56 protein-coding genes, 1 tRNA gene and 1 pseudogene (1 of these 58 running past the window's edge) are annotated in these 57,671 nt (G+C 45.9%); 46 read left to right on the top strand and 12 right to left on the bottom strand.

All coding sequences use genetic code 11. The features are described 5' to 3' along the window. The 19 genes from ACYQ2E_RS07465 to ACYQ2E_RS07555 form a co-directional block, all read left to right on the top strand. Positions 1-206: WXG100 family type VII secretion target (locus tag ACYQ2E_RS07465; RefSeq protein ID WP_460017444.1), on the top strand; the 206-nt coding region annotated here is incomplete at its 5' end. A 60-nt stretch (positions 207-266) separates the two neighbouring features. After that, the gene (gene essA, locus ACYQ2E_RS07470) at positions 267-779 is read left to right on the top strand and encodes a type VII secretion protein EssA (RefSeq protein WP_460017445.1); all 513 of its coding nucleotides are present in this window, start codon (positions 267-269) and stop codon (positions 777-779) included. After that, positions 776-1,093: an EsaB/YukD family protein gene (locus ACYQ2E_RS07475; RefSeq protein ID WP_460017446.1), complete on the top strand. Its 318-nt coding sequence runs from the start codon at positions 776-778 to the stop codon at positions 1,091-1,093. Before essA ends, ACYQ2E_RS07475 begins: the two co-directional genes overlap by 4 nt. After that, positions 1,080-2,207 (top strand): type VII secretion protein EssB, encoded by a 1,128-nt coding sequence (gene essB, locus ACYQ2E_RS07480; protein WP_460017447.1) that lies wholly within the window; start codon positions 1,080-1,082, stop codon positions 2,205-2,207. Before ACYQ2E_RS07475 ends, essB begins: the two co-directional genes overlap by 14 nt. Positions 2,208-2,222: 15 nt before the next feature. Continuing rightward, the gene (gene essC, locus ACYQ2E_RS07485) at positions 2,223-6,695 is read left to right on the top strand and encodes a type VII secretion protein EssC (protein ID WP_460017448.1); all 4,473 of its coding nucleotides are present in this window, start codon (positions 2,223-2,225) and stop codon (positions 6,693-6,695) included. After that, a complete protein-coding gene (locus ACYQ2E_RS07490) occupies positions 6,682-7,008 on the top strand; it encodes a DUF4176 domain-containing protein (protein WP_460017449.1) in 327 nt (108 codons plus the stop codon). The genes essC and ACYQ2E_RS07490 overlap by 14 nt, the downstream gene beginning before the upstream one ends. A gap of 11 nt (positions 7,009-7,019) precedes the next feature. Next, positions 7,020-7,235, top strand: a complete 216-nt coding sequence (locus ACYQ2E_RS07495) for a hypothetical protein (RefSeq protein WP_460017450.1) — start codon at positions 7,020-7,022, stop codon at positions 7,233-7,235. A gap of 78 nt (positions 7,236-7,313) precedes the next feature. After that, positions 7,314-7,589 (top strand): hypothetical protein, encoded by a 276-nt coding sequence (locus ACYQ2E_RS07500; protein WP_460017451.1) that lies wholly within the window; start codon positions 7,314-7,316, stop codon positions 7,587-7,589. Next, complete coding sequence (locus ACYQ2E_RS07505) at positions 7,586-7,900, top strand: hypothetical protein (RefSeq protein WP_460017452.1); 315 nt, start codon at positions 7,586-7,588, stop codon at positions 7,898-7,900. Before ACYQ2E_RS07500 ends, ACYQ2E_RS07505 begins: the two co-directional genes overlap by 4 nt. Positions 7,901-7,904: 4 nt before the next feature. After that, a complete protein-coding gene (locus ACYQ2E_RS07510) occupies positions 7,905-8,492 on the top strand; it encodes a hypothetical protein (RefSeq protein WP_460017453.1) in 588 nt (195 codons plus the stop codon). Then, complete coding sequence (locus ACYQ2E_RS07515; protein WP_460017454.1) at positions 8,489-8,785, top strand: hypothetical protein; 297 nt, start codon at positions 8,489-8,491, stop codon at positions 8,783-8,785. The genes ACYQ2E_RS07510 and ACYQ2E_RS07515 overlap by 4 nt, the downstream gene beginning before the upstream one ends. A gap of 9 nt (positions 8,786-8,794) precedes the next feature. Further along, positions 8,795-9,379, top strand: coding sequence for a hypothetical protein (locus ACYQ2E_RS07520; protein ID WP_460017455.1), 585 nt, complete (start codon positions 8,795-8,797; stop codon positions 9,377-9,379). Then, the gene (locus tag ACYQ2E_RS07525; protein WP_460017456.1) at positions 9,376-10,776 is read left to right on the top strand and encodes a lipase family protein; all 1,401 of its coding nucleotides are present in this window, start codon (positions 9,376-9,378) and stop codon (positions 10,774-10,776) included. The genes ACYQ2E_RS07520 and ACYQ2E_RS07525 overlap by 4 nt, the downstream gene beginning before the upstream one ends. 1 nt (position 10,777) lies before the next feature. After that, a complete protein-coding gene (locus ACYQ2E_RS07530) occupies positions 10,778-11,044 on the top strand; it encodes a hypothetical protein (RefSeq protein WP_460017457.1) in 267 nt (88 codons plus the stop codon). Then, on the top strand, positions 11,041-11,364 hold the full coding sequence (locus ACYQ2E_RS07535; RefSeq protein ID WP_460017458.1) for a hypothetical protein: 324 nt from the start codon (positions 11,041-11,043) through the stop codon (positions 11,362-11,364). Before ACYQ2E_RS07530 ends, ACYQ2E_RS07535 begins: the two co-directional genes overlap by 4 nt. Positions 11,365-11,658: 294 nt before the next feature. Then, the gene (locus ACYQ2E_RS07540; protein ID WP_460017459.1) at positions 11,659-12,069 is read left to right on the top strand and encodes a hypothetical protein; all 411 of its coding nucleotides are present in this window, start codon (positions 11,659-11,661) and stop codon (positions 12,067-12,069) included. Between the two features lie 15 nt (positions 12,070-12,084). Continuing rightward, the gene (locus tag ACYQ2E_RS07545; RefSeq protein WP_460017460.1) at positions 12,085-12,561 is read left to right on the top strand and encodes a hypothetical protein; all 477 of its coding nucleotides are present in this window, start codon (positions 12,085-12,087) and stop codon (positions 12,559-12,561) included. A gap of 349 nt (positions 12,562-12,910) precedes the next feature. Then, positions 12,911-15,739 (top strand): type VII secretion protein EsaA, encoded by a 2,829-nt coding sequence (gene esaA / locus ACYQ2E_RS07550; protein WP_460017461.1) that lies wholly within the window; start codon positions 12,911-12,913, stop codon positions 15,737-15,739. A 63-nt stretch (positions 15,740-15,802) separates the two neighbouring features. Then, entirely contained in the window at positions 15,803-16,438 is a 636-nt protein-coding gene (locus tag ACYQ2E_RS07555; RefSeq protein WP_460017462.1) for a hypothetical protein, read from the top strand. 327 nt (positions 16,439-16,765) lie between these two features. Here the strand turns inward: ACYQ2E_RS07555 and ACYQ2E_RS07560 are convergent. Further along, positions 16,766-16,851, bottom strand: a tRNA-Leu gene (locus tag ACYQ2E_RS07560). Positions 16,852-16,975: 124 nt separating this feature from the next. Here ACYQ2E_RS07560 and ACYQ2E_RS07565 point away from each other — a divergent pair. Next, the gene (locus tag ACYQ2E_RS07565; RefSeq protein ID WP_460017463.1) at positions 16,976-17,497 is read left to right on the top strand and encodes a GNAT family N-acetyltransferase; all 522 of its coding nucleotides are present in this window, start codon (positions 16,976-16,978) and stop codon (positions 17,495-17,497) included. Positions 17,498-17,570: 73 nt separating this feature from the next. Next, positions 17,571-18,380: a Cof-type HAD-IIB family hydrolase gene (locus tag ACYQ2E_RS07570; protein ID WP_460017464.1), complete on the top strand. Its 810-nt coding sequence runs from the start codon at positions 17,571-17,573 to the stop codon at positions 18,378-18,380. Positions 18,381-18,508: 128 nt separating this feature from the next. On the opposite strand, the gene ACYQ2E_RS07575 is transcribed toward ACYQ2E_RS07570, so the two are convergent. Next, positions 18,509-18,982 (bottom strand): DUF3788 family protein, encoded by a 474-nt coding sequence (locus tag ACYQ2E_RS07575; protein WP_460017465.1) that lies wholly within the window; start codon positions 18,980-18,982, stop codon positions 18,509-18,511. Positions 18,983-19,079: 97 nt separating this feature from the next. On the opposite strand from ACYQ2E_RS07575, the gene ACYQ2E_RS07580 reads away from it, so the two are divergent. From ACYQ2E_RS07580 to ACYQ2E_RS07660, 17 genes and pseudogenes are all read left to right on the top strand, one after another. Continuing rightward, positions 19,080-21,008 (top strand): fructose-1,6-bisphosphatase, encoded by a 1,929-nt coding sequence (locus ACYQ2E_RS07580; RefSeq protein WP_460017466.1) that lies wholly within the window; start codon positions 19,080-19,082, stop codon positions 21,006-21,008. A gap of 71 nt (positions 21,009-21,079) precedes the next feature. Further along, positions 21,080-22,090, top strand: coding sequence for a LacI family DNA-binding transcriptional regulator (locus ACYQ2E_RS07585; protein WP_460017467.1), 1,011 nt, complete (start codon positions 21,080-21,082; stop codon positions 22,088-22,090). Between the two features lie 149 nt (positions 22,091-22,239). Continuing rightward, positions 22,240-23,085: a 5-dehydro-4-deoxy-D-glucuronate isomerase gene (gene kduI / locus ACYQ2E_RS07590; protein WP_460017468.1), complete on the top strand. Its 846-nt coding sequence runs from the start codon at positions 22,240-22,242 to the stop codon at positions 23,083-23,085. Positions 23,086-23,327: 242 nt separating this feature from the next. Beyond that, positions 23,328-24,140, top strand: coding sequence for a gluconate 5-dehydrogenase (locus ACYQ2E_RS07595; RefSeq protein WP_460017469.1), 813 nt, complete (start codon positions 23,328-23,330; stop codon positions 24,138-24,140). Further along, entirely contained in the window at positions 24,130-24,903 is a 774-nt protein-coding gene (locus ACYQ2E_RS07600) for a sugar phosphate isomerase/epimerase family protein (RefSeq protein ID WP_460017470.1), read from the top strand. The genes ACYQ2E_RS07595 and ACYQ2E_RS07600 overlap by 11 nt, the downstream gene beginning before the upstream one ends. Beyond that, positions 24,903-25,847: a sugar kinase gene (locus tag ACYQ2E_RS07605; RefSeq protein ID WP_460017471.1), complete on the top strand. Its 945-nt coding sequence runs from the start codon at positions 24,903-24,905 to the stop codon at positions 25,845-25,847. Before ACYQ2E_RS07600 ends, ACYQ2E_RS07605 begins: the two co-directional genes overlap by 1 nt. 56 nt (positions 25,848-25,903) lie before the next feature. Further along, positions 25,904-26,551, top strand: coding sequence for a bifunctional 4-hydroxy-2-oxoglutarate aldolase/2-dehydro-3-deoxy-phosphogluconate aldolase (locus tag ACYQ2E_RS07610; protein ID WP_460017472.1), 648 nt, complete (start codon positions 25,904-25,906; stop codon positions 26,549-26,551). Between the two features lie 182 nt (positions 26,552-26,733). Next, positions 26,734-26,835: pseudogene (locus ACYQ2E_RS07615) on the top strand (ABC transporter ATP-binding protein); the annotation flags it as partial. A 278-nt stretch (positions 26,836-27,113) separates the two neighbouring features. Continuing rightward, positions 27,114-28,028 (top strand): aldo/keto reductase, encoded by a 915-nt coding sequence (locus tag ACYQ2E_RS07620; RefSeq protein ID WP_460017473.1) that lies wholly within the window; start codon positions 27,114-27,116, stop codon positions 28,026-28,028. Between the two features lie 309 nt (positions 28,029-28,337). Continuing rightward, positions 28,338-28,604: an IreB family regulatory phosphoprotein gene (locus ACYQ2E_RS07625; RefSeq protein WP_460017474.1), complete on the top strand. Its 267-nt coding sequence runs from the start codon at positions 28,338-28,340 to the stop codon at positions 28,602-28,604. Between the two features lie 11 nt (positions 28,605-28,615). After that, a complete protein-coding gene (ruvX, locus tag ACYQ2E_RS07630; RefSeq protein WP_460017511.1) occupies positions 28,616-29,023 on the top strand; it encodes a Holliday junction resolvase RuvX in 408 nt (135 codons plus the stop codon). 63 nt (positions 29,024-29,086) lie between these two features. Then, positions 29,087-29,401: a DUF1292 domain-containing protein gene (locus tag ACYQ2E_RS07635; protein WP_460017475.1), complete on the top strand. Its 315-nt coding sequence runs from the start codon at positions 29,087-29,089 to the stop codon at positions 29,399-29,401. 149 nt (positions 29,402-29,550) lie between these two features. Next, the gene (locus ACYQ2E_RS07640) at positions 29,551-31,362 is read left to right on the top strand and encodes a hypothetical protein (RefSeq protein WP_460017476.1); all 1,812 of its coding nucleotides are present in this window, start codon (positions 29,551-29,553) and stop codon (positions 31,360-31,362) included. Between the two features lie 201 nt (positions 31,363-31,563). After that, entirely contained in the window at positions 31,564-32,589 is a 1,026-nt protein-coding gene (adhP, locus tag ACYQ2E_RS07645) for an alcohol dehydrogenase AdhP (RefSeq protein WP_460017477.1), read from the top strand. Between the two features lie 325 nt (positions 32,590-32,914). Then, the gene (gene adhE / locus ACYQ2E_RS07650; RefSeq protein ID WP_460017478.1) at positions 32,915-35,611 is read left to right on the top strand and encodes a bifunctional acetaldehyde-CoA/alcohol dehydrogenase; all 2,697 of its coding nucleotides are present in this window, start codon (positions 32,915-32,917) and stop codon (positions 35,609-35,611) included. Positions 35,612-35,768: 157 nt separating this feature from the next. Next, complete coding sequence (locus tag ACYQ2E_RS07655; RefSeq protein ID WP_460017479.1) at positions 35,769-37,289, top strand: ABC transporter permease; 1,521 nt, start codon at positions 35,769-35,771, stop codon at positions 37,287-37,289. Positions 37,290-37,301: 12 nt separating this feature from the next. Next, entirely contained in the window at positions 37,302-37,970 is a 669-nt protein-coding gene (locus ACYQ2E_RS07660; protein ID WP_460017480.1) for an ABC transporter ATP-binding protein, read from the top strand. Between the two features lie 40 nt (positions 37,971-38,010). Here the strand turns inward: ACYQ2E_RS07660 and ACYQ2E_RS07665 are convergent, their stop codons facing one another. From ACYQ2E_RS07665 to ACYQ2E_RS07685, 5 genes are all read right to left on the bottom strand, one after another. Beyond that, positions 38,011-38,280, bottom strand: coding sequence for a hypothetical protein (locus ACYQ2E_RS07665; protein ID WP_460017481.1), 270 nt, complete (start codon positions 38,278-38,280; stop codon positions 38,011-38,013). 164 nt (positions 38,281-38,444) lie between these two features. Then, positions 38,445-38,741: a hypothetical protein gene (locus tag ACYQ2E_RS07670; protein ID WP_460017482.1), complete on the bottom strand. Its 297-nt coding sequence runs from the start codon at positions 38,739-38,741 to the stop codon at positions 38,445-38,447. Between the two features lie 636 nt (positions 38,742-39,377). Then, positions 39,378-39,938 (bottom strand): DNA-3-methyladenine glycosylase, encoded by a 561-nt coding sequence (locus tag ACYQ2E_RS07675; protein WP_460017483.1) that lies wholly within the window; start codon positions 39,936-39,938, stop codon positions 39,378-39,380. 6 nt (positions 39,939-39,944) lie between these two features. Next, positions 39,945-40,247: a hypothetical protein gene (locus tag ACYQ2E_RS07680; protein ID WP_460017484.1), complete on the bottom strand. Its 303-nt coding sequence runs from the start codon at positions 40,245-40,247 to the stop codon at positions 39,945-39,947. Positions 40,248-40,464: 217 nt separating this feature from the next. Next, positions 40,465-44,475, bottom strand: coding sequence for a Cna B-type domain-containing protein (locus ACYQ2E_RS07685; protein ID WP_460017485.1), 4,011 nt, complete (start codon positions 44,473-44,475; stop codon positions 40,465-40,467). Between the two features lie 268 nt (positions 44,476-44,743). Between ACYQ2E_RS07685 and ACYQ2E_RS07690 the strand changes: the two genes are divergently transcribed. Next, positions 44,744-45,505 carry a tRNA1(Val) (adenine(37)-N6)-methyltransferase gene (locus ACYQ2E_RS07690; RefSeq protein ID WP_460017486.1) on the top strand — a complete coding sequence of 254 codons (762 nt, stop codon included), beginning with the start codon at positions 44,744-44,746 and terminating at the stop codon, positions 45,503-45,505. Between the two features lie 111 nt (positions 45,506-45,616). Here ACYQ2E_RS07690 and ACYQ2E_RS07695 read toward each other — a convergent pair whose 3' ends face one another. The 5 genes from ACYQ2E_RS07695 to ACYQ2E_RS07715 form a co-directional block, all read right to left on the bottom strand. Continuing rightward, a complete protein-coding gene (locus ACYQ2E_RS07695; RefSeq protein ID WP_460017487.1) occupies positions 45,617-45,847 on the bottom strand; it encodes a DUF1797 family protein in 231 nt (76 codons plus the stop codon). A 49-nt stretch (positions 45,848-45,896) separates the two neighbouring features. After that, positions 45,897-47,279, bottom strand: a complete 1,383-nt coding sequence (locus ACYQ2E_RS07700) for a glycosyltransferase family 4 protein (RefSeq protein ID WP_460017488.1) — start codon at positions 47,277-47,279, stop codon at positions 45,897-45,899. Further along, positions 47,276-48,274 (bottom strand): glycosyltransferase family 4 protein, encoded by a 999-nt coding sequence (locus ACYQ2E_RS07705; RefSeq protein WP_460017489.1) that lies wholly within the window; start codon positions 48,272-48,274, stop codon positions 47,276-47,278. The genes ACYQ2E_RS07700 and ACYQ2E_RS07705 overlap by 4 nt, the downstream gene beginning before the upstream one ends. 115 nt (positions 48,275-48,389) lie before the next feature. Next, positions 48,390-49,592, bottom strand: a complete 1,203-nt coding sequence (locus ACYQ2E_RS07710) for a S1C family serine protease (protein WP_460017490.1) — start codon at positions 49,590-49,592, stop codon at positions 48,390-48,392. A gap of 302 nt (positions 49,593-49,894) precedes the next feature. Beyond that, on the bottom strand, positions 49,895-50,500 hold the full coding sequence (locus ACYQ2E_RS07715) for an FMN-dependent NADH-azoreductase (protein WP_460017491.1): 606 nt from the start codon (positions 50,498-50,500) through the stop codon (positions 49,895-49,897). A 90-nt stretch (positions 50,501-50,590) separates the two neighbouring features. On the opposite strand from ACYQ2E_RS07715, the gene rlmH reads away from it, so the two are divergent. The 7 genes from rlmH to ACYQ2E_RS07750 form a co-directional block, all read left to right on the top strand. Continuing rightward, positions 50,591-51,076 carry a 23S rRNA (pseudouridine(1915)-N(3))-methyltransferase RlmH gene (gene rlmH, locus ACYQ2E_RS07720; RefSeq protein ID WP_460017492.1) on the top strand — a complete coding sequence of 162 codons (486 nt, stop codon included), beginning with the start codon at positions 50,591-50,593 and terminating at the stop codon, positions 51,074-51,076. Between the two features lie 63 nt (positions 51,077-51,139). Continuing rightward, positions 51,140-51,676: a YqeG family HAD IIIA-type phosphatase gene (locus tag ACYQ2E_RS07725; RefSeq protein ID WP_460017493.1), complete on the top strand. Its 537-nt coding sequence runs from the start codon at positions 51,140-51,142 to the stop codon at positions 51,674-51,676. A gap of 98 nt (positions 51,677-51,774) precedes the next feature. After that, a complete protein-coding gene (locus tag ACYQ2E_RS07730; RefSeq protein WP_460017494.1) occupies positions 51,775-54,387 on the top strand; it encodes a sigma 54-interacting transcriptional regulator in 2,613 nt (870 codons plus the stop codon). Positions 54,388-54,485: 98 nt separating this feature from the next. After that, positions 54,486-54,815: a type II toxin-antitoxin system RelB/DinJ family antitoxin gene (locus tag ACYQ2E_RS07735; RefSeq protein WP_460017495.1), complete on the top strand. Its 330-nt coding sequence runs from the start codon at positions 54,486-54,488 to the stop codon at positions 54,813-54,815. Between the two features lie 32 nt (positions 54,816-54,847). Further along, on the top strand, positions 54,848-55,153 hold the full coding sequence (locus tag ACYQ2E_RS07740; protein WP_460017512.1) for a hypothetical protein: 306 nt from the start codon (positions 54,848-54,850) through the stop codon (positions 55,151-55,153). A gap of 371 nt (positions 55,154-55,524) precedes the next feature. Then, positions 55,525-57,567, top strand: a complete 2,043-nt coding sequence (locus ACYQ2E_RS07745) for a glycoside hydrolase family 31 protein (protein ID WP_460017496.1) — start codon at positions 55,525-55,527, stop codon at positions 57,565-57,567. Further along, on the top strand, positions 57,564-57,671 hold the start of the coding sequence (locus ACYQ2E_RS07750; RefSeq protein WP_460017497.1) for a PTS sugar transporter subunit IIA. The gene runs 309 nt beyond the window's last position; the window shows 108 of its 417 coding nt (coding positions 1-108); it begins with the start codon at positions 57,564-57,566; its stop codon lies beyond the right edge, outside the window. The genes ACYQ2E_RS07745 and ACYQ2E_RS07750 overlap by 4 nt, the downstream gene beginning before the upstream one ends.

The raw sequence follows: 57,671 nt of genomic DNA on the forward strand, positions 1-57,671 counted from the left end.
TCCAAAAAGTGAATTCAATGAATCAGACGATTGCGGAAGAATGGAAAGGTCAGGCTTTTCAGTCTTATCTGGAGCAGTATGACCAGCTTCATCAGAGTGTGGTTCAGTTTGAAGATCTTCTTCAAAGCGTGAACCAGCAGCTGAACAAGTATGCGGATACGGTTCAGGAACGCGATGCACAGGATGCACAGAGCTTCGGCTTCTAGTGCTGTTTTCAGACGTCACTTTGCGGCGTCTTTTTGTAAAAAATGAGAAGGGAGTGTCCGATGAAAAAGAGACAGGGGTTCAAAAACTGGATTCTGCTGGTCCTCTTTTTCGGGCTGTCCCTTTTTGTTTTTTCCGCAGGGTCTAGGGTTCAGGCGGCGACGAGTGACGGAAGGCTGGTGCTGGATCCCAACGTGATTACGAATTCCACCGGCGGGATCGGAACCACGAGTGATTTTCCGATTCGTAACCGTCTTTTCACAGATGAAACGAATCAGAAGCTTGCGGCGCAGGAAAAGAGTCAGACTCCGGTTACTGAGCCGCTGAAGACACTTAGTTTTTCGAGGAAAGCATCTGAGACGATGTACGCAGAGCAGATGGGGCCTATCAAGGAGAAGCTTTTTGTCACTTATGAGCCGCAAGTGTTTTCGGCTTCGGTGAGTGAAAGTAAAAATTCAGAGCCGTTCTGGGCGGCTGTGATTGTTATTGCCGCGATTCCTTTAACGGTTTTAGCGGTGTTTCTGGGAAGAGGCCGTGCCAGAAGGAAAATGCGGCGGGCAGGGAGAAAGAAATGAGTGAGCTGATTGAGATAAGTCTCCGGTTTAAGGGGCATCAGGCGGATTATCGTGTGCCTGCGGGTGTAACGCTGGCGCGTTTCACAGAGCTGATGCGGCTGTCGGTCCGCTCGAACGGTTTTCCGGCGTACTGGACGCTTGAGCTGAAGGAGAAAGATTTGAAGCTGGTGCCGTCGGATATTTTAGGGGATCTGCCTATCGGCGACGGGGATGTTTTTGAGGTGACGGCGCTTAAGGAAGCGCCTGAAATTAAAGCAGAGGAAATGTCTGAAGAAATAGAAGAAAAACGGGAGGCAGGGCATGAAGTTATTTGACGGGGGCACAAGTCTGGAGCTGGAAAGAGACGGAGCACGTCTTGTGATTCATCTCACGGCGGCACAGTTTGATGAGGCGGCTCTGGGCGAGATTGCGCCAAGCGTCACGGCTGAAAAAGAAGATGAAAGAGAAGAGGGCGGCTGGCGGCTTTCTTATGTGCTGTCTGAGACGGCAGAGAGTCTGGCGGCGGCCACTCAGCGGACGAAGTCACGTTTGGACCGGCTGCGGCTCGCTCAGAGTCTGTCGAGTTTGTCCGGGCTTTCGGGGAAGTTCAGGATTCCTTTTCTTCACCCGGAGAATATTTTTCTGGAAGGGAACAGAGTTTTTGCGGTTCATTCCGGTTTAGAGGGAGAAATGGCGCCGATGACGTTGTCTGAGGCAGACTTTCTCACCGCCTATAAGGCGCTTATTTTAAGTCTCTTCAACCCGAAGAATTCTTTTGAGCGTTTTGTGTCGGGAGAAGAGACGGGAAATGACAAGTTTGCACAGTCGCTCAATCGTCTGGAGAGTCTTCCGGAGGTGATGGACTTTATTGATGCGGAGCTGGAGCGGGAGTCGCTCAAGGTGCGCCAGAAGGAGCTGAAGGTTTCTAAAGGGCGCTACCGCTTTTTCAAGTATTCGGGTCTCTTTGCGCTTCTGGCGGTGCTTGTTCTGGCAGGTTTTACCTACTCCTTTTATCACCAGAATCAGAAGCAGGCGGCGATCATCACGGCACACACGGATTTTTTAACGGATAATTACGCGCAGACGCAGACGGATCTGACGGGCTATGCGCTGGGAGAATTGCCTAAGTCTGCCCGCTATCTTCTGGCGGTGAGTTCAGTGAATTTGTCAGATTTGACGCTGACGCAGAAAGAAACCATCTTAAAGGGGATTTCGACAAAGACGGATGACAATACTTTGAATTACTGGAGTGAAACGGGCCGGGGCGACTTTGACAAGGCGCTGAATCTGGCGAAGAATCTGGGCGATACGCAGCTGACGCTGCTGGCTTATACGAATCTTTATCAGACGACGAAGCTCAATACGACGATGGACGGGGAAAAGAAGCAGAAACTGATGGAAGACTATAGTAAGCAGATTCAGGAGCTGACAAAGGAAATTGAGAAATAGCAGGGAAAGTGACGGATGAAAATGACGGACACAGAATTTGAAATTGTAGAGGAGGCAAGAAAGCAGGCGCTTTTTCTGGACAACCGTCTGGACGGCGGGGATGTGCTTTTTGTTGTCTTTCTTTTCGGAAAAAGGCTTGAGACAATTACGCTGTCAGAACATCGTCCGAGTGTTGTCCGGCAGGGGATTCCGGTGGGCGCGGTCGGAGAACAGCTGTGGATCGGCGGGGATCCGACGCCTTTGGGACGCTCTTTTTCTAAGAAGCTGGGGCTTGAGGTGCTTGTGATTTCTCAAGAGATGGCAGAGACGCAGTTCCTCCGGATGAATGCCTCCGATGATTTTGTCATTGGGCCAAGTGCCATCGCAAATATCAAAACCCAGGGCAGGAGTCAGATTGTCATACATGAGGCGCACTTCGGCGTGAATGCGCAGGAGCTGCTTTATTTCAATGATGAGCGGCTGGAGGGCTCACATTCGATTTCGAATGTGAAGACAGGAGATCAGATTTTAACGCCGGAGTTTCTGCTGGAAAAGCGCCGGAAGCAGTGGAAGCTGACGACGTTTACGCCGGAGCTGGTGTTTAAAAAGGGAAGTTTTCTCAGGCAGAAGCCGGAGGCTGAATTTCCGGAGGATTTCCCGGACTACCGCCGGAGTCCGCGGCTGAATCTGGAGCCGCCGGAGGACAAGTTCAAAATAGAGAAGATTGAGGCGGCGCAGAAGCCGGGTAAGAACAGACTTCTGCGCGCAATTCTGCCGCCCGTCGGAATGCTTGTTGTGATGGGCCTGATGAGTGTGCTGACCGGCAGAAATCCGCTGATGATGATCGGGATGGGAGCCATGAGTGTCATCACGGCCGCCTTTACAGTCTCTCAGTATTTTACGGATAAAAAGGAGCATCAGCTTCAGGAAGCGGCACGCAAAGAGAACTATGACGTGTACCTGATTAATGTAAGCAGCGACATCGGAAAGGCCTACAAAGAGGAGACGAAAGTTCTGAACTTCAGACAGCCGTCGCCTCAGGCGCTTTCTGAAATGATTGAAGTCTATGACTCCCGCATTTATGAACGGATGACCAATAACAAAGACTTCCTGGAAGTGTCTCTCGGGACAGGTGAGCAGCCGTCGCATCTGACGGTCACGAACGACCTCAGTGCCCGCGAGACGGATGCACTCTCAGAGCGTGTCCGCAAGCTGACAGAGTTTTACCAGACCCAGCGCGGGGTACCGGTGACACTGAATCTGCCTGGTCAGACACTGGGTCTTGTCGGGACTTATCCGGTGCTCAAGACGGCGGTCGAGAACCTTCTTTTACAGGCTGCCTTTTTCCAGTCTTACCGGGATGTCAACTTCATCAGCCTGGTGCCTGAAAAGGACTACCGGAAAGACTGGGGGCGCTGGCGTCTGCTTCCGCATTTCAGGCTTCAGGAGCTGGGGATGCGGGGTCTGATTCACGATGCAAAGACGCGCGACATTGTCCTGAGCAGTTTTTATCAGCTGCTGAACCGGAGGAAACAGCTGCTTCAGGAGGCGGGCAAGGAGAAGCCGCAGTTTTCTCCGCACTATCTTCTGACGATTTTTGACGATTCCTATCTGGCAGGTCACGGGATTAACGAGTTTCTGGCAGAAGACATGTCAGAGCTGGGTGTGACGGTCATCTGGGCGAAAGAGGATCAGAAACTCCTGCCTGAAACAGTCACGGCATTAATTGACTATAAGAATCAGGGGGCGGGCGAGATTGTCAATGACCACAGCCTTTATCTGGCATCGCCTTTCCTGCCCTATAAATCTCTGCCGAACCTGGAGCGGACGCTGCGGCGGCTGACGAATCTTCACCATGTCGAGGTTGAGAAGAACGCGATTCCTGAAAGTCTGTCTTTGCTTGAGCAGTATGAGGTGAAGACTGTAGAAGAGCTGAACATCCGTGAACGCTGGGAGGAGGCCGAGCCGAACAAGTCAATAAAATCGCTGATCGGCTGGCGCGGAAAAAAAGAGTACATGTACTGGGACCTGCACGAACGCGTGCATGGGCCGCATGCTTTAGTCGGCGGTACCACAGGCTCCGGTAAATCCGAATTCCTGACGACTTATCTGCTGGGGCTGGCGGTGAACTTCTCACCTGAGGACATCGGGATGCTCATCATTGACTGGAAAGGCGGAGGGATTGCCAATACGCTGGAGAAGCTCCCGCACTTCATGGGCGCCATTACGAATCTAGACGGGGCAGGTACCGAGCGGGCACTGGCAAGCATCAAGGCAGAGCTTGAAAAGCGCCAGCGCGAGTTTGCGGCCTTCGGCGTGAATAATATTAATGCCTATATGAGTCTTTATAAGCGGCGCCATGAAAACAAGCCTGACGTGAATTACCCTGAACAGCCGATTCCGCACCTGATTCTAGTGTCGGATGAGTTCGCGGAATTAAAGGCCAACGTGCCGGAGTTTCTGGACGAGCTGACCTCGGTGGCACGTATCGGGCGCTCGCTCGGTGTGCATCTGATTCTTGCGACGCAGAAGCCGTCAGGCGTGGTTAATGACCAGATTGAAGCCAACTCCAGAAGTAAGATTGCCTTGAAGATGGCGAGCGAGCAGGACTCGAACGAGCTTCTGAAGACGCATGATGCGGCGCATATTACACAGCCCGGGCGCGGTTATCTGAAAGTCGGTGAAAATGAAGTCTATGAACTCTTCCAGAGCGGCTACGCAGGTGTGCCGTACAATCCGAACGCGGTGGTCTCAGAAAAAGTAGACGAGCGGATTTATAGAATTACCGATTTAGGTCAGGCCGAAGTCGTCTATGACCCGGGCGAAGAGGTGGTGCAGGGGCAGGACGCGAGTGAGCTTCCGACGCAGCTGGAGGCGGTGATTGAGGAGGTCGGGAAAGTCTTTCAGGCCTCTGGTCTGACGCTGCCTGCGAAGCCTTGGCTGCCGAATCTGGAGACGCGCCTTGCGACGCCTCTTGTCAGACAGACGGCAGAGAGAAATTTGTGCATTCCGCTGGGCTTAATGGATATTCCAAGCGAGCAGCTCCAGAAAGAATATCTGTTTGACCTTGAGAAAGCCAGCCATACGGCGATTTTCTCGAGTCCCGGCTACGGCAAGTCAACGGTTCTCCAGACCCTGGTCATGAACCTGGCACGGCAGAACACGCCGGAACAGGTTCAGTTTTATCTCATGGATTTCGGGACAAACGGCCTGCTTCCCTTAAAAGGACTCCCACACACTATTGACATCACAACAGCTGACAATACTGAAAAAACTGACAAGCTCCTTGGCAGAATTAGAAAGGAGCTCAGTCAGCGGAAACAATTATTTACTAAAGCTCAAGTAGCTACGATTAATCAGTATAACAGCAAGTATGAGGCGGGTTCATTACCCATGCAGGTTGTTGTTCTTGATAACTACGATACAATCGCAGAAAGTGAAGGGAATGCAAGGGATAAGTATGATTCTCTAATTTCGCAGCTTCTGCGTGAGGGGGCAAGCCTAGGTATCTATATCATTTTAACTGCGAATCGTGCAGGTGTTGTGAAAATGAGTATGCAAAGCAATATTCAAACAAAAATTGCTTTATATCTCTTAAATCAGGATGAACTAATATCACTTTTCGGAAAAGAGCGTCTACAGGCTCAAGAGGTTTTAGGAAGAGGACAGGTGGTGGTAGGTGTGCCTCGAATGGTTCAAGTTTACCTTCCCAAGGAAGGAGAGAATGAAAGTCAGATCCTAGGTGCTCTTGAAGAAGAAATCAGAGAGCTTGATCGCAGATGGCAAGGAAAGCGGCCACTCCCTATTCCGATGGTACCGAATGAAGTTCTTCCTTATGATTTTGTGAATGATCCGAAAGTTACAAGATTAACACAAAAGATGGTTTTACCAATGGGTTATGATATGAACAGTGCCATGCCAATGGGAATAACACTGTCAAACAAGTTCTTTTTACTCAACTACGAAGATGAAGAGCAGCAGGTTTCCTTTTACGAGCGCTTAGAGTTGTCTTCTCATCTGATTAAAGCACTGAAACTAATTGTAATCGATCCGGAGAATCTGCTAAAGCAATTTGAAATACAAGAAAACGTTCAGTACTTTAGCGAATCGAACTTATCAGAAGCACAGACTGTCATAGAAGCCGTTACTTCTGAAAATCCGGCGCTTATCTATATCATGAGCGCAGAGCATTATCTCCCTCTGGTACCAGATGAAACAGCACTTGCATGGTTGAAAAACGGGTATGAGTCAGGAAAACACATAGTAATCAGCTGTACACAGAAATGGCTGTTTAAAATTGATGCAAAAGTAACATTTATCAAGTCGAATTACAAAGAGGGTATGCTTTTGATGCGTATAACAGATCAGAATTTAGTCCAGCGAATCGTTGGAAAAGAAGCTTATCTTGAAAGCGATGAGGGTTATTATTGGCATGGTCACAAAGTTTCAAAGATTCGCCTGGTAAAAATAGAACAAAACGAGGAAGAAAACGAAAATGAAGAAGAATGAAACAGATTTATTACCTGTTGGGAGTGTAGCGTATCTCGAGGAGGGGACAGCAATGGTTGTCATTTTGGCGCGAGGTCAGCTTGTAGAAATGAAAGACAAAGAGTCGAAATCTGCATATTACGATTATCTAGGCGGGTTTTATCCTCAAGGGTTTGATCCAGAAAACAGCTACTATTTTAATCAGGGAGATATTCGTGAAGTTGTGTTTACAGGCCTTCAGAATGAAGACGATCGGGTATATCTTGAAATGCTTGAAGCATGGAAGAAAGAGCATATGGAAGATTTTATTCTTGGAAAAACGGAGACGAGGTAAGAGAAGAGAGTATGAAACCAAATAAGAAAAGATTAGCAATTATCTTAAGTAGTATTGGTTTAGTTATTGTAATACTCATTGGAATAGGAGGAAAAATATATATGGATAACCAAGCGGAACAAAGGGAAAAACAAGCAGAACTCAGAAAAAACCTTGAAAAAAGTAAAGAAGAGATTGTTGAACTATTGATGTGGAACTATAAAGATGTTCAATCAGTTACATTTTAATACAACGGGGATTATTCAAAAGGAGGAGAAATTAAAGTACCATTTGATAAAAGTTTGACAACGACCCCAGCAGGAGGGATGAGTATTTACGGTTATATTAATGATAATAAACATTTAGGTTTTGATGCTAATTTAGTACCTGCTACATTGGAACTTGATGGACGTTATGGCGGTTATCCCATGTTAACAGATGCTCTGTACAAAAATCCACATCCATTAACTGCTGGACGCAATCAGTCACCAGAAAATTATTATTTGACACCTACGGATATTAAAATTTTGAAAAAGCAAGGTTTTACAAAAAATATTACTTTTGAACAAATAAAAGAATATTTTGAGGAGAAAGGCAAATGACATATACAGAAGGTGAATACTTAGAGATGGCAATACAAGGGTATAAGGATCCTGATCCTGATTATCCTAAAAAGGCCAGTTACTCAACCAATTTAGGTGGAAAAGATGTCGCAGCTTCAACTCATGGCACAGATTTTGAAAGCAACGGTCTTCAAGCTTCAATCGTCAAAGGGCAGGGACAGACAACGATTGTTTTCCGTGGCAGCCAGGATATGGACACGAGCATGCTGAATCCTGATGTCAGCCAGCGAACTGACGGCGCAAAAGACTGGAACACAGATTTGTTCGAAAATCTTATATTTATGAGGTGATAGTATGAACCCCAAAAAGAGAAAACTTGCAATTTTATTGAGTATTATTATCATAATCATCGTCGCACTTGGCGGAATAGGAGGAAAAATATATATGGATAACCAAGCAGTCCGAAAAGAAAAACAGGAAGAACTTGAAAAAAGACTTATTCAAACTAAGAAGGAAGTGACAGAGTTACTTGAGTGGAATTATATTGACATTCAATCAGTAACATTTGACTATGGTGGATGGGACGGAAGCGGTGTACAAAGAGTATCACTTGACAAAAGCTTAACAGAGACTCTTGCGGGAGGGTTGACAATTAATGGATGGGTTAATGGGGATGAGGAGTGTATTTTTGAATGTGATTTAGAAGTAGAGACTCTTAAACCTAAATCTGACCCTCTAGCCACTGTAGGAGAAATTGGTTATGGAGAAGCCGGGGGGAGTTTTTCTGATACAGGTGGAACGTTAGGTAAACTCTATAAATCTGGCAATGAAAGTCATGTGTGGCTTACTCTTCCTGATATATCAGATTTAAAAGAGAAAGGTTTCACTAAACTTATAACGGCTCAAGAGATAAAACAATATTTCAAGGAGAAATCAAAATGAGTATTTCAGAGGCAACATTTTTAGAGATAGCTACTAACGAGTACAAAGACTCAAAGTATGCAGTAGGTGGTAATCTTGGGAATAAAAACAATCCCATTACTGTAATTGCGCCCACAAAAACACATGCTAAAGAATTTGAAAGCAATGGTCTCCAAGTTTCTGTTGTCAAGGTAGATGGCCAGACAGTCGTCGCTTTCCGCGGCAGCCAGAATATGGACACGAGCATGCTGAATCCCGATGTCAGCCAGCGAACTGACGGGGAACGGATTTGTTCGAAAATCTTATATTTATGAGGTGAAAGTATGAACCCCAAAAAGAGAAAACTTGCAATTTTATTAAGTATTATCATCATAATTATCGTCGCACTCGGCGGAATCGGAGGAAAAATATATATGGATAACCAAGCAGTCCAACAGGCGAAGCAAAAGGAACTCAAAAAGAACCTTGAGGAAAGTAAAAAAGAGATTATTGAGAGTCTGGAGTGGAATTATAGTGGCATTCATTCAGTTACGTTTGATTATGACTTTAATGAGAATGATGGTGCCATTAAGGTAAAACTTGATAAAAGCCTCACTACAACGCCAGCGGGAGGTATAACAATTAATGGATGGGTAAATGGAGATAAGACCATAAATTTTAGTGTTGGGCTTGATGAAAAAACTTTAGAGCCATTAAAAGGAGGCGTTTTAGGCGGAAAAGGAGATAGTATGTATAAAAATCCGGAGCCAAGTGAGAACCCAGCTGCATTAGGGGATTATAATGGCTTTTATGATTCAAGGAATTATTACCTCACTTTTACCGATATAAATAAACTAAAATTACAAGGCTTTGATAAAGATATAACATTTGAACAAATAAAACAATACTTTGAGGAGAAAGAAAAATGACTATTTCGGAGGCAACATTTTTAGATTTAGCAAAGGGAGTGTACCAGAATTCGGAATATTCTGTTAATGATAAATTAGGTACGGATACTCAAGCGAAGGTCATTGGTTCAACATCGGAAAATACTGCAAAATTTGAAAGCAATGGTCTCCAAGCCTCTATAGTAAAAGTAGATGGCCAGACAGTCGTCGCTTTCCGCGGCAGCCAGGATATGGACACGAGCATGCTGAATCCCGATGTCAGCCAGCGAACTGACGGCGCAAAAGACTGGGATACAGACTTGGGATTAAACAGTGCAGAAGGTTATACAAAAGACTCACAATTCAAAGACGCAGATAAATGGCTGAAAGAGCAGCAAAAATCAGGTGTGCTTAAAGGTGTAGACATGAATCAAGTGACTTTTACAGGACATTCTCTAGGGGGAGCACTTGCCAGCTATGAAGCTGTAAGATATGAGGCAAAAGGAGTTGTATTCAGCGCACCAAGTGCTTACAACATGCTTACGCCGTCAGAACGTTTAAAGGTCAAAGATGCCAATGTAACGAATTTTGTTCAGTGGAATGATCAGATTCCTAATCAGCCCGTAAAGGTGCCGCAAATTGGTAAAAAAGTTTTTGCAAAAGGAAGCGGGGAAAATAATGATGGGAAATTCGATGGATTCTCTTGGGCAATAGGAACAATTGTCGGCGTTCAAGGGCACTATCAAGGTTCGTTTGAAGTGGATAAAAATGGCAATATTGTCAAAGACAATCAATTTTGGGGAGAGGTGCAAAACTCCTTTAACAAAGCCGGTATTGTTGGGACGGTTGCCAATCTTGGGCCTGTTTTATCCTGGGCGGAATCAGCGATTAACGGAATTTTTTCAAAGAAAACAAATGGGGATAAAGCGCTTGAAAAACTTATGGGAAACTACTTGAAATCTTCTCCTGCTTATCAAGTTGGCTCGTTTCTATATTCCATATTAAACAATTCAGGAAAACTTGCGGTGAAGATTCTAGGTGGCGGGAGTGGAGCAGCCGTTGGGCGTGTGCTTCTGATAAAAGATCCGATTGACCGGGCTGCTTCTGTGCTTCTCACGCTCAACGGAAATTTGGATGAAATTCAAACTGCCAACAATAAGATTGTACCTAATATGGAGGAAGCACTCTCAGTTGTGGAATCGACCGTTGCAGGCTCACTGGGCTGGATGGGACTGACGATTGGAGATGTTGAGGGTATAGTTTCCGAAACCCGGAGCGATGTGGATTATCATGTAGATAAAGGTGCAATAGCGGAAGTCGGCCGAATGGTTTCCGAGAAAAGGGAACAGATACAGATTGTCGCAAGTGGCTTAACCACAACCGCAGCAAATAAAGTTGCACACGATGCCGCATGGGCGGCAGCTTTCGGAGGATTATAAAATGTTTGAAAAAGAAATGAGGGAATTCGCGTTGGCCATGGCCAGAGGGATTATTCCTGGCGCAGCAGTTGCAGGATATGCGATTTCTACGTTACCATTGAGAGCGAGCATCAACTCTAATGAAAGTATCTTTAACCAGATACTGCAAGCCAGTTCGCAGACAACCTCAGAAAACTTGCAAGGAAATGCAGGTGATAAAGCAATTGAAGCGCTCGGAAAAATAAACGCAAATTCAGATTTTTCAAAAGGAGTTGATTCCGTCCGATGAACTTATCTCAATTTGAAGAAAAACAGAGTGAAGAACGGCAAAAGTCTCAAAAAGCAATAGATGATTTTGAAAATGAGCTGATTGGCTACCAAAAGACGTTTGAGGCGGCAACGGATTCCATTCAAGAATTGATGAGATATTACGAATTATTTGATAATTCAGAAGTCGTGAATGAGTATAACCATCAAATAGATTTACATGACGAACGTCTGAAGGATTCTCGCCATAAACTGGCAGAGATGAATGAAGAACACCAGCAGCTTCTAAGTAAACAACATCGGGATTATGACGCCTTTCTAGAAAAGTTACATCATTCATAAAACCAGAGCTCAGTGTCTATCTTTCCAAGTTCTTTAGTCTTTAACATGTCGATGTTTCAGAATTTGAAATCATCCCTGTCAAAGAACCTATTGATTTAGCTCGGTTTCTGCCAAACAACACGATTAAATAAAGAAGTTGTCTTCGGTATTGCAGCTGTTGGAATGAACTTCATTGTTTCGCCACTGGCAACCAGCGTGGCGGAAGATGTCGGCACCTTTGCGGGAGCTGGAACTTCTCTGCTTACGGGGGGCCGCAAAGTCTATAAGAGCATGGGCGATAGAGGAGGCCAGTTAATGAGCAATGACGAGCTTTATTATGATTCGCTGACCGATCTGGCAGAGCGGGTGGCCAGAGGGCTTCTGAACCGCAGTCAGCCGCTGAGTGACCTCAGCCAGGTGATGAGTCTGCTTGCAGGGACAGACACGATTAAGGGCCAGGGCGCAGACGCGATGCGGGCCTACATTGGTGAAGTACATGCGCCCTTGAATCAGGCGATTCAACAGGCGATTGAAAACTTCCGGATGGGAGCTTTGTTTAATCCGGGTGATACGATTGTAACCTTGCGTAGTGACCATGAAGTTGAAGGATTTCAAAGAATGGATAAATTTTATTGGGATAAAGATATCGATATTTCAGAAGTTGAAATCATCCCAGTCAAAGAACCTATTAATCTATCTCAATTTCTGCCAAAGAATGCGGATTAATGCAGAAGGTCAACGATGGATAGATTTAAGATGACAAAACAGTACAAAGAAGCAGATAAGTATGTCACTTTTTTACCTACCGGTAAAGAATATTCTCTGATCGGATTTCAAGAAGGCTATGGAATCACAGAAACTGATAAGAAGTATCTTGATTATGGGTTTACTATAGCGAAAAATTTTAGGAATCAAGAGTATTATAAATTCTTGATTGATACAAAAAAGAAATTGGAACTTGTATCAAACGCCTACAGTCTGCATTATGAAGCAATTTATCAAGACGAACGATTTGGAGCTTCTGTGTCAAAATATCCCCTAATCACATTATTTGCAGGTACAAATGACTATAGCGCAAAGGCCAGAACCAACATTGAAGGTTTCACTAATGAAGTGGGGCGTTGGGTGAAACATGTCGATGTCTCAGAAGTTGAAATCATCCCAGTTAAAGAACCTATTGATTTAGTTCAGTTTCTGCCAAACAACACGATTAAATAAAGAAGTTGTCTTCGGTATTGCGGCCATTGGAACGAACTTCATTGTTTCGCCACTGGCAACCAGCGTGGCGGATGCTGGAACTTCTCTGCTTACAGGCCGCAAAGCCTATAAGGGTATGGGCGAAACTCGTCTCAGTGTACGCCAGTCTCTTCAAAGATTGCTGGAAGCAGGATACTCTGGCTGAACGTGATGTCCAAGGTTTTAACCACCGGGAAATCCGTCAGGCGATACAAAAGGAGTGCCTTTCTCCAGAATTTGCAAGTTTTTCATGACAAAACAAAAAATAGAAATCATTTATTCAGACGCCATATGTTCTGATTAATAAAAAAGGCAGTTAGGAGTAAAACATATGATAAAGAAAGAAGTCAGACAATCCCAAGTCCTCTGGGCAGTCTTCGACAGAAAAATGCGGAAATTCCGCCTGATAGCGACAGGCGTGATTGTTTTCCTGCTGATTTGTGCCGGCTGCGTCTATTTTGCCCTTACCCAGCTCCTGCAGAAAAAGCCGCAGACCGCAAAGCCGACTATCGCCCTGGTTAATGAAGATCAGCCGGCCGCTTTCAATGACAAGAGCTACAACTTCGGCCAGTCCTTTATCAATGCCGTCTCCAACGATAACAAGTACAACTGGCAGGTCGTCACCCGCAGTGTCGCAAGTAAAGCGTATAAAGACGACTCTGTCCAGGCGGTGATTTACCTCCCGCAGAATTTCTCAAGCAATCTCCTGACCCTCGAGGCGCTTGACCCGCAGAAAGCTCAGGTCGATTATAAAGTCCAGAACACCGACTCCGCGCTGACCGACAAACGCCTGCAGGACAAAATTGTTGATGTCCTTTACAACTTCAACACCTCCATTGTCAAGATGTACTATGCTTCCGTCGCAGGCAATGTCGCAGACGCGCAGAACAACATGAGCAGTGTCGTGGACAGCCAGGGAAATATTCTAAATAAGCTGAACACTCAGGTCTACGGGCCTTTCCAGACGACCGACCAGGGCTACAGCTCCGTCGTGACGATTTCAGACAGCCTGAAAACACAGAATGACAGCTGGATTGACGCCCAGAACACCTTCACCGGAAACGTCACAAAAATGCTTGGCGCCTACAGTGATGACCTGAATAAACAGCTCCCCAACCTGACCAGCTACTTTGACACCCAGAAAAAAATCATCGACACCAACCTGACCAATGCCAACAAGACACTCACCAGCCAGGCCGAGTCCGACCAGAAGTTCTACTACAAGCAGTACACCGAGGCTTATAACAAAGCCACACAGGCCCTGCAGCAGTTTGACACAACCGATGAAAGCGGCAGTGAAGCCGGACTCTTTGCCCAGCTGAAAGCGCAGATTGACGCCTACAATACCCGCATCACCGACACGAGCAGCGACATCGGCACACAGATTGACAGCCTGACAGAAAAACAAACCACGCTTTTAGGGCTGGAAAAAGACCTGTACAGCGAGTTCTTCGCGTCAGACACCAGCCCGACGCCTGAGGACACCGACTTCACCAGCCTCCAAACCACCGCCAATGCGCGCACCGCCCTGGCGAAAGAAATCTCGAGCTCCTTTAAAACAACAGACAATCTGGATAAAGGCTACCAGAGCCGTCTTTCGACACTGCTCAGCCAGGTCTCCGTTGAGAGCAGCCAGTATGCGCCGCTCTTAGATGCGCTTGTTTCAAACGGCTCTCTCAGCTCCAGCGAGCAGGCGGCCATCAATGAAAAACTCTCTGTTCTCAAAAACTATGCGTCAGCCTACGGACTTAACACAGGCAGCGTCGACTTCAAGGACGTTCCGGATAAAAGCAGCGAAGCTCCGACCTACACCAAACAGCTGACAGTCACAGTGCCGGCAGGAGAAAGTTACGTCCTCACCCTTCAAGCTGATAACGGCAGCGCTGCACTCATCAGTGCTGCAGATGAAACAGGCAGCCCTCTTGCGGTGACAAGTCCCGATGTCCTTATTTTAGAGAATCCAGCCGCAGCCCCTGAAATGACGACAGATCCTGAAACCGGCGAAGAGATTGAAGTGCCGGCAGAGACAGGCCCATCTAAAACTTTCACAATAACTTATGAAGTCACAGCCACGGAAGCAGAAAGCGCCGCAGGTCTCACCAGCGTCACAGCCAGCACGAGCGACAGTGCAGGAAACAATGTTCAGTCCAGCACGGACAGCTTCGGCCTGATTCCCGCCCAGCCGATTTCAGACTATGCAGGCGGCAGTTCGTTCGGCACCATCCGGGCACTTTTGGACAACATCGACACCGCGAGCGCACTGATTGCCTTTCTCTACGGCGCACCCGGCGTCACTTACAGCGACATGACAGGCATTACAGACTTTGAAGGCAGCGCCGATGCGAAATCCGTCTACAAAATGTACGGCAACATGGACCAGAACCAGACCGCTGAGCGCCTGAGCGATGAAGATGTCGACCAGTTCATGAAGGCAGGCGCCTCCAACATCACGTCAGTTACCGAGACATTAGAGGCACTTTCCAAAGTACTGTCAGGACTGCAGAAAGACAAAAGCACACTGGATGAAGCCTTACCGGGCGACTATTTCTCCCAAATCATCAGCGACCTTGACCAGTGGTACAGACAGACAGCCGAGACTTTAGACAACGAGTACAAAAACTGGAAAGAGAACGAGACAAAGGTAATGGAAGAGAAGCCCTGGCAGGCAGACAGCCAGGAAGAAGATGTCCTTTATTATGACAAGACCAGCGGTGAGACGCTCTACCAGACGCTGAAAGGCATGATGACCAGCAGTGCCGCTCAGGCGAAAGGCACAGCCGCCAGCGCGCAGATTATCAAGAGCAACGCCGGCCAGTTTGAGCAGATGGTTAAAACCGTGACCCAGACACAGACCGCAGCCAAGAGCGTCATCGCAAACACAGGGAGCCTCCTCACCACCGGGGCAAACGACTTCAAGAACACGCAGGACTACTACGCCAACTTTGAGACCATCCTTGCGAACACCCGTGACACCAACGCCAATACCGGCAATATCTTCGACTTTCTCGCCAAACCGCTTGCGGCCAAAGACACCACGCCGAAAGCTAAGGAAAGCACACAAGCCTTTGACTGGCGCTGGATTATCGTCCTAGTCGGCGGAATACTTCTGGGTGTGCTGGCGAAGACCTGGATACGGGCGAAACCGAAACAGGAAGAATAAAAAGTGTAAAAAAAGCGGCCAGAGACTTTGTCCGCTTTTTGCAATTGAACAAGGAGGATACGAATGACAGCACCGTTGAGGCACGGGAAATGGTCGAAAGAAGAACACGCACAACTGAAAGTTCTACTCGAGACACATACGGAATCAGAGATTGCGGCTATTATGCACCGCACGCAAGGCTCCATTCGCGGACAAAAAGACCTTTTAGGCTTAAAATCTGCCAGAACCTGGCAGAAAAAAGACTATGATCAACTGAAAGAATTGGCCGCTCAAAATAAGAGCAATCCAGAAATTGCGGAAATCATGGGACGCACACGAAGTGCCATCCAGCAAGCCAAGTATAAGCTTGGATTAGGGGATTATTCTGTCCGCAAATGGACGAAACAAGAGGAGGCAGAATTACGTGTACTGGCAGCAGAGATGACCACGGCAGAGCTGGCACAATATTTTGACCGGGGCTGGACGGCGATAGAGCGAAAATGTAAGGCTTTAGAAATAAAAACACAATCCAGGCAAATCATTCTTGATGCTTTCACGCCGGAAGAGGATGACTACATCATTAAATCCTCGTGGTATATGACCAATCTGCAGCTTTCAGAAAAACTCAACCGGACCGAAGGCTCTGTCAAGCAGAGAAAAACAAGACTGAGAAAAATGGGGTTCACTGTTGGAACCTGCTTCCCGGTAAAAAAAGAGTGAAGTGCAGATGATAGAATCTAAATTCTTGAGTTTTTCAGCAGCCTCGTTTCATAACAGGTGCCTTTCATATATTTTTTGCGGAAAAATACTCAGCCGAAAGAGGTGATAGGATATTCCAAAAACAGACTGAGAAATCCTGCGCGCAGAAAAACGCGGGTCAAAGATGTCTCACTTGAGAGCCTGTTCTCCCAATCCTAATCAGGCTTAAGGGCTTCATCTCAGGTCTCACCCCTTTGGAAAAACGCGCAGGACTCGTACCCAAGCCGTACCCAGGAACGAAAAAGAGCACCCAGTCTAAAAAGACCGATGCTCTCAATGCTTTCATACTGCGGAAAGCGGGACTTGAACCCGCACAGCCAAAGTAGGCCACAGGATCCTTAATCCTGCGCGTCTGCCAATTCCGCCATTTCCGCTGAAATTGTTACTTGTGTAGTTTACCAAATTTGGCGGTGCTTGTCAAGAACTAACTCAAATTTTCAGCAAGCGGGGTCAATTAACTGTATAATTAAATATAGAATCCAGGAGGCGCAATGCACAATGAAGCACACATATTTTCTTACAAGTAAACGAATTGCTTTCTCGAAATGGCAGGAAACAGATTTTCCATTGGCAAAACAGCTGTGGCAGGATTCAGACGTGACCAAATTTATCTATGCTGACGGTCCCCTAACCAGTCAGGAAGTCGCTGAACGCCTGGAAACCGAGATGACCAGCGAAAAGAAGCATGCGGTTCAGTATTATCCGATTTTTAATCTGGAAAATGATGAATTTATCGGCTGCTGCGGCTTTCGGCCTTTCTCAGCTGAGGGCGGAGATGACTTGGAAATGGGTTTTCATTTGCGCAAAAAGTTCTGGGGCGCAGGCTTCACCTATGAAGCAGGTTCAGCGGTCTTAGAATATGCCCGCGGCAAGTTCCCTGACAAACGAATCTATGCCGGACATGCGCCGGATAATCTTGCATCAAGGAAAGTGCTGGAAAAGTTAGGCTTCGTCTATTTCAAGGACTCGTTTTACCCGCCGACAGGGCGTTTTCACCCAAGTTACTATTACAAGGGCTAAACTCGGTTTCACGCGAAATAAAAATTTCCTCTTTTCAATCGCTTTTTTACTCATAGCTTGCTATAATATTAACATGAGCAAAATCAAAAAAATCTTCGCCACCGACATGGACGGCACCTTTCTGCGTGATGACCGGACCTATGATGTCAAGCGCCTGGAAGAACTGCTGACAAGGTTTGATGAAGCCGGCGCCTTATTTTGTGCCGCATCCGGCCGCCAGCTGCTGGCGCTTCAGGAACTCTTTGCGCCCTTTAAAGACAGAATTTCCTTTGTTGCCGAAAATGGCGGAGTCGTCGCAATCGGCGAGGAAATCATCCTAGCCGTGAAGTTCGACAAAAAACAGATGGAGGAATTGCTCCGAGCACTGCAGCTCATGCCGCACACCCCGATGGAGTCCTTCATGATATCTGGCCTCAAAAGCGCTTACGCACCGCTGACAGTCTCGCAGGACTATTATAATTTCATCAATGACTATTACGCGAACAGCCAGAAAGTGGACTCGCTGAGCAAAATCGACGACGCGATGCTGAAGATTTCCACCCATTTTCCCGAAGAACACATTTTTGAATGTGCCGACTGGATTAATCAGCACGTCCCATTTGCGCGCGCTACACCTTCGGGTTATAGAGCAGTCGACATCATTCCGGCAGGCGTCAGCAAAGCCACCGGCCTCGAAGTATTAGCGAAGCATTTTGACCTGACGAACAAAGATACCGTGGCTTTCGGCGACCAAATGAATGATTTTGAAATGCTTCAGCATGCAGGGACGGCTGTAGCGGTTGAAAATGCTGTGGATACACTGAAAACCGTAGCTGATTATACAATCGCATCAAACGACAAGAGCAGTGTGCTCGCGGAGATGGAGCAGCTAGTGAAAAGCTGATTACCTCTGCAACCTCGGCTTAAGCGTGTACTGCCCGTATTTTCAGCTATTGACCTCCGGTTAAGCTTGAAATGCTCCACATAAAGAATTGAAGACCACATTGTACCACTATCAGTCAATGCGGTTTTTTACTTCAAATTCCGGCTTTTAGCCAGCGCAACAACTCTTTCCAGGTTGTCCAGACTCCCAGAAGCCTCATCTGCCCGAAGCTCAATGAAAATCGGGACCAATTTCCCCCAATCATCGGCGACCTCTAAATAGGAGATTGGAAAAGACACAAAAAGTCCGTCTTTGTCCACAAACTCTGCTTCAAACTTTTTAGGCGGATAGTAAATTGAAATCTTAAGCCCGAATTCCCAGACAGACAGCCAACAAGCCGTCTTGCGCTTTTTCTTGTCATTGACCTTGCAGAGCCAACAATTGCCGTCACGATAGAAGTGCCAGAGGAACTCGCAGTTTTCCGCTTCAAAAAGCTCACGCAGCTTTTTATACATATCAAACTTTTCAGTTGAATTTTGCGGCCAAACTGTCCGCATATTCTCATCACTTGGCTCAATTCCAGGATTCTTAAAAAGCTGGAGATTTTCATTTTTAGTTTCCATTTTTATATTTTAACATATTTTCCATTTCATAGGGAATTGGAGTAACCGCTTTCTAATTTTTTTGTTATAATAGTCTCAGACCAAGAAAAGGGGTAAGATGGACAGCAAATACTACAAACTGCTCAAAGAAAAATATCAAACCAGAGAAAACGTCCTGACAGAAATCATCAACCTCAGCGCGATTTGTGAACTGCCCAAAGGCACCGAGCATTTCATGAGCGACCTGCACGGCGAATTTCTAGCCTTTGACCACGTCCTCAGAAACGGCTCCGGCGGGATTAAAGAGAAAATCAAAGAATGCTTTCCGGACTTTTCCCCTGCAGAAGTCACCGAACTAGCAGTTCTGATTTATTACCCCAAAGAGAAGCTGAAACGTGTCCAGGAAAGTTTGCCGCGCAAAAAACTACCCCTTTGGTACAGAAAAGCCATCATTCAGCTCCTGCAAGTTCTAGAGCTAGTCGGCGGGAAATATACCCAGTCAAAAATTCACAAAGCCCTGCCGCCGCAATTCAGCTACATCATTGAAGAACTGCTGGACGAAGTCGGGAACGAAGCCGAGAAAAAAGAGTATTTCGACTCAATTGTCCAAAAAATCATCACACTGAACCAGGCCCCGGCTCTAATAGAGGCACTGACAAACACCGTGCGCCGCCTGACAATCGACCACCTGCACGTCGTGGGCGACATCTACGACCGCGGCCCCTATCCCGACCTGATTATCGACCGGCTCATGACACTGCCCTCAGTGGACATCCAGTGGGGCAACCACGACATCGTCTGGATGGCAATGCTCGCAGGCTCGCGCCTGGCCATGATGAACGTCGTAAGAATCTGCGCCCGTTATGGGAATCTAGACATCATTGAAGACCGTTACGGTGTAAATGTGCGGCCGCTGATTGATTATGCCAAGAAATATTACCAGCCCTCAGCAGCTTTCAGCCCCAAGCTGGATGCCGATGAACAGATGAAAATCACTTCACATGAGCAGAAAATTCTGAACGTCCTGCAGCAGGCCACCTCCATTTTACAGTTCAAGCTAGAATCCCAGCTGATTCAGCGCCGGCCGGATTTTGGACTCGAAGCGCGTGATTTACTGCATAAAATCGATTATGAAAAACAAGAAATCAAACTCGGCGACGAAATTTATCCGCTGGAAAACCTTCAGACACCAACCATTGACCCGAAAGAACCAGAAAAATTAACAGACGAAGAAGAACAAATCCTGAAAAAACTGATGCAAAGTTTCCAGAGCTCAGAAAAACTCCGCCGGCACATCAATTTTCTGCTCAGAAAAGGCTCAATTTACCTTTGCTACAATGACAACCTGCTGATTCACGGCTGCATTCCCCTGCATGAAAACGGTGATTTCAAGTCATTTCGAGTGGACGGGAAATCCTATTCAGGCAAGGCTCTGCTGGACTTTTTTGAACAAAAAGTGCGCGAAAGCTTTAAAAATCCCAAAAAAGACAATGACCTGGCGACAGACTTACTCTGGTACCTCTGGGTCGGCGAATGCTCATCGCTCTTCGGAAAAGAAGCCATGACCACCTTCGAGCGTTATTATATCAAAGACAAAAAAACGCATATTGAAAAGAAAAATCCCTATTATCGCTTAAGAAATGATGAAACCGTAGTAACCAGCCTCCTCCAGGCCTTTGACCTCTCTGAAAACGGCCATATTATCAACGGCCACACCCCCGTCAAAGAAAAAGACGGAGAAAACCCAGTCAAAGCCGGCGGACGCCTCATCGTCATTGACGGCGGCTTTTCCAAAGCCTATCAAGGACAAACCGGAATTGCAGGCTACACCCTGCTTTACAACAGCTTCGGCATGCTGCTCGTAGCGCATCAAGCCTTCAAAGGCATCGAAGACGCAGTTGAAAAAGGCGTTGACATCGTTTCATCCATTCGCCTGGTTGACCAAGTCGAAAATCGTAAACGCGTCAAGGACACGAATATTGGACAGAAACTGCAAGAGGATATTAAGGATTTGGAGTATCTTTATGAGCATATGGAAACTGACTGATGATTTTGTTTTTGAAATTTGTTAATCTAAAAAAAGAGCATGAAATCCCTTTTTAGTGTATAATATCCCTAATGAACAAAGCAGTCACAATCAACGATATAGCAAAGCTCGCAAAGGTTTCAAAAACGACAGTTTCACGCTTTTTGAACGGAAAATACGAAGGTATGTCAGAAAAGACACGCCTGCGTGTTCAGGACGTGATTAAGGAACTTGATTATCGGCCGAATCGTCAGGCTCGAGCTTTAAAAGCAAAATACAGTTCAGTTATCGGCATCGCGGTGACGGATATTTCCAACTCTTATAATTCTAGAATTCTTAAGGGAATCATGGATCGTCTGAAAACGACAGAATATCAGACCATCATTTTGGACTCTGACTTGAGCAAAAAACGGGAAGAATCAAATATTGAGCGGCTGATTGATGAGCAGATTGACGGTTTGATTATACAGCCGCTGGGCGAGAATTCTCAGGATTATGATGCCAGTATTGCAGATAGAATCCCGGTTGTTCAGTTTGACCGCTATGTTGAGCCGCTCCGCTGGCCTGCCGTGGTTTCAGACAATTTTGTCCAGTCCAGAAATCTCGGCGAATTGATTAAAGAAAAAGGCTATAAGCGCGTGATTGTGGTTACGCCGCCTATTAAGAAGTCGTCTCCCCGGATTAACCGCTACAAAGGCCTGCTGAATGCACTTTCCGGCAGCAATATTGACATCAAGGTAGTGGAAACACCGGAAATTCGGGACGTTATCAGTCAAGATGAGGGCATCTGGGAAGAAGTTCGCTCGCTGATTGAAGAAAACATCAAGACTGCGATTTACACATTCAATGGTTCTCTGCTCTATGGCTTAGTCAAGTTTTTAAATGATAATCTGATGACAATCCCGAGTAAAGTAGGTGTTGCAGGTTATGATGACGGTTCCTGGGCTGAGCTGATTAGTCCTGGAATCACTTCGATTGAGCAGGATCCGGTGATGATTGGTTACACAGCTGCTGGTCTGCTTTTAGAGCAGATTGAAAATGGCCGGTCGGAACCGGAACTGGTTTGTGTGGATTCTAAGTTAAATATTAGACAGTCATTATAGAAGCGTCAAAAAAGCAGCAGTTTCTGCTGTTTTTTGTTGTACGCAGGATTTTATAGTTGACATTCTGAATGAAAGCGGTTATAATATCCATAAGTAAACCGATACACTAAACCGATTGACGACCTAATTATTACAAAATGGAGGACATAATGTCAAATCAAACAATGGAAACACGCTACACGCATGCACCGAGCGACATCAAAAGATTTACAACAGAGGAGCTGCGTCGTGAATTTGCAGTTGAACTCATCTTTGAGCCAGGCTGGACACACCTGACTTATTCACACAATGACCGGCTGATTTTCGGCGGTGTCATGCCGACGGCTGAGCCTCTCGAAATCGTACTTGACAAGGTACTCGGTGTTGATTACTTCTTGGAGCGTCGGGAGCTCGGCGTCATCAATATCGGTGGGCCAGGTTCCATCGTGATTGACGGTCAGGAAGATGAAATGCTTAACCGGGACGGCTACTATATCGGCAAAGAGACAAAGCAGGTACTGTTCAAGTCTGCCGATGCGGCTAATCCGGCTAAATTCTATGTGGCTTCAGCTCCGGCACATCACAAATACCCGAACAAGAAGATTGCACTGGCCAACATTACGCCACTGACACCGGGTGATGACGAGCATATGAATAAGCGCAAAATCAATCAATATGTACACCCTAATCAGTGTGAATCCTGCCAGCTGCAGATGGGCTTGACATCGCTCGCACCAGGCTCTTCCTGGAACACAATGCCTTGCCACACACATGAGCGCCGCATGGAAGCCTACATCTACTTTGAATTGCCTGAGGAAGACGCCGTTTTCCATTTTATGGGCAGACCAGATGCAACGAAACACCTAGTGCTGCACAATGAGCAGGCGGCGATTAGCCCGAGCTGGTCGGTGCACTACGGCGTCGCAACGAGCAATTACTCATTCATTTGGGCAATGTGCGGCGAAAATATTACCTATGACGATATGGACGTTGTTCCTATCAATGAGCTGAAATGAACAACTAGTAAAAAAATATAGTTTAATAAACCTCCTGGAAGCGGTCTAACCAGCCGTTTCCGCTGGTTGTTCATTGGATGGCTCCTTGGGCGAATGCGAGTCCAAGGGGAAATGTCCTCAGAGAAATCCCATTTTTACAATGGTACTTTAACTAAAAGAAAGGAGAGGATTCATTTGCTGCGCGCTAGATGTGCACGTACTACCGCAAATAGCGCGCAGCTCCATGATTCCCAAAAAGAAAAATGACTTTTGAAATGAAAGACTTTAGCCTTAAAGGCAAAATCGCACTTGTAACAGGTGCTACCTACGGCATCGGCTTCGCACTGGCAACGGCTTATGCGGCTGCTGGAGCGACCATCGTTTTCAATGACATCAATCAGGCGAATGTTGACCGCGGCCTGGCAAACTACAAGGAAGCAGGCATTGACGCGCACGGCTATATTTTCGACGTCACAGACGAAGAAGCTGTCGCTCAGAGCATTGAACGGATTGAAGAGGAAGTAGGTGAAATCGACATTCTGGTCAACAATGCCGGCATTATCAAGCGTATTCCGATGATTGAAATGTCAGCGAAGGATTTTCGTCAAGTGATAGATGTTGATTTAAATGGCCCGTTCATCATGTCTAAGGCTGTGATTCCAAGCATGATTAGAAGAGGCGGCGGGAAAATTATCAATATCTGCTCCATGATGTCGGAACTCGGCCGTGAAACGGTTTCTGCCTATGCTGCTGCAAAAGGCGGGCTGAAAATGCTGACGCGCAACATTGCTTCAGAATATGGACAATATAATATTCAGTGTAATGCGATTGGCCCTGGTTATATCGCTACCCCTCAGACCGCACCTTTGCGCGAGAAACGTGCAGACGGCTCACGTCATCCCTTTGACAGCTTCATTGTTGCTAAAACTCCGGCTGCACGCTGGGGCGACACCTCAGACCTGCAGGGACCGGCAGTTTTCCTCGCCTCACACGCTTCAGACTTTGTCAACGGTCATGTTTTATATGTTGACGGCGGAATCTTAGCATACATTGGAAAGCAGCCAGATGGGGAATAATCAGAATCAAACAAAATCGCAAATTTGTGCAAATTTACTCTTATTTGAAAAAGAGTGGAAAGCAGGAGCAGGGCAGAACCAGCTTTTGATTGAGTCTGCCGGCTTAGGCTTTCACACGGTAGAAGTCCGTCAGGAATATTTTCGTGACCTGACAGAAGAAATTCCGCAGCTTGCTGAAACTGCTGGAGCCCACGACATCAGCCTTTATCTCAGTGTACCAGATGTCCTTTTTCTGTCTGACGGCTGCTTGAATCCGAAACTCGCCTCCTATCTGACTGAGGCCAAAGCCCTCAAGGTGCGGCGTTTAAAATTAAATATTGGCAATTATGAGGCGTTCACTGGAAATTTGTCTGAAACTCTGTTATCATATCTCTTACAGGGGGTTCAAATCAGTGTGGAAAATGACCAGTCTCAAGAGAACGGAACCATTCGGCCAATAAAAAAGTTTTTGGACGCAGTGCATAAAAATGGATTAGCAATTGACTTTACCTTTGACAGCGGAAACTGGCTGGCAGCAGGCGAAGACCCATTGCTTGCGGCGGAAATCCTATCTGAATACACAGAATACATTCATGTCAAAGATATGAAGTCGATTGACGGAAAATTTGATGCTGTGCGCTTAGACACAGGCCAATTGCCATGGCGTCGTATCCTTCAGCGCCTGCCGAAGGCTAAACCGATTGCGCTGGAGTATCCGGCAGAAAATCACGACCTCATCCTCAAAGATTTGACCCTCATTAACTCATTTTTGGAGAGTGTCTAATGGCAGAACTAATTACAATCGGAGAACCTTTAGTAGTCTTGGCTTCAAAAGACCTGAACGCCGGACTGGTCGAGAGCGAAAACTTCAGCAAAAGCCTCGGCGGCGCAGAACTCAATGTGATGATAGGCGCAGCGCGATTGGGGCACTCAACAGAGTACGTCTCCATGGTGGGCGAAGACCCCTTCGGCGAGTATGCGATTGAAAAAATTGCCCAGTATCAGGTTGGAAACCGCTACATCAGCCGTCATTCCATACATTGGACAGGCTTTTACCTGAAAGAGCTCGTAGACCGCGGAGACCCATCAACCTACTATTTCCGCAGAGGTTCAGCTGCTGCTCATATGGACAAGCTGACCATTGACGACATCGATTTCTCAGGAATCAAATGGGCCTATTTATCAGGCGTCTTCCCAGCCATTTCGCTGCAGGCGCGTGAAACCTACAGCTATTTTGTAGAAAAACTGCTCGAGCGCGGCATCCACACAGCATTTGACCCCAACCTGCGCCCCTCCCTCTGGGACTCGAAAGAAAAAATGTGCCGGATTATCAACGAACTAGCCAAAGCAGGTGAAATCGTCATGCCCGGCATCGAAGAAGGCCAGACACTGACAGGCCTTGAGAAACCCGAAGAAATTGCCGACTTTTACCTGAATCAGAGCGAAATCACACAAACAGTCATCATCAAGCTCGGTGCAGGCGGGGCCTTTGTCAAATTAAAAAAAGGCGAATGCTATCAAGTCAAAAGCTTCATCGTTGAGAAAGTCGTAGACACAGTTGGTGCAGGCGATGGCTTCGCTCTGGGCGTCTTAACCGGCCTACTAGAGGACCTGACACTGCAAGAATCAGTCCGGCGAGGCTGCGCCATTGGGGCACTCTCAGTCATGACACCAGGCGACAACGACGGCTATCCAACCCGTGAACAATTAGAGGCCTTCATGCTCTGAAAACCGAAATTTACACAATTCACTTATATTTTTTCAAGAAAGAAGTGATACAATACATGAAAAAAGTTGAAATTTTACAAAAACTAGAAAACGCAGGCGTTATCGCAGTCGTCCGAGCAGAAACTGCCGGGGAAGCACTCAAAGCCTCAGACGCCATCATCGCCGGCGGCCTGAACGGCATTGAGCTGACATTCACTGTACCCGGCGCGAACGAAGTCATCGCAGAATTAGCTGAAAAGTACAAAAACCAGCCGGAAGTCATCATCGGAGCCGGAACAGTACTAGACGCAGTCACCGCACGCTTGGCCATCATCGCAGGTGCACAATTCATCGTCAGCCCAAGCTTTGACACCGAAACAGCCAAAATATGCAACCTCTATCAAATCCCCTACTTGCCAGGCTGCATGACCATCACAGAAATGAAAACCGCACTTGAAGCTGGCAGCGACATCATCAAACTCTTCCCAGGCTCTGCTTTCGGCCCAAGCATCGTCAGCGCCTTCAAAGCGCCGCTGCCCCAGCTGAACCTCATGCCGACCGGCGGCGTCAGCCTTGACAACATGGAAGACTGGTTCAAAGCCGGCGTCATCGCAGTCGGTGTCGGCGGGAACCTGCTGGCACCTGCCGCACGCGGAGATTTTGCGGCTGTCACGGAAATGGCGCAAAAATACGTTGGGAAATTTAACCAGATCAAATCAAAATAATTTTTAGACAATATCTGGACAACGCACGATTTGCTGTCCGAAATAAATGAAGACCGAATTCATTAAAACTAGAATTCGGCCTTTATAATCAAGTTTTGCCTTATTATAAACGAGTGTAGGTTTTTCATACATGGGGTATTCGTGAATACCATAACAATCCAGATAGCTAATACAACGTTGCGCAGCGTGTTGCCATTGCACGTGCGATTGTCAATCATCCAAGTTTTATTATTGCGGATGAGCCGACGGGGGCAAGAAAGACAGATATCCGGCAGCAGTTTCTAGCAGAGGGATTATTGTTGACCGTTTCTTCCTTTCAAGGTTATGCATGATTTGTTCACGATTGCTTTGTCAGAGGGAATCACGACGGTTTTGGGATTGATATTCAGCGTAGCGTCGGCCAATGCGGCTGCCAGAAAAGAACTCGTGGAGATTTTACGATAAAAATTTTGAACATATTTGTACAAAATGTGTGATATTTATGAAAATTAGCGATAATTAAATCGGTTTCTATCCCTGAAGGCTAAAATCTGGTATAATAAAGGCAGAAAGAAGGTTCAACATGAAGTATTTTCAAATTGGCGACATGAATGCTTCGCAGGTCGTGCTCGGCATCATGAACTTTAACGAGAAGGACAAGGATCCGGCGCGTGCACTAGAAGTTGCGGATGAAGGCGGCATCAATTTCTTTGACAATGCTGACATTTACGGAGGCGGAGAATGCGAGAAAATTTTTGCAGCAGCTCTGGCAAAGACCAGCATCAAGCGGGAGGATATTTATATCCAGTCGAAAGTCGGGATTGTTCCAGGCATCGAGTACAATTTCACGAAGGAACACATTATTGAGGCGACAGAGGGCTGTATGAAGCGCCTGCAGGTGGATTATCTGGATTCACTCCTGCTGCATCGTCCAGATTCACTGGTCGAGCCTGAGGAAGTGGCAGCGGCTTTTGATGAGCTGGAGAAGTCCGGCAAAGTCCGTCATTTCGGTGTGTCTAATCAGAATCCTGGCCAGATTGAGCTGTTGAAAACAGCAGTTAAGCAGCCTCTGTTGATGAATCAGCTGCAGTTGTCGCTGACGAACACGGGCATGATTGACCAGGGCTTCCATGTCAACATGGCAGATGCACGCAGCATTGACCATGACGGCGGCATTCTTGAGTACAGCCGTATTCACAAAATGACCATTCAGGCATGGTCACCGTTCCGCTATGGTTTCTTTGAGGGCTTCTTTGTGGGAAATCGCGAGAAGTACGCGAAGCTCAATGACAAGCTAGACGAATTGGCAGAGAAATACAATGCCACACCAGACGGCATTGCCATTGCCTGGATTAACCGTCACCCTGCAAATATGCAGACGATTATCGGCACAGTCAATCTGGATCGTATCAAGGGCGTGACCGATGCCAGCGACGTTGTCCTGACTCATCAGGAATGGTATGATTTGTATCTGGCGGCAGGAAATGATTTGCCTTAAAATTGTGTTCTGAGCTCTGGGGAGTGAGAATCAGCTAAAAAATTTTAATTTTCATCCTTTCTTATAAGCTGTTTAGTTTTTCTGCGAACTGCTGTCACTTATACTATTGTGTCAGACAGTTCGCAGAGAATGGACAGCTATGAGTGGGGTGATTTTCTACATTTTGAAGTTTTTTGTCCTCTCAAAGCGGAATTCAGCAATTTTTAAGAAAATATTGGTATAATATAGGTACATTTATAAGGTTTGGCGCATTTTGAATGACGCTGAAGCGATGAAATAGGCTTTGTAAAGCAAAGTCTTGGAGGTAAAATGAGCTTTACTGATGAAACCATGCGCTTTGATCTCCACGATTTTAGTGCAAATGAAATTGAAACAACGCTGACGTCTGTCTATTCGACTTTGTCAGAGAAGGGCTATGATCCAATCAATCAGCTGGTGGGTTATTTGCTGTCTGGAGACCCGGCTTATATTCCTCGTCAAAATGAGGCGCGGGCTAAAATGAGTCATCTTAACCGCGATGATGTCGTCGAAGAGCTGGTCAAGTCTTATCTGAAGTCCAAAGGAGCCATGCATTGATTGGACGCCTGATGGGACTGGATGTCGGAAGTAAAACGGTTGGTGTGGCTTTGTCTGATCCGCTGGGTATTACTGCGCAGCCGATTGAGACAATCAAAATTGATGAGGCTGCGGGTGAGCTGGGTTTTGCGCGCCTGTCAGAGCTCGTTGCTCAGTACAAACCAGTCAAATTTGTGCTTGGCCTGCCCAAACATATGAACAATGACGAGGGTGTGCGTGCTGAAGCCAGCCGGAAATACGGCGGATGTTTGTCTGAGAAATTCGGTCTTCCGGTTGAATTTCAGGATGAACGATTGACAACTGTCCAGGCAGAGAAAGTCTTGATTGACGGGGGGACGCGCCGCAAAGACCGGAAAAAATACATTGACAAGCTGGCGGCGGTTCTGATTTTGCAGAATTACCTGGATGCCAGCAACTGAACATTAAATAACGAACAGTGACAAAGAGTCAGAAAAAATAGCATAATAGGGAGATTCATTGATATGACTGAACATACACATGACCATCAGGATGAAGAAGAGCGTCAGATTACTCTGATTGACGATGATGGCAACGAAGTTCTTTTTGAAGTTCTTTTGACCATTGACGGACAAGAGGAGTTCGGTAAAAATTATGTTTTGCTGCTGCCGTCCGGCCACGAAGATGTTGAAATATCAGTTTATTCGTTTACACAAAATGAGGATGGGACTGAAGGCGATTTGATGCCGATTCCAGAGGATGCGGATGACGAATGGGCGATGATTGAGGATGTTTTCAATCAGTTTCAGGAAGAGGTTGGGGAAGAAGGAGAGAAATAGAAATATTTTCTTTTCTGTTGCCTTTATTTAGAAGCTAGAAGCTTGCCTATTATTTGCAAAATACTGAAGTATCAGCGAAAATATGGATAAGCTGTTTATATTTTTGTAAACTGTTTACAGACTTGTTCTGAAAACTGTTTTTCTTTTAAATGCTGTCCTGGCTTTACGGCATTTACCGGGCGTTTGTGCTGAAGCGCAGTCAGCAGGGTTTCGGAGCCGATTTACTGAAAGGGATTTTCTTGGACGAGAATAATAAAGAAAATAAAAAAGTAACCTATCGTCGCAGTATGCGTCATGTTCAGAAAAATTTTCACACCATTGAGTCTAAAAAAGAAGAGGATGATTTCGAAGATTCCCATAATTATTCTCGGGATTATCGGAATGGTTATAATGATTACGACGATGATTACGATGAAAATTATCGTTTTGAGCGGCAGAATCCCAGCTACAAACGAATTAACCGCGGAATGGATGAGGATGATGCCGATGATGACTTAGATGAAAAAGAGGGAGTGTCTGTTGTTCGCTCATCTTTTTTCTCAAATAGTTTTTCTCATCTCAAACTGCTGATTCTATCCATAGTTTTTAGTTTGACTTTTTACAGTTTTCCGCTTTTTAATCGTGTTGCAACCGGTTCTGCTGCTGTGAATCTCTATTCCGGTTTTGCAATGAATCATGGAGTGACGCCGTATAATGAGCTTTTCAGTTCCTCAGGTCCTCTTTTCTTTCTGGTAAATCAAATCGGCGCTGCGATGGGCTCGACTCTGATTCTATGGTTATGTGAAATTATTGCGCTCTGGGTTTCTGGTATCATGGCTTTTGATATTATGCAGGAGATGCTGAACGATAAATCTCTGTCAACGGTCATTGCTGCGGTGTCAATTTTGACTATTGCGGGGATTTCAACGGGTGGGGACCAGGCGATTGTGTTTGCTCTTCCGTTTGCTTTTTATGGTGTACGTGTGCTGAATCGTTATTTCATGGACGATGAGGCGGCGAAAGATGAAACGTTTATCTTATTTGGTATTTCAGGTGCACTGGCTAGTCTTTTCTTCCCGCTTTTTCTGGTAATTTGGCTGCTAGGTGCTCTGGGGCTTTTCGGGAGAAATATTGTTCTGAGAAATTTCGCTCGCGGCTTTTATCAGTTCTTGGCAGGGCTCTTCGGTTTTCTGCTGGTTTTCTCATTGGCGGGTTATTATACTCTGACGACACAGATTTTCTTCCCGACGATTGAGCAGGCGGTAATTCTGCCTTTTACTCAGTTGAATTTTACGGTTTCGGGGGCTATAAATCTGGCGATTTCATTGGCGCTTGTTCTGCTTTTCGGGCTTTTGTCCAGCTGGTTTTACGGTTTCCATTATGTTACAAACGGAAATCATCGTGTTTGGACGACTGTTTTGCTGATTGTAGGCATGCTGAGTCTGTTTTTCGTTTCTTTCATGCACGGCTATTCCCCGGCTTTTGCTCTGGTGATTCTGCCTTTTGCTTTTATGTATGCGGGTCTGAATTTGGATAGGGAGTTTGATGGACGACGTACGTTTGGACAAACGTTCTCAGCTTATTTTCGGCTGACAGCTTTTCTTCCGATTCTTGGACTGATTTTCCTGTTTATGTTCCCGATTGCTGCCAATATGCTTAATACTGGCTACATTTCCTCTGAGAAGTTGGTTGCAGGTTATGTTCAGAAAAATAGTAAATCAAGTGATTCAGTAACGGTGCTGGCCGACAGTCTGGAAATCAATCGTCTGGCGAAGCGCTCATCTGATGTGACGCTGCCGCCGTCTTATTATCCGGATTCATATGCTCAGTCTTTAAGCATCAATCTTTCAACGGCTAAAAGTAAGTTTATTGTGGTGGATGATGATGTGAAACTGTCTGATTCTGTTAAGGCTGTTCTCAGTTCAAAGTATGCAGCTGTTAAGTTTGATGACAGCCACTTTAAGATTTATCAAGTCAAGTAAATTGGATTTCTAAAAAAAACAGTAAAGTTTAATTTAAAAAATTCGCCGAATATAAGAATATTCGGTTTTTTTGTAACTCGTGCATACTTTTTAGTCAGATATTCTAAAAAGTTCAAAAATCGATGAAAGCGGTTAAAAAATAATTGCAAAATCGTTAAATTCGTGATAAAATTAACTATCTTAAGAAAAGGAGGCTTTCAAATGAAAGCAGCAGTTGTACGTGAAACCCCAGATGGTTATGCAGACGTTGTCGAGAAGACACTTCGCCCAATCAAGGCAAATGAGGCCAAGCTGAAAATGGAGTATTGCGGTGTCTGTCATACAGACCTGCACGTAGCGGCCGGTGATTACGGCAATAAGGCAGGCACGGTGCTTGGACACGAGGGAATTGGTATCGTCACTGAAATCGGTGAAGATGTGACTTCGCTTAAAGTTGGCGACCGCGTTTCTGTCGCATGGTTCTTCGAAGGCTGCGGCCACTGTGAATACTGTGTGTCGGGCAATGAAACATTCTGCCGTGAAGTAAAGAATGCTGGCTACAGTGTGGACGGCGGTATGGCTGAAGAGGCCATTGTAGTCGCAGATTATGCTGTTAAAGTTCCGGACGGACTTGACCCGATTCAGGCTTCGTCTCTTACTTGTGCGGGTGTTACCACATACAAAGCGATTAAAGTTTCAAACATCAAACCAGGTCAGCCTATTGTTATTTTTGGTACTGGCGGGCTGGGTAACTTGGCCATTCAATTTGCCAAGAATGTCTTTAATGCTTATGTGATTGCGGTTGATATTAATCAGGAGAAGCTGGATTTGGCCAAAACAATCGGTGCGGATGTTGTTGTTAATTCGGCTGAGGTTGACCCTGTTGAAGCAATTAAGGCTGCAACACCTGGCGGTTTGGGGGCGAATGCTTCTATAGTGACGGCTGTCGCTCGTGTTGCCTTTGAACAGGCGGTTGCCTGCCTGCGTCCAATGGGTAAGATGGTGGCTGTTGCGCTGCCTAATACTGACATGTCATTGTCAATTCCTACGACTGTCTTTGACGGTGTAGAAGTTGCCGGCTCACTTGTCGGAACTCGTCTTGACCTTGAGGAAGCGTTTGAGTTCGGACGTCGCGGCTTGGTAAAACCAATTGTGGCAACGCGCAAGCTTGAGGAAGTGAATGACATTATCGACGAGATGAAGGCTGGAAAGATTGAAGGCCGTATGGTTATTGACTTCACGAAATAAATTCTAAAAATGGTTTCTCTTTAGGTTGGAAGCAAAGTTCAGTTGTTAATGGGCTTTGTTTTTTTTGTGGACACTTATTATCGCTTTGTCTATTTCACAAATAGAATGAAACGTTTTCACTCGTGCTTTCAGTGACTTTGCAGGATTTTTTGAAAAAGTGTGAAATTCCTTGAAAAAACATTCACAATCCTTGACAAATTTTCAAGAGAGTGTTATACTGTTCTTGTGAGAAAATTCACAATTAAGAATTAAATATCAATCTTCTAATCTTAGACAGAAATTTGATAAAAAATAATTGAATCCAAAAATGTTCAGGAGGAACAAAATGGCAACAAAAGCAGTTAAGAAGGAACTTACCGCTGAAGAAAAGGCCGCGCGGACACAGAAAGCTGAGAAATATACCAGCAGTTTGGTCGACAAAGCAGTCGTCGCAGTAAATGACTTCAAGTTTTACACTCAGGAAGAGGTTGATAAAATCGTTGCAGCTATGGCATTGGCCGCATCAGAGCACTCACTTGAGTTGGCGCATGCAGCTCATGACGAAACGGGCCGCGGTGTCGTAGAAGATAAGGATACGAAAAATCGTTTCGCCTCTGAATCAGTTTATAATGCTATCAAACATGATAAAACGGTTGGTGTTATCAGAGAAGACGCTGTTAAAGGCTCTGTAGAGATTGCAGACCCGCTGGGTGTTTTGGCAGGTATCGTGCCGACGACAAACCCTACTTCGACTACGATTTTCAAGTCACTTCTAGCTGCAAAGACACGTAATGCCATTGTTTTCGCTTTCCATCCTCAGGCACAGAAGAGCTCTGCTCAGGCTGCGAAGATTGTTTATGATGCGGCTGTTGAAGTGGGCGCGCCAAAGGACTTTATTCAATGGATTGAGACACCGAGCCTTGATAATACAAGTGCGCTGATTAAAAATCCGAAGATTGCAGCGATTATCGCAACAGGCGGTCCTTCTATGGTCAATGCAGCTCTTAGCTCAGGTAACCCTTCACTTGGTGTTGGTGCCGGTAATGGTGCGGTTTATATTGACCATACAGCTAATCTTGAGCGTGCGGCTGAAGACCTTCTGCTGTCAAAACGCTTTGATAATGGTATGATTTGTGCAACAGAAAATTCAGCTGTTGTTGCAACTGAAGTTTATGACGAGTTCATGAAGAAGCTCCAGGAACAGGGCGCTTATCTGGTACCAAAGAAAGACTACAAGAAAATTGAAGACTTCGTCTTTGTGAAACGTGAAGATGGCTATGGCGTTACAGGCCCTGTGGCTGGCCGTTCCGGCCGCTGGATTGCCGAGCAGGCGGGTGTTAAGGTTCCCGAGGGCAAAGATGTGCTGCTGTTTGAATGTGAGAAGAAAAACATTGGCGAGCCGCTCAGTTCTGAAAAACTTAGTCCGCTGTTGTCAGTTTATCGCGCTGAAGACCGTAACCAGGCGATTGACACAGTTCTGGACCTTTTGAACTACCAAGGTGCCGGCCATAATGCCGCGATTCAGATTGGTGCTCAGGATGACCCGTTTGTTAAGGTTTACGGCGAAGCGGTTAATGCTTCTCGTATCCTGGTCAACCAGCCGGATGCTATCGGCGGTGTTGGTGACTTCTATTCTGATGCATTGCGTCCTTCGTTGACGCTGGGAACTGGATCTTGGGGGAAAAATTCGCTCTCGCATAACTTGAGCACATATGATCTTTTGAATATTAAAACTGTGGCTAAGCGTCGTAATCGCCCGCAATGGGTTCGCTTACCAAAAGAAATCTACTACGAGAAGAACTCTATCAGCTATCTGCAGGAGCTTCCTCATGTTCACCGCGCCTTCCTGGTCGCTGACCCTGGCATGGTTCAATTCGGCTTCGTTGACAAGGTGCTGGAGCAGCTGCAAATGCGTCCTAAACCAATTCAGCTCAGCATTTACTCAAGTGTTAAGCCTGACCCAACACTTAGCCAGGCCATTGAAATTGCCCGTCAGATGAGCGAGTTCAAGCCTGATACAGTTATCATGGTCGGCGGCGGTTCAGCCCTTGATGCCGGTAAAATCGGCCGTCTGATTTATGAGTATTCTTCACGCGGTGAAGTTGATTTGAGCGACGACAAGGCACTTAAGTACCTCTTTGAAGAATTTGCTCAGAAGTTTATGGACATTCGTAAACGTATCATCAAATTCTATCATCCGCATCAGACTCAGATGGTGGCCATTCCTACGACTTCAGGTACGGGTTCAGAAGTGACACCATTTGCAGTTATCACAGATGATGAGACACACGTAAAATATCCGCTGGCTGACTACCAGCTGACACCGCAGGTAGCAATTGTGGACCCTGAGTTTGTTATGACAGTGCCTAAGCGGACCGTGTCATGGTCAGGTATTGATGCTCTGTCACATGCCATTGAGTCTTACGTGTCGGTTATGTCTTCCGATTACACGAAGCCGATTTCGCTGCAGGCCATCAAGCTGATTTTTGAAAACTTGACGACGTCTTACAACTATGACCCTAGCCATCCGACCAAAGAAGGCCAGAAAGCACGCGAGAATATGCACAATGCTGCAACAATGGCTGGTATGGCTTTCGCCAATGCTTTCCTGGGAATCAACCATTCACTGGCCCACAAAACAGGCGGTGAGTTCGGACTTCCTCACGGACTGGCCATTGCAATTGCAATGCCGCATGTCATCAAGTTCAATGCGGTAACAGGCAATGTGAAACGCACACCTTATCCGCGCTACGAAGTTTATCGTGCGCAGGAAGACTATGCTGACATTTCGCGCTTCATGGGCTTTGCCGGCAAGGAAGACTCTGACGAGAAAGCAGTTGAGAATTTAATCCTTGAGATTAAGAAATTGACTGACAGCATTGATATTGACATTACGCTCAGCGGCAACGGCGTTGAAAAGAAACATCTGATGCGCGAACTTGACAGACTGGCTGACCTGGTTTATGATGACCAGTGCACACCTGCCAATCCGCGTCAGCCTAGAATTGATGAAATCAAGCAGCTCTTGATTGACCAGCTCTAAGCTACAATTTCAAAATTAAATCGCAGAAAATTAAGCTTTCTGCGATTTTTTGCGTTTCTTAAACACAAGTTAAATTTATTGTCTATTTTAATAAATATAAGTCGAATTTAAGTTTGTGAAGTTATGATTTTTTTATAAAAAGAAAGGGTACTCTCTTATGGATTTTATCAGAAGGTCATGGCTTTTCACGAAAGCTAAAATTTCTCGGACGGTGCTGTTGATTATTGCCTTTACTGCAATTTTAGTTTTTGTTTTTTCAGGCTTAATTATTAACAGTGCGGCGAATAAATCAATTGACAATGCGAAGAAGGCGGCCGGCGCGACGGTTTCTTTGTCGGTGGATATGCAGAATGTTGTCAAGCAGGCGCAGTCAACGGCTTCGAGCTCAAGTTCGGACACGAGCACGGACTCAAGCTCTAGCTCGGATTCCGCGGACTCACAGGGCGGTCGTTTCAATATCACGATGCCGACGATTGATGAGTCAACAGCAGATGAAATTTCTGAGCTCTCAAATGTCTCCTCCTACAGCTACAGCTACACAGCTTCTGCAGATGCTTCATCTGGAATTACAAAAGTTTCTGAGTCAAGCACTGGCTCAAGTAATTCTGACAGTGGTTTCCCAGGAGGCGGCGGGCCTGGCGGCGGGCAAAATCAGGGGGACTTCACGATTAACGGAACGAACGAGCTGGCATCGAGCACGGCTTTTACCGGCAGTTACAAATTGTCCTCTGGGCGAGGGATTGAAAAATCAGACGAGGGAACGAATAATGTCGTGATAGAGTCGACCTTGGCTGAGCAGAACAATCTGGACATCGGCTCGACTTTTGTCCTGACGGACGACAACAGCCAGAGCTATACCATGACGGTTGTCGGCATTTACACGACCACCAGCAGTAGCACTGAGCAGTCGATTGCCTATATGAACACGATGTACACAGCTTTGTCCGCGGCTAACGCGATGAAGGGCACGACCGGCCAAATTTCGACAGCCAGCTACTCAATGTCCAATCCGGCGAAGTCTTCGACTTTTGTGAAGGCGGCCAATAAGCTGGTTGACAATGACAACTTCCAGGTTGCGGCAGATACCGCAGCATATGACAACGTGAAAAGCTCACTAAGTAACGTTGCAGGCTTCGCAAGGAATATCGTGATACTCGTGGCTATTGCCGGCGCAATCATTCTAGCATTGATTGTCATGCTGATGGTGCGTGAGCGCCGCTTCGAAATCGGTGTCCTGATGAGCCTTGGAGAAGCCAAAGCGAAAATTATCGGCCAGTTCTTTGCAGAGCTTTTCATGGTCATGATTGTTTCGGTTGTGATTGCAACTGCCGCAGGAAATGTGGTCGGCAACGTGGTCGGGCAGCAGCTCTTGAAGCAGGAAACTTCAAGTGCTCAGACTTCCAATGCAAACGGGATGCAACGTCCTGGCGGCAGCGACTCAGGAAATATGCCAAGTCCCCCAGCAGGCGGTGGTGGTTTCATGGGCGGCGCAGGACGTGCGTTAGGATTCGGACAGTCAAGTGCAGACGTCAAGGCGCTTGAAAAACTGGACATCAAGACATCACCGTCTAAAGTGGTTATGCTTGCAGGAATTGCGATTCTGATTACACTGGTGGCTGTGGGACTGGCCTCGATAGGCATCTTACGGCTGAACCCTAAACAGGTACTGACAAATTAAGGAGGAAACAAGATGGCTTTAAAAATTGAAAATTTAACTTATTATTATACCAATCCTGACGACTACCTTTTCAAAGACGTGAGCGAAGAATTTCTGCCGGGGACCATGTACGCGATTCTAGGCCAGTCAGGCTCCGGGAAAACAACCTTTCTCTCGCTGCTTGCAGGTCTGGACACGCCTAAGCAGGGCGCCATCCTGTTTGACGACAAGCAAGTAAAGAAAATAGGACTGACAGCTTATCGCAAGAAAACAGTTTCTACGGTCTTTCAGGCTTATAATTTACTGACTTACATGACCGCATTTCAAAATGTCAAAACAGCCGTCAAGATTTCCGGCGTAAAATTCCCGGACGAGAAGGTCGCAATCATTGATGCTCTAGCAAAAGTCGGACTCGGCGAAGACCTGATTTACAAGCCTGTCAGCAAGCTCTCCGGCGGCCAGCAGCAGCGCGTAGCCATTGCGCGCGCCCTGGTGCTCAACCACGAAGTAATCATTGCAGACGAGCCGACAGGAAATCTGGATGAGGAAACAACGGCCCAAATCGTTGCACTTTTCAAAAAGATTGCCCATGAAGATAACAGGATTGTGATTATTGTTACGCACGAGCGTGAGGTGGCGGAGGCTTCGGATGTGGTTTATGAGCTGAAGCACCGGAAGTTTGAGAAAGAAGAAGTAAGTTGACAGAAAAAAGCGGCTTGATTTGATTGAGCCGCTTTACTTTTTATTCTTCCTCATAAAGCTTGATATCTGCTTTAGGATATTTTACCTTCAATAAATCCTCCCAGGCCTTAGAAAACTTGGAAAGCAGGATTGTCGTGCCTGCGCCGTCGCCGTCTCCTAAAATGTCATAGATTTCATTCACCCGCACAAACTCTGCATCTTTGACCCGTTCTTTGGCTTTCTTAAAATAATTCCCAGAGTACATTGCGTGAATAATCAGACTTGCCTGCAGACCCAATCTTTCATTGTCCGTCACAAAATATTTTTTCATTTGAACACCTCGTTATTGTATTTGCAATTTCATTATACGCTTAAAAACATCCATGTCAAGATTAAGTGCGCACCCGCGCAAATGCCGTTGTGCTCCAGACAGTTGCAGCTGCACCAGAAAGCATGATAGTAATACCAATAACCAACCTTATTAACAAATTTCCGTCATAAGGGGGGAATAAATGGAACCGCAAAGCCCAGCAAAGCCACCAGCGGCATAAAAGTTCGACCAACGTAGTTTCGCCAGAAGAAAATGAAAACCGTGACAGAAAGTAAAATACCCAGCAAAAACGGCAGCATCAGCCAAAAATCCTGCATCTGCCTCTGATTTCCCAAAATCCGCATGACCCCCATCGGCAGCAATGAATACCAAAGCAGACCGAAGCGCAGGATAAACCGGGCTTGAGCAATAAATGTACAGTCAAGCTTTTTTATCGGGAAAGTTTTCAAATTAGCTTCCATAAAATTTAGCAGCAACTCCTGCGATTATCCCTCCAAGTAAAATAAAAATTCCTGATATTAATAAGCCCCAACCAAGCCACATGCTGCCCAGTCATAAAAAGTTATGGCATTTTTGAATCTATCTTGCGCTTCTCGGCAGTCATATGAGTGCGAATCATATAAATTCCTCCGCCGATAAGAGTCCCAACAAGTAGAACATCAAAAACAATAAGGAAAATTATGTCTATTATCTGTATTCTCCAGGTAATGGTTCATAATGCTTTTTGTATTCTTTTTCCTTGATGAATCTGTTTATACCAAATTTCCTATTCTCCGAAAAGAAGTTACTAAAATTAAGATTGCTGAAAAAGCAGTTCATTAGCAACTTTCTGAAATTCGTTTAACCTATAATACGGATTATATCACTGGATTATGGAAAAAGTCAGGATATTTAATTTTATTGAATGTTCGATAATTTTCAGGAATAAAAAGAACTTTTGATGAATTTGTCAACTAAAGTTCGAAAAAATCACTAAATATTGCAGATACTATTCATAAAGAATTTGTACGTGCTGTCTTTAATTTTATAATATACTAAAGGACATAAAACTGTTTTTTGTGTGAAAGCTAGTTTATAGTTTATAGTTTATAAATAAATCACAACCAGACCCTCTCCCGAATTTCCCGTTTCCGAATTCTTGAGACATTCGGATTTCCAGCGGCATAAAATCCGAGAGCCGCGGACTTCCATGGCTCAGGAACACTGTCAATCCCGATACGCGGACGGCTGGCGATTTCTACGGGACGCTTTCCGGGACGCAAGTCCAGTTCTCCCAGCGCTTGTCCGTCGAATCTCTTGTCAATGCCGGCGTAGCGCGTGAGTTTTCCAGGTCCATTGGCAATGATTTCTCCGGAAGGCAGCTCCAGTGCACGAATCAAAACGGCTTCAGCAAAGCCCTCCGGGCGGGTTACGAGGTTGAGCATGGGGTGGCCGTAACCAGAATAGATGTACCAGTGGCCCTCAGGCAGGTACATAGACTCGTTCTTCGGCGTGCAGCGGCCGTGAAACGAGTGGGAGGCAGCGTCGTCCGGGAAAAGGTAGGCTTCGGTTTCGACAATGGTTCCCAGAACTTTGCGATGGAGCAGCAAATCCATTCCTATGAGAGCTTTTGCGCATGCAACGGTATCGGTTTTCATTAATTTTTCAAAATTAATCATTTGCCTTTATTTTAACATTTTATAAATGTGATAGGTTGTGAAAATAAAGATGGTGACTGATAATAAAATATCTCCTACTGAAAGGGAGGTGAATTTCCAGGCAGGCATGACGAGATAGCCGATAGCTATGAGAAACACGTGCTCACGTTTTGGAAGTCCTTTTTGGAGGGGAGAACTGAAGATACCGATTTTAACGATTGATTTCTGATTGAAGTATTTCCAGAGAATTGTTGTCAGTAATAGCTCAATCACTATAAGAATCAGCCAGTTTCTTGCACCGAGATTGCTCATCTTCCACAAGGTAATCACAAATGCTGTTGACAGTATGTACAGTGTTAACAGGGCTAAAATGCTTGTTTTATTGTGTTTGTTAGTTATTTTGAGATGTTCTTTCTAGAAAAGTTCAATTAAAAATTCACTCATTATTTTCTTATTACTTGCTTATAGTATATAATAAAAAGACTCCAAATGCCAGTAGAATGGTTAATTCAGCATTTGGAGTCTTATTCAATTCAACGAGTCAATTTTACGATTTTCTCTTTTTCAGATAAACAAGCAGAGAAATTCCTAGCAACGAGCCGCCGGCTAATGCCAGTGATATATTTTTCTGCTCACCGGTCTTTGGAAGATTCGGCTGATTTGGCTGAACCGGCTTATTAGGCTTATCAGGGCTGTTCGGTTTGTTCGGTTTGTTCGGCTTGCCAGGCTCAACGGGCTTGTTCGGTTTATTCGGCTTATTTGGTTTGTTCGGAATTTCAGGTGTGTGACTGTTAGTAATCACGATATTCCCGATATCCTCCTCATTGACCGTCACGGTGTAGCCTTTGACTTGACCGACTTCTTTCACCGTGTATTGAACCGTTTTTCCGGCTGATTTTTCGGCGAGGTTCTGCCAGGTCTTTGTCCATTTGTTGCTGTCATCAAGGGTGACAGGGTCTCCGAGCGCTTTGCCGTCTGCGTAAAGCTGGACTTGAATGCTTGACGGACGTGAGCCGTCCTGATTATCTTTGTCGTTCCAGGCTTTTGTCACGCTGACGCTGGTCTTGCCTGGCGTGTAGCTGTTGGTGATGTTGTAGCCGTCGTAGCTTGCCGTGTAGTCATTGACATGGTTTTCCTTGACGCTGTAAATGATTTCTTTTCCACGGCTGTTTTTCGGCAGGTTTTCAAAGGAGTATTTCCAGTTATCTGCGGCTGTAACTTCTTTCTGGTCAACGATTTCCCCGTTGGCAAGCAGGGTGATGGTAATGCTGTCGGGGCGCTTGCCGTCTTGATTGTCAGCATCATTCCAGATTTTTTCGCCTTCAACTTTAGTGACATCTGGTTCGTGGCTGTTGGTGAGGATGATATCGCCGATATTGCTTTCGTTTTTGGTGATTGTATAACCGCTCGGTGTTCCGATTTCCTCAACTGTGTAAACGACAGCCACCCCATTGGACAACTCAGGCAAATTCTGCCAGATTGCTGTCCAGTCGGTGTCGGCAGTCAAGTCAACAGGATTATTGTATGCTTGTCCGTCCGCATAAAGCTGGACTTGAATGCTTGCCGGCCGTATCCCGTCTTGGTCGTCTTTGTCATTCCAGGCTTTCGTCACCCTGACGCTGGTTTCGCCGGGTGTATGGCTATTGGTAATGTTGTAGCCGTCGTAAGTCGTGGTGTAATCATCAATGTGGTCTTCGGCGACGGTGTAGTCAATGAGTTTTCCGTTCTCGTATTTCGGTAAATTGCTGAATGCGTATTTCCAGCTGTTTGTCTCACCTGTACCTTGAATAACGTCCTGCGTGTCGACGATTACACCGTTGGCTAACAGGTTAACGCGAATGCTTGCCGGGCGTTTACCGTCCTGATTGTTGTTATCGTCCCAAATCTTTTGGCCTTCGACATTGGTTGTTTCAGGTATGTGAACGTTAGTAATGATGACATTTCCTGGGTCGCTGTTATCTTGTGTGGTGGTGTATCCAGGGCTTGTTCCGTCTTCCGCGACTGTATAGGTAATGGTTTGACCGTTGACCTTTTCTGGTAAATTGTTCCAGGTATTCCGCCAGTTATTTCCGCTGTTGAGTTCAACGGCTGCGCCGCTTTCGATTCCATTGGCAAAGAGTTGAACTTTGATGCTGGCTGGCCGCATCCCGTCCTTATCATATTGGTCGTCCCAGGCTTTTGTTACGCTGATGCTTGTCTGCGTGGGCGTATAGTTGTTTGTAATGTTGTAGCCGTCGGTATAGACAGTGTTGTAGCCTGCGACTTGGTCTTCGGTGACGGTGTAGTTAATCTGCTGTCCATTCTCATATTTCGGCAGATTGTCGAATGCATATTTCCAGCCGTTTGCTGCCGTTGTTTCTTGTGTGCTGATGACAGTTCCGTTAGCCAGCAGGTTGACTTTGATGCTTGTTGGGCGCTTCCCGTCCTGATTGTCATTGTCTTCCCAGGTCTTTTGCCCTTCAACACTGGTTGTTTCCGGCAGGTGGGTATTGGTAATGATGATATTTCCAGGGTCGCTGGCATTAGTGGTGCTTGTATAATCGCCGAGTGCGCTGACTTCTTTGACGGTGTAAACAATATTTTTCGGACCGGAGCGTTGTGCTAAATCATTCCAGGTTGTATGCCAGTCATTGCCGTTGTTTAACTCAACGAGCGGACCCGTCGCAATGCCGTCGGAATAAAGCTGCACATAGATTTTGTCTGGCCGCATCCCGTCCTTATCTGACTGGTCATTCCACGACTTTGTGACGCCGACACTTGTTTTTCCAGGTGCATAACTGTTGGTAATGTTGTAGCCGTCGTATGTCGTATTGTAGTCATTTACCTGATCTTCGGTGACCGTGTAATTTATGGGTTCTCCATTTTCATCATTTTTAGGCAAATCACCGAATGTATATTGCCAGTTGTTGTTGTTATCTGCTGTGACAGTTCTAAAGTCCGTCACCACGCCATTGGCTAACAGATTGACAGTAATGCTTGTCGGACGCGTTGCCAGAGTGTCGCCAATCCAAGTTTTTTGTCCGGAAACAGATGTTTTCGGTGATTCTAACTTTTTATCAATGACATTTTTGGCAACTTCGTTATTGCTGTCGAAATCCTCCGGTGAAATTGTTATGTCTGCAGCGAGTGCATAACCAGCGGGTGCTTCAATTTCGTGAAGGACATAACTGTCTTTTAACAGATTCTGCAGCTGCCCGTTCCCTGAGCTGTCGGTGATGATTGTTCCGACAGAAGCGCCGGTTGAGGTGCGAATGACACTGAATTGTGCACCTGATAAAGGAATATTTGAGTCATCTGTTTTATGGATTCTAATGTTGTAATTATAACCGCTTGCTTCACCGCCGGCGGATTGAAAGGCTACATCGGATAGCCGGCCGCCGATGACGGTGTTGTTTCCTGTCAACTGGGCATTGTTCAGGAATTTCTCGCCATTGACAGGTGTATGGTTAATATTGACCCTGTAAAAAATTCGATAGCCTTCACCGTTGATGTCGCCGAAATTAACCGAATAAGCTGTGTTACCGGCAGTAAAATTTATCGGAAATTGACTCGTAACATCCTGCGGGTTTGACAGCTCGTAAAAGCCGGATGAATTTAACACCCAGGTTCCTTTTAGAATTTGGAAGCTTGATGTGTCATAAGTAACACCTGCAGACTGCAGCTCATCCGAGAGGCTCACGTTTGTATAAGTTCCGCCGGAAGCATTGACGCGGAGCACATATTCAGCCTGAGTACCGGCATCATTCGAAATGTAGCCGTATTTCATGAACTTTTCGTCCGCACTGTCACCAATTCTAGTATATCTCACATTTCCGACATGTTTATCAACCCCATTTTCCTTGATGTTAATAGGAAGGTCTCCGCTTGTCGGCTGATTATTTGTATCGACACGAACTGCAACATGCAGCGCCCCTGTGATATCTGAGTGGGTTTCTGCAAAGTCAGTGTAAGTCATTGTTAGTGTCTTGGTATCAGGGTCAACCACCGCAGTGGCAATGATATTTCCGTTGGTGTCTTTGACATCAAAGGTTTGCCCTTTGGGAAATCTCATGTTGGGGGAGAGCTGGATGGTGGTGGTATCGCCAGCTTTTACGGTGTTGTTGGGCAGCGCGAAATCAAAGTTCAGCTGAATGTCGGTGAACTGATTGACGTCGCCCTCAATGGGATTGCCGTTTAAATCAGTGACGCTGGAATTCGTGATGATGTTATCAATTGCTGCAGCAAAGGCCGCCACAGCAGCTGCCGGTGCCCTCGGCTGTATTCCCGTAATCTCAGCATTTTGTTTATTAAATAAATCAGAATCAGGAGTGCTTGAGATATCCGCGCTCTCAGTCGTACTACTTGCGTTTGTCAATGACTGTTGCGCGTCGCTCGGAGTCACGGTGGAGCCGATATCAGCAGGGACTGCAGCAGAAGCTGCGGTATCGGCTGAAGTCTGCGGAGCCTGACTTGAAGCAGTTGTTGACGCAGGCGCTGATTCCGCAATGCTGTTTATCGGCGTCATTACCACTGAGGCTAAGAGGACAAACAGTCCAAAAAGTATTCTCAATTTTTTCATATTTGTGTTATACTCCTGAAACTTTTTCTATGAAACTATGAAACATTTTCATTAAAAATGTCCAATTATATTTTAGCACAATTTGTACAAAAAACTCATATAAATGATTGAGATTATCTTTAAAAAAGCAATTTCGTACTGAAATTACAGGAAATAGAAAAAATACGCAATGTCTAATTATTGACGAAAACTGGACAAAATTAGCAAAAGTGACAAATATGAAGAATAATTGACGATTTAGAAAATATTCTGATATAATGAGCAAAGAATGGCAGAAATTCTTATAAAACCAGACGAACGAGTTGACTATTTAGTACGTGAAAACCTCAAGATTATTCAGTCTAGAGAGGTCTTTTCCTTTGGCATTGATGCGGTTTTGCTGGCGCGTTTCCCCAAAATTCCGCGACGCGGCTTAGTTCTTGATTTATGTGCCGGGAACGGTGCTGTCGGCCTGATGGCTAGCGCAGATACAACGGCGGATATTCTGGAAATTGAGATTCAGCCGCGTTTAGCAGATATGGCTGCACGCTCCGTTTCGCTCAATTCGCTGCAGTCAAGGGTGAAAGTGATTTGTGATGATTTAAAAAATATTTCAGCCTACGCTGCGCCGTCCACTGCCAGTCTGATTTTCTGTAACCCGCCTTATTTCAAAGTTTCAGCGAGCAAAAGTCTGAATGAAAAAGATGCACTGACAATTGCCCGCCATGAAGTTGCGACTGATTTTGCGACAATTTGCAAGACTGCTCAGCAAATTTTAAAGCCGGCTGGACATTTTGCTCTGGTCCATCGGCCTGAGCGCTTTTTGGAGCTTGTAGACAGCTTGCGCAAGCATAACTTAATTCCCAAACGAATTCAGTTTGTCTATCCAAAGGTTGGAGCTGCAGCTAATCTGCTGCTGATTGATGCCGTGAAAGATGGACGGCCAGGCGGTGAAAAGTTCCTGCCCCCGCTGATTGTCAGAAACGCAGACGGTGATTATTCGGAGGATATTAATGAGATTTATTATGGGGCTAAAGAAAACTCGGATTAACCGAGCTAGAGTGTGAAAAACAAAGTAAAACGCAAAAAAAGCGCCCAAATCGGGTGCTTTTTAGATTTAATGTTACTACAGCTAGAACTAGCTTGGACTTAAAAACAGCTTTTAATTGTCAAAGACAGTTTCAAAAGCTTCAATCGCTACTAAGTCAATACTGTCAAACTCAACAGGTGTTTTCTGTTTCGGATACTTAACGATAAACATGTTATCTTCCGAGTTAAAGCTGACAGTCATCTTGATTGCGCCTTCGCGCTCAAAATTGTAGGTTGCTTTTGGATTATCTTCTTCGACTAATTTGTCCAAACGATCTAAAATCGTTATTAAATGAGATTTCATGGGTGAAACTCCGTTTCTTTTGTTTTAACCTAAATGCGTTCAAGCGCACTCAGTCCTCTTTTTCAGAATCACTTTTACCTTCAGAGGTGACGTTATCTTCGTCTCTTATTTTACCATAATTTGTGAATTTTTCCACGAATGACAAACCATTTTCACGCAAATCGTCGTATTGTGTACGAAAGCTGTCTGTCACCTGGTGACCCATAAGCTTAATGCTGCCGGTAATTCGCTCGCCGAAAAGCTTGATATTGTCAGTTGCGCGCTCAATGCTGGGCACGTAGTTGGCAATCATGTAGACATAAAATTCAACAACTCTGCGGCCGAAATTCTCGGAAGAAATTTCGTAAAGCTTTTTGTCGAACTTGATGGAATCCATGGGCTTCTTATTCTTGATAACGTCAATTGTTGTTTGGGCAATCTCCTCTTCGTTGTCGAAAAGTCGGCCGAACTGCTCGTCATCCACGATGCGCTTCAGGTATGGATTTTTCCAAGCCAAAACGGGCGTCCCTGCTGCAATGGCCTCTGTGAAAGTCAAGCCCTGTGTCTCACTGGTAGAGGCCGAGATGAAGAAGTCTGCTGCTTTATAGTAGTGGACAGCCTGTTCATTTTCCACGGCACCCACAAATTTGACAGCTTCCTGCAGATTGAGAGAGCTCACGAGCGCTTCCAGCTCGTCACGATAAGGGCCGTCGCCCACGATAATCAGCTTTGCCTTGATGCCGCTTTCCAGAATCTGCGGCATTGCCTGAATCACCGCCTGAATATTTTTCTCCTGCGAAAGCCGGCAAAGGCTCAGCAGCAGCGTCTCATCTTCTTTGACGCCCAGCTCTTCACGGAGTTCCAGGTCGTCTGATTTCAATATATCCGGCCGAGTGAATTTTTTCAGCTCAATACCAGTTGGAATCACGCGAATCGGTATTTTCACGCCATAATTGATAACAGTCTCTTTGGTCATTTCCGACGGGCAAATAATCCCCTCAGTGCCGAACAAAAAGGTGCGGATGATGTATTTCACCATGCTCGGACGAATCAGATGGCCGTTGGCAATGTAGTGCAGATAGTCTTCGTATTTAGTATGCAAGGTATGGACGACGGGAATGTGCAGACGATTAGCTACAATCTTGCCCAAAATGCCCACGCCAAATTCAGTCTGCGTGTGGATGATATCCAGCTTGTAATAACGGGCAATCTGCAGAGCAGTCGGCAGCCCGACCATGACAATCCGGCGCTCAGCCATGGAGACAAAAGGCACGCTGCGCAGCCGGACAATGTTTTCAGCTGCATCCGTTTCATCATCAGACTCAGGGTCAGTCGTGGTGAAGATGTAGACCGTGTGTCCCTGCCTGGTCAGCTCGTCGCGCAGGGTTTTAATTGAGGTTGACACACCGGAAATCTGCGGAAAATAAGTGTCTGAAAAAATACCGACTCTCATAACTCTAGAACCTTTCTGTATGCAGCGACAAGCTCCTCAGCGATTGTTTCAATGTCGCGCGACTTGGCAACTTCGTAGCCTGCGGCCGTTTTATCAACTTTTCCGTCTAAAACTTCCTGAATGTCATTCACGAAATCATCAACGGTCTTTCCGAAAGAAGCAGAATTTTCATCCAGCCAGCCATTATAAACAGGAATATCACGGACAATCGTCTTCTGGTGACTGGCCAGCGACTCGAGCACCACAATTCCCTCAGTTTCCTCACGGCTTGGGAAGAAAAATGCGTCTGCCGCGGTCAATGCCCCTTCAAAGACATCGCCCTTGATGTAGCCGGGAAATTCAACATTTGCCGGGTGATTTTTCTTGACAATGCGGCGCACCCAGCCAGGGATTGACCAGAGATTCTGGTAGCCGAACCAGATAAAACGCACGTTCGGCATCTTCTCGGCCACTTTGACGAAATCGTCAATTCCCTTGCGCTTGAAATAAAGCGCCGCAGACATCACAACCTTCTCGCCGGGCTTAATATTAAACTTCTCGCGAAAAGCCTGCTCTTTCTTGTCAGATTTAACATACCTGGCCAGGTCAATTCCGTTTGAAATCGGCAAAATCGGGCACTTCACGCCATAACCGCGAATCAGGCTGGCAGAATAAGGCGTCGGCGTAATCACCAAATCAGCCGCCTTGTAAAAATGCATCAAGTAAAGCTTGAAAAAGGGTGCAACCAGATTTGAGCCGATAAAAGAGTTCTGAAAGTCTTCTTTTGTTGAATGGCCGTGGAAAATTACTTTCTTGCCGGCTTTTTTAGCGCGGTGCAGCATTTTCCAGCTGCTCAGACCATAAGTATTGAGGTGCAGCAAATCATAGTCGTCATCCGGATTTCGCGTCCAGTCAACCCCCATGAGATTGAGCATACGCTGCTGGTGCTTCAGGGCCCGGCCGATTCCGCTGTGAGCCAGAAAATCTTCCGCTTCTAGGTAAAGTAAAACTTTCATTGACACTTATTTTATCATAAATAGTTAATTAATATGTCGGTCTTGCGTCTGAGAATTTGAAGTCTTATAAAATATGGGATTTGGGCAAAGGAAAAAGCCCGAAGGCTTTCCATGTTTAGTTATTCTTTAAATCATCTGTGGTTTTGTCAAGTGTGACAGAAATTGTTTTTTCATCAGAGCCGCGGTAGACAGTGAATTTAATCGTGTCACCAATATTATATTTGAAAAGTACGGTCTGTACATCGGTTCCGGTTGAGACTGCTGTATCTCCGACTTTTGTGATAACATCACCGACTTTTATACCGCCTGTATCAGCCGGTAATCCGCTCTGGACGGAGCGCACGTACACCCCGGTTGTGACAGATTTAGGCAGATTAAGACTGTTAGTGACTTGCTGAGGTAGAGACGACAGGCTTATCATTGTAATACCTAAGGCAGGGTGAACGATTTTACCGTTCTTTTCGAGCTGCGCCACGATGTCTACGACAGTGTTGGATGGAATAGCAAAACCCATGCCTTCAATCGCTACAGAGCCGTCACTTGAAGATGAGCCTGAGGCTGTTGCAGAAATTTTACTCGAAGTGATACCGATAACTTGCCCGTTAATATTGACAAGCGCGCCGCCGGAGTTGCCGGGATTAATGGCAGCATCTGTCTGGATGGCGTTGGCGGTGGAAATGGCCTCACCAGCATCGTTGCTCAAGCTGACTGTACGTGAAAGGCTGGAGACAATGCCCTCAGTGGCTGTGTTGGCATATTCGCTGCCAAGTGGTGAGCCGACTGCAATGGCAGGTTCGCCGACATTAAGACTGGAGGAGTCTGCAAAGGTCGCAACGCTCGTGACATCTTTGTCGTCAATTGTCAATACGGCCAAGTCACTGTAAACATCACTCCCTACCACAGTGGCCGTGGCTTTTTGGCCGCTTGAAAGCAGGACTTCTAAGGCAGAATTCCCGTCAATGACGTGATTATTGGTGACAATATAGGCCTTGCCGCCCTCTTTTTTGTAGATGACGCCGGAGCCTTCGCTGGCAATTTGAGAATCGCTCAGATTGCTGAGGTCTGTGTTGCCCTGATAATTTAAAATAGAAACAACGGCATTTTTAATTGTCGAAACGGCTTTTGTTGTGTCAGAATTGACGTCAACACTCACCTTTTTGACAGCTTTGTCTGTCGAACTTGATGCTTGTGTTTGCGTTGTGCTTGTATTTGCCGGGTTATTTCCCTGCACGGCCTCATAGACTGCACCGCCTGATAATGCAATGGCTCCGCCCGCGACGCCGGCTAGAAGTGTTTTAACGACTGTTCCTTTTGCCATACTGCTCCATTTCTGATTTGAATTTGTCCAACTCAAATATTTCTATAAATTTATTTTACTTACATCTTCTTAATAATAGCTTAAAAGGTTAGAGAAAGTGAACAGGAGCTGATTTTCCTCCACATTTCTGTGGAAAAGTGCAAAAATCCTGTGTAAAATCATTGAATTTTACACAGGATTGTGTATGAAATCTGCAAAATGTGGAAGAATCACGTTTTCATGTGCTTTTCAGTAGTGGAGAATTTTTAGCTGATAGGCGGAGCTTCATAAAACGTCACTTCTACGCCGGCAGTGTCATAAAGTTAGAAAGTTTGAGCGCTTACCTCAACCTCACCAATGAAATCAGCAAGCAGCGCCTCAGTCTGCGTCGGGTCATAGGCATGACCTTCAATCGCAATCTCAGTGTAGTCTGCGCCGATAAAGTTGAAGATTGTAGTCATGTAGACAGTCGCAGGGTCTTGATTCTTATAAACCCCGCCCTTTGCCTGAAGATGCAGCACCTTTTTCCCATTTGTCAGCCCGACAGGCCCCTCAGCAGTATACTTGAAAGTCTTTCCGGCAACACAAATCGCATCTATCCAAGCTCTCAGCTCAGTCGGAATCATAAGATTATAAAGCGGACTAGCAATCACAACCTTGTCAGCAGACAAAAACTGGTCCGTCAGCTCATTAAAACGCGCGAACTTCGCCTTCTGGCTGTCGCTCAAAACGGCATCTTTATCGGCGAACATGGCACCGACAAGCTCCGTATCCAGCGACGGAATCGTTCCGTCAAAAACATCGAGGATTTCGATGCTGTCAGCAGGATTAGCTGCCTGATAAGCCGCCGTGAAGGCATCAAGCCCCTTGAGTGACAGAGAAGACTCAGAAGTCAGCGGATGACCTTTTATAATAAGAAGTTTAGACATTTAATATCTCCCTTAACTAATTTTTAGATTTACAAAAATCCATTATACCAGTTTTTTGTCTAAGTTGCACTTTCATGATAAAATGAAAGCATGAAAACGAGAATTATTGCCGTGGGAAAGATGAAAGAATCCTATCTCCGTGCGGGTTTGGAAGAATATTCCAAGCGAATGAAAGCTTTCGGCGGGCTTGAAATACTAGAACTCGCGGACGAAAAAATTCCCGAAAGCCCCTCAGTCAAAGAAGTCTCCGCAATAAAAAAGCGCGAAGGTGAAAGAATTATTTCTGCACTTAGCAGAGGAAAAGATGAAAAAGTCATCGCTCTGACGTTAGACGGAAAGCTGCTAAACAGCGAAGAACTGGCAGCTCAGTTGTCTGACTGGACGACATACGGTGCACCAGCGATTAGTTTTGTGATTGGCGGCTCGCTCGGCCTGTCAGATGAAGTGCAGGCACGTGCGGATTTAAAACTCTGCTTCGGCCGGATGACCCTGCCCCATCAGCTGATGCGCCTGGTACTGGCCGAGCAGATTTACCGGGTCAACATGATTAACCGCGGGAGTACCTATCATAAATGAAATGTGAGTGGACTCGGCTCGCAAAATACGAAGCTCGGAAATTTTTGTGATAAAATAGTAGAAATGGCGATTGAGAATTATAAACCGGATTATTATCTGGAGGCGATTTATCAGCTGGATGCGGAGACGCTGCATGCGATGGGGATTAGACTTGTTCTGGCGGATTTGGATAATACGCTGACGGCCTGGAATAATCCTGACGGGACGCCGGAGATGCGGGCCTGGCTTGAAGAGATGAAGCAGGCGGGGATTCGCGTGGTGGTGGTGTCGAATAATCACGCCAAGCGTGTCGGTCGTGCGGTGGCGCCTTTCGGCATTGATTTTGTCAATGATGCGCTGAAACCTTTCACTCGGGGGATTCGCCTGGCTTTGAAGCGCTTCGGCGGTGATTTGGCGTCGACGATTCTGGTGGGCGACCAGCGGATGACTGATATTCGTGCGGCGCACCGTGCGGGGATTCTTAGCGTGCTGGTGAAGCCGCTGCTGGAGTCGGACCACTGGCCGACGAAGTTTAACCGCTGGCGGGAGCGTCGTGTGGCTGCGAAACTGCGCGCGAAATACGGCGAGCCGGTTTATACGAAGAGATTGAAAAATGAATGAATGAAGAGTAAGCAATAGTTCTGCTTGCTTTTTATTTATTTTCTGGTATAAATGTAAGCGAATACTCATTTATCTCTTAAATGGATGGAGCTTCGCAGATGAAAAATAAAGACAAAATACTTGATTTAATCAGTGAGAAGAATCGAACGGCCTCTGAAATTGCGGAATTACTGGACATTCCCAGGAATTATGTCAGTTCGATTTTGAATGCGCTGGTCAAGGAAGAGAAGGTCTTGAAGTCTGCGTCGCGGCCGGTCATTTTTTCTTCTGCAGAAGAGGTTTTTCTGGATTCACCGGACTCAGATGAGGAAAATCCGTTAACCAGCGTAATCGGCTATAACGGCTCGCTGATGAATCAGCTGCATTTATGTGCACAGGCCGTCAAATATCCTAAAGGCTCTCTGCCCATCATGCTTTTGGGAAACAGCGGTGTCGGAAAGTCCTATCTGGCTGAGAAAATCGTGAACTATGCAAAATATGAGGGTGTGATTCAGGAAAATGCACCATTTGTCACTTTAAACTGTGCGGATTACGCAGACAATCCGGAGCTGCTTTCTTCTATATTGTTCGGCTACACGAAAGGGGCTTTCACAGGCGCAAATGCGGATACTGTGGGCTTGCTGGAGAAAGGAAACGGCGGTTTTCTCTTTCTAGATGAAGTTCACCGCTTGTCGGCCGAGGGGCAGGAAAAACTCTTTCATTACCTGGACAAGCAGATTGTTGTGCCGCTTGGGAGCAAGAAAGAAATTTCGGTGAATACGAAGCTGATTTGTGCCACGACGGCGGATGAGCGCTCGTTTTTGGACACATTTACGCGCAGAATTCCCATCATTGTCAAGATTCCTGACTTTATTTCACGCTCGCTCGACGAAAGGCGCGTGATTATTCACCGTTTCTTCCTGAATGAAGCACAGATTTTCAACCAGGAGATTGAGGTCAACGGCTTGATTTTTGAGTCGCTGCTGAATTATCAGGGCTATGGAAATCTGGGGAAAATAAAAAATATCATCAAAATATTGTGCACCTCTGCGGGTACGGCTGAGACTACCATCAAGATAAAAACCATTCATGCCATGCTGATTCCTGACTTCAAGCTCATGTTCAGCCAAGAGCGGAGCTTCCCGAGCGTCGTAATTAAAAAAGAGGCCATCGTGCCGAAAAATTCCTTCTCCTGGGAGATTCTGGACACTTTTACTGAAACTGTAAGTCGGCAGCTGACCTGTGAAAAAGGTGATTTTAAGGCGGAGTGCGCGCGGTTAATAGCAGAGCTGTTTGAGAAATTTCACTATGAGTATTTTAATGAATACTTTGAAACGCTGGTGGCGCCGAGCATCAAGTCCGGGCTTGATTATGCGGCGAGTAAATACGGCATCCACTATGACAGTATCACTCAGACATTTTTATCAAAACTGACCGATTATTTATCCAGAAGAAATATCATTTCAGAAACGCAAAGAGAGACTGAGAACAAGCTGAAGGCGCGTGTGAAAAATCGCTTCCGAAAGGAATATACGGTTGCTGAAAGCATATTTAATATTCTCTTTAGTTTTAATTTACTCGAAAAAGTGAATGAAGAGATTTTTGTGATTGTGACAACAGTGCTGATTGTCAGCCGCTCGAACCTTGATAAAGAGCTCTGCAATGCATTGATTATTGCGCATGGGACGTCAACGGCCACGAGTATTTCGAGCGTCGTGAATTCATTGTACGGTGATTTCATATTCGAGGGTTTTGACATGCCCCTAAGTACGACAAAGGATGAAGTAGTGTCTAAAATCAAGCAATATCTGGCGCAGGTGGACTGCAAGAAAGATACTTTTATTTTTGTCGACATGGGTTCACTGGTCAATATAGACAAAGAGCTTGAAAATGTCATCTATGGGAATATGGTGATTGTGAACAATGTGTCTACTCAGATTGCTTTAGAGGCTGCTAACGGCTTTAAGCGAAAGAAGCCGATAAAAAACATTGCCAGAGATATTGTCGAAAAAAACGAAATCATGTTCACTTTTCACAAAGGTAAGGTCAAGCAGAAGGTGATTCTCGTCTGCTGTTTGACGGGCGCGGGGACTTCTGCCAAAATCGCTTCGATTTTAGAGGGCTGTACGCTCGGAATTGATGTCAAATTTCAGGAAATTGATTATTTGAAGTCGAAGGAGCTGGAGAATATTGAGGATGATTTTCCGGACTGGGAGATTTTGGGGGTTATTACTACAATCCAGATAAAAAATCCGTCATATCCTAGTGTTTTACTTTCTAATCTGATTAGCACTGATGGCTTGGCGCGCTTTTCTTCGTTTCTGGAGGGGGCAAATGTCCCTGGGCGGCAGGTTGAAGAGGTGGTGAATCGGGTGGTCGAGGAGTTCAGCGAGCTGAACTTGTTGTCCAAACTTACCTTTTTGAACCCTGCTTCGGTGATTCCGGATGTTCAGGAGGTCATCCGGAGCTTTGAAATGCTGAATTTATATACGGTGACTTATGAGAAAAAGTTTTTGCTGTATATTCATATCGTGGTGATGATTGAGCGCTTGATTAAGGATTCGTCCTATCTTGAGACGGACGCGATTGTTGAATATCGCCGGGAGAATGAGGGGGAGCTGAGGCAGATTAAAAATGGTATGAAAATACTTGAAACTGAATATAATGTGCTTGTGAATGATTATGAGTTGATGCTGATTCGTATGCTGCTGACGGATGCTGGGGAGAGCTAGTGTTGGAAAACTGAATTAGGGAGTGATAAAAGATTATGGGTTGACATGATTCGCATAAAGTGATAGAATTCCTTTAAATAGTAACATGGAGGTGCAAAATGAGTGTGATTCAAGTTTCGGCGCGCGTGGATAAAACCCTTAAAGAGGAAGCGCAGAAGGTGTTTGCCAAGCAAGGGCTTGACATTGCAACCGTGATTAAAATGCTGATTACGAAAACTGCTTATGAGCAGCAAATTCCGTTAAACCTCACTTCGAATCCGGCTGTCGGTTATCCTGAAGGCTGGTTTTCTCCCGAAAGAGTAAAGACAAGAGAAGAAATTTCTAAGTTAACAAGCAGGCAACAGGCCAAAGTGCTTGATTTCTCCAAAAAAGAAGATGTTGATGAGTTTTTTGATGAAGATTTTCCAGAATATGAGGAGAAGTTTTAGTGGAATTAAGTGAACACACAGTGATTATTGCAATGATTTCATATGCAGACGGGACGGGCGCAAAGGTTCGTCCTGCTTTTGTTATTGAGCGGGAGGAGGAGCGGATTAAGACTTATCGTATTACGAGCCAATTTGCTAATAAATCAGATTATATCAAGAGTAAATACTTTGAAATTATTGATTATGTAGAAGCGGGTTTGCGTAAGCGTTCCTGGATAGATACAGTTCAACCTTATATGATTGACAGCAGTAGAACCCGAATAAAAATACTGGGCTATTTGTCTGAAACAGATGAGGCACGGTTTCGAGATTTTCTGCAGAATTTGGGACAGCTCTGACAATAAAAAACTGACACTAATAAAAAAAGGACCTGATGTGTCAGTAATCGAGACTAATTTGTGCCCTATTAACTGACACTGATGAAAATTATATTCCAAGAACAGCTTATTGAGAGCTGTTTTTTTAATTGGGTTCAACACGCCTGAAGCTAGGGAAGAATTAGATAAATTGGAACCGGCCTTACAGGCAGAACCGTAATTTCCTATCTGCCCCTGTAGGGCTGCTGTCGACTCTCGCTATGGTGCTAAAGCGCAACTTCCTACGCTCCAAAACGGGCGTGTTTCACATCTTGCCTTTTAGTTGGCACGGAATTTGCTTGTATAAAAGTGAAGAACAAAAAATTCATTTTTAAAGAAAGGTAAATTTGCAAATGGAATATTTCCGAATAAAAAACAAGGCGCTGTTATGGGAGTTTAACGGCGAGACGCTCCAGATTGAGGCTTGGGGGAAGGATAGCCTGCGCGTGAGGGCGAGTCTTTATGGAGAGATTACTGATAATGATTATGCGCTGCTGGCGTCCGAGGATTCCGAGGCAGCCATTGAAATCCAGGGGAACATTGCCAAAATTACCAACGGGGAAATTACGGCTGAGGTCATGAGCGAGGACTTGAGCCATTCTAGCAGGCTGAGACAGCAAGGCCGGATTACGTTTTATGACAAAGCGGGCACGGTTCTCCTGAAAGAAATCGGATTTGGCGGCCGTTTGAAGAAAAAAGCTAGAAATTTCGTGGCTTCCTCACATGATGACTACAAGCTGCTGGTCTCGTTTGAGGCGGATCCGGGCGAGAAAATTTACGGAATGGGCCAGTATCAGGAGGAGATGCTTGACTTGAAAGGGAGCGTCCTGGAGCTGGCGCAGCGTAACTCGCAGGCGAGTATTCCTTTCATGATTTCCGATAAGGGCTACGGCTTCCTGTGGCATAATCCGGCAATCGGCAAGGCGACTTTTGGCAAGAACGTGACCGAATGGGTAGCTGAGAGTTCTGAGCAGGTCGATTATTGGATCACCGCAGGAAGTACACCGAAAAAGATTACAGAAAACTACGCGAATGCGACGGGAAAAGTGCCGATGATGCCAGAGTATGCGATGGGCTTCTGGCAATGTCGTCTCAGATACTATAATCAGGAGCAGGTTTTGTCGGTGGCGCGTGAGTATCGAAAACGGCAGCTTCCGCTGGATGTGATTGTGATTGATTTCTTTCATTGGCCCAAGCAGGGGGATTTCCGCTTTGATGAGGAGTTTTTCCCGGACGCGGACGCGATGATTGAGGAGCTGCATGAAATGGGCATTGAGCTGGTAGTCTCAGTCTGGCCGCAGATTGATGACAGGAGTGAAAACTTTGAGGCGCTGCGGCAGAAGGGCTTTCTGGTCAAGACGAATAAGGGCGTGCCGATTGGCATGCAGTTCCAGGGAAACACGCAGTTCTACGATACGACCAACGAGGGGGCGCGGCAGTTTGTCTGGGAAAAGTGCAAGAAAAATTATTTTGACAAGGGCGTGAAGACTTTCTGGCTGGATGAATCAGAGCCGGAGTACACGATTTATGATTTTGACAATTACCGCTACAAACTCGGACAAAATGTCAAAATCGGGAATATTTATCCGCAGCTTTATGCGCGTGGTTTCTACGAGGGACAGAAGCAGGAAGGGATTGAGCAGGTTCTGAATTTAATCCGCTGTGCCTGGGCGGGCAGTCAGCGCTATGGCGCCTTGCTCTGGTCGGGGGATGTCCAGTCGACCTTTGAATCATTGAGGAAACAGATTTGTGCTGGTGTCAACACGGGAATTTCTGGTTTACCTTGGTGGACAACGGATATTGGCGGTTTTATCGGCGGTGTTCCTGAAAGTGAAGAGTTCAGAGAGTTGCTGCTGCGCTGGTTCCAGTTCGGGACTTTCTGCCCGGTCATGCGCCTTCACGGTGAGCGTCAGCCTTTAGAGAAACTTTTCCGGAAAAATGGCGAAGAGGTGCTCTACACTGGGGCGGACAATGAAATCTGGAGCTTTGGCGAAGCCGCCTATGAAGTCATGAAAAAATATTTGTTTGTTCGCGAGGCTTTGAAGCCTTATCTTAAAGAGTTGATGGAAGAGGCGCATCTTTACGGGACTCCGGTCATGCGGGCCTTGTTCTACGAATTTCCTGAAGATAGCGCAGGGCACGGCGTTCTTGACCAGTATATGTTCGGCTCGGACCTGCTGGTGGCACCAGTTGTCGAGGCGAATGCGATTTCTCGAGAAGTTTATCTTCCAACAGAAGAAAAATGGATTCACGTTTCCACTGGTGAAGAATTCACAGGCGGACAAAAAATCACTGTTGAGGCGGAAATAGACGATATTCCATTATTTGTCAAATCGGACAAAAAAGAGAAGTTTGTCGAATTAAGCACCTGCATGTCTAAGAAAGGAAGTCTATGATTGGTTTGTTAATTGCGACGCACGGCCGCTTGGGACAGGAGCTGATTGACACGGCGGAGCTGATTGCGGGAAAAATGTCCCAGGTTTCGAGCGTCGGCTTAGGG

The sequence above is a fragment of the Lactovum odontotermitis genome (assembly GCF_054658595.1).

Excerpts from the sequence above, each read along its gene's own strand:
- ACYQ2E_RS07580 (WP_460017466.1), top strand. The coding sequence starts at position 19,080 with ATGGACAGCAAATACTACAAACTGCTCAAAGAAAAATATCAAACCAGA.
- ACYQ2E_RS07740 (WP_460017512.1), top strand. The coding sequence starts at position 54,848 with ATGATTTCATATGCAGACGGGACGGGCGCAAAGGTTCGTCCTGCTTTT.
- ACYQ2E_RS07495 (WP_460017450.1), top strand. The coding sequence starts at position 7,020 with ATGAAACCAAATAAGAAAAGATTAGCAATTATCTTAAGTAGTATTGGT.
- ACYQ2E_RS07575 (WP_460017465.1), bottom strand. The coding sequence starts at position 18,982 with ATGGAAACTAAAAATGAAAATCTCCAGCTTTTTAAGAATCCTGGAATT.
- ACYQ2E_RS07620 (WP_460017473.1), top strand. The coding sequence starts at position 27,114 with ATGAAGTATTTTCAAATTGGCGACATGAATGCTTCGCAGGTCGTGCTC.
- ACYQ2E_RS07660 (WP_460017480.1), top strand. The coding sequence starts at position 37,302 with ATGGCTTTAAAAATTGAAAATTTAACTTATTATTATACCAATCCTGAC.
- ACYQ2E_RS07530 (WP_460017457.1), top strand. The coding sequence starts at position 10,778 with ATGTTTGAAAAAGAAATGAGGGAATTCGCGTTGGCCATGGCCAGAGGG.
- essC (WP_460017448.1), top strand. The coding sequence starts at position 2,223 with ATGAAAATGACGGACACAGAATTTGAAATTGTAGAGGAGGCAAGAAAG.
- ACYQ2E_RS07730 (WP_460017494.1), top strand. The coding sequence starts at position 51,775 with ATGAAAAATAAAGACAAAATACTTGATTTAATCAGTGAGAAGAATCGA.
- ACYQ2E_RS07525 (WP_460017456.1), top strand. The coding sequence starts at position 9,376 with ATGACTATTTCGGAGGCAACATTTTTAGATTTAGCAAAGGGAGTGTAC.
- esaA (WP_460017461.1), top strand. The coding sequence starts at position 12,911 with ATGATAAAGAAAGAAGTCAGACAATCCCAAGTCCTCTGGGCAGTCTTC.
- ACYQ2E_RS07665 (WP_460017481.1), bottom strand. The coding sequence starts at position 38,280 with ATGAAAAAATATTTTGTGACGGACAATGAAAGATTGGGTCTGCAGGCA.
- kduI (WP_460017468.1), top strand. The coding sequence starts at position 22,240 with ATGTCAAATCAAACAATGGAAACACGCTACACGCATGCACCGAGCGAC.
- ACYQ2E_RS07695 (WP_460017487.1), bottom strand. The coding sequence starts at position 45,847 with ATGAAATCTCATTTAATAACGATTTTAGATCGTTTGGACAAATTAGTC.
- ACYQ2E_RS07605 (WP_460017471.1), top strand. The coding sequence starts at position 24,903 with ATGGCAGAACTAATTACAATCGGAGAACCTTTAGTAGTCTTGGCTTCA.
- ACYQ2E_RS07670 (WP_460017482.1), bottom strand. The coding sequence starts at position 38,741 with ATGGAAGCTAATTTGAAAACTTTCCCGATAAAAAAGCTTGACTGTACA.
- rlmH (WP_460017492.1), top strand. The coding sequence starts at position 50,591 with ATGAAAACGAGAATTATTGCCGTGGGAAAGATGAAAGAATCCTATCTC.
- ACYQ2E_RS07535 (WP_460017458.1), top strand. The coding sequence starts at position 11,041 with ATGAACTTATCTCAATTTGAAGAAAAACAGAGTGAAGAACGGCAAAAG.
- ACYQ2E_RS07655 (WP_460017479.1), top strand. The coding sequence starts at position 35,769 with ATGGATTTTATCAGAAGGTCATGGCTTTTCACGAAAGCTAAAATTTCT.
- adhP (WP_460017477.1), top strand. The coding sequence starts at position 31,564 with ATGAAAGCAGCAGTTGTACGTGAAACCCCAGATGGTTATGCAGACGTT.
- ACYQ2E_RS07635 (WP_460017475.1), top strand. The coding sequence starts at position 29,087 with ATGACTGAACATACACATGACCATCAGGATGAAGAAGAGCGTCAGATT.
- adhE (WP_460017478.1), top strand. The coding sequence starts at position 32,915 with ATGGCAACAAAAGCAGTTAAGAAGGAACTTACCGCTGAAGAAAAGGCC.
- ACYQ2E_RS07545 (WP_460017460.1), top strand. The coding sequence starts at position 12,085 with ATGGATAGATTTAAGATGACAAAACAGTACAAAGAAGCAGATAAGTAT.
- ACYQ2E_RS07640 (WP_460017476.1), top strand. The coding sequence starts at position 29,551 with ATGCTGTCCTGGCTTTACGGCATTTACCGGGCGTTTGTGCTGAAGCGC.
- ACYQ2E_RS07700 (WP_460017488.1), bottom strand. The coding sequence starts at position 47,279 with ATGAGAGTCGGTATTTTTTCAGACACTTATTTTCCGCAGATTTCCGGT.
- essA (WP_460017445.1), top strand. The coding sequence starts at position 267 with ATGAAAAAGAGACAGGGGTTCAAAAACTGGATTCTGCTGGTCCTCTTT.
- ACYQ2E_RS07595 (WP_460017469.1), top strand. The coding sequence starts at position 23,328 with ATGACTTTTGAAATGAAAGACTTTAGCCTTAAAGGCAAAATCGCACTT.
- ACYQ2E_RS07625 (WP_460017474.1), top strand. The coding sequence starts at position 28,338 with ATGAGCTTTACTGATGAAACCATGCGCTTTGATCTCCACGATTTTAGT.
- ACYQ2E_RS07515 (WP_460017454.1), top strand. The coding sequence starts at position 8,489 with ATGAGTATTTCAGAGGCAACATTTTTAGAGATAGCTACTAACGAGTAC.
- ACYQ2E_RS07610 (WP_460017472.1), top strand. The coding sequence starts at position 25,904 with ATGAAAAAAGTTGAAATTTTACAAAAACTAGAAAACGCAGGCGTTATC.
- ACYQ2E_RS07540 (WP_460017459.1), top strand. The coding sequence starts at position 11,659 with ATGAGCAATGACGAGCTTTATTATGATTCGCTGACCGATCTGGCAGAG.
- ruvX (WP_460017511.1), top strand. The coding sequence starts at position 28,616 with ATGGGACTGGATGTCGGAAGTAAAACGGTTGGTGTGGCTTTGTCTGAT.
- ACYQ2E_RS07555 (WP_460017462.1), top strand. The coding sequence starts at position 15,803 with ATGACAGCACCGTTGAGGCACGGGAAATGGTCGAAAGAAGAACACGCA.
- ACYQ2E_RS07690 (WP_460017486.1), top strand. The coding sequence starts at position 44,744 with ATGGCAGAAATTCTTATAAAACCAGACGAACGAGTTGACTATTTAGTA.
- ACYQ2E_RS07510 (WP_460017453.1), top strand. The coding sequence starts at position 7,905 with ATGAACCCCAAAAAGAGAAAACTTGCAATTTTATTGAGTATTATTATC.
- ACYQ2E_RS07505 (WP_460017452.1), top strand. The coding sequence starts at position 7,586 with ATGACATATACAGAAGGTGAATACTTAGAGATGGCAATACAAGGGTAT.
- ACYQ2E_RS07585 (WP_460017467.1), top strand. The coding sequence starts at position 21,080 with ATGAACAAAGCAGTCACAATCAACGATATAGCAAAGCTCGCAAAGGTT.
- essB (WP_460017447.1), top strand. The coding sequence starts at position 1,080 with ATGAAGTTATTTGACGGGGGCACAAGTCTGGAGCTGGAAAGAGACGGA.
- ACYQ2E_RS07570 (WP_460017464.1), top strand. The coding sequence starts at position 17,571 with ATGAGCAAAATCAAAAAAATCTTCGCCACCGACATGGACGGCACCTTT.
- ACYQ2E_RS07675 (WP_460017483.1), bottom strand. The coding sequence starts at position 39,938 with ATGATTAATTTTGAAAAATTAATGAAAACCGATACCGTTGCATGCGCA.
- ACYQ2E_RS07735 (WP_460017495.1), top strand. The coding sequence starts at position 54,486 with ATGAGTGTGATTCAAGTTTCGGCGCGCGTGGATAAAACCCTTAAAGAG.
- ACYQ2E_RS07715 (WP_460017491.1), bottom strand. The coding sequence starts at position 50,500 with ATGTCTAAACTTCTTATTATAAAAGGTCATCCGCTGACTTCTGAGTCT.
- ACYQ2E_RS07710 (WP_460017490.1), bottom strand. The coding sequence starts at position 49,592 with ATGGCAAAAGGAACAGTCGTTAAAACACTTCTAGCCGGCGTCGCGGGC.
- ACYQ2E_RS07745 (WP_460017496.1), top strand. The coding sequence starts at position 55,525 with ATGGAATATTTCCGAATAAAAAACAAGGCGCTGTTATGGGAGTTTAAC.
- ACYQ2E_RS07600 (WP_460017470.1), top strand. The coding sequence starts at position 24,130 with ATGGGGAATAATCAGAATCAAACAAAATCGCAAATTTGTGCAAATTTA.
- ACYQ2E_RS07475 (WP_460017446.1), top strand. The coding sequence starts at position 776 with ATGAGTGAGCTGATTGAGATAAGTCTCCGGTTTAAGGGGCATCAGGCG.
- ACYQ2E_RS07500 (WP_460017451.1), top strand. The coding sequence starts at position 7,314 with ATGAGTATTTACGGTTATATTAATGATAATAAACATTTAGGTTTTGAT.
- ACYQ2E_RS07725 (WP_460017493.1), top strand. The coding sequence starts at position 51,140 with ATGGCGATTGAGAATTATAAACCGGATTATTATCTGGAGGCGATTTAT.
- ACYQ2E_RS07520 (WP_460017455.1), top strand. The coding sequence starts at position 8,795 with ATGAACCCCAAAAAGAGAAAACTTGCAATTTTATTAAGTATTATCATC.
- ACYQ2E_RS07705 (WP_460017489.1), bottom strand. The coding sequence starts at position 48,274 with ATGAAAGTTTTACTTTACCTAGAAGCGGAAGATTTTCTGGCTCACAGC.
- ACYQ2E_RS07490 (WP_460017449.1), top strand. The coding sequence starts at position 6,682 with ATGAAGAAGAATGAAACAGATTTATTACCTGTTGGGAGTGTAGCGTAT.
- ACYQ2E_RS07565 (WP_460017463.1), top strand. The coding sequence starts at position 16,976 with ATGAAGCACACATATTTTCTTACAAGTAAACGAATTGCTTTCTCGAAA.
- ACYQ2E_RS07685 (WP_460017485.1), bottom strand. The coding sequence starts at position 44,475 with ATGAAAAAATTGAGAATACTTTTTGGACTGTTTGTCCTCTTAGCCTCA.